53 protein-coding genes, 1 tRNA gene and 5 pseudogenes (1 of these 59 running past the window's edge) are annotated in these 55,811 nt (G+C 71.9%); 29 read left to right on the top strand and 30 right to left on the bottom strand.

Features of this window, described 5'->3' with window-relative positions; translation table 11 throughout:
* The 8 genes and pseudogenes from AC230_RS10895 to AC230_RS10860 all read right to left on the bottom strand — a co-directional run.
* A pseudogene (locus AC230_RS10895) lies at positions 1–143 on the bottom strand (NUDIX hydrolase); it reaches 304 nt to the left of the window's first position.
* The gene (locus AC230_RS10890) at positions 140–943 is read right to left on the bottom strand and encodes a hypothetical protein (RefSeq protein ID WP_241833183.1); all 804 of its coding nucleotides are present in this window, start codon (positions 941–943) and stop codon (positions 140–142) included. Before AC230_RS10890 ends, AC230_RS10895 begins: the two are co-directional and overlap by 4 nt.
* 188 nt (positions 944–1,131) lie before the next feature.
* Positions 1,132–2,154 (bottom strand): glycosyltransferase, encoded by a 1,023-nt coding sequence (locus AC230_RS10885; protein ID WP_049715934.1) that lies wholly within the window; start codon positions 2,152–2,154, stop codon positions 1,132–1,134.
* Position 2,155: 1 nt separating this feature from the next.
* On the bottom strand, positions 2,156–3,448 hold the full coding sequence (serS, locus tag AC230_RS10880) for a serine--tRNA ligase (protein ID WP_049715933.1): 1,293 nt from the start codon (positions 3,446–3,448) through the stop codon (positions 2,156–2,158).
* Positions 3,441–4,157 (bottom strand): histidine phosphatase family protein, encoded by a 717-nt coding sequence (locus AC230_RS10875; RefSeq protein WP_049715932.1) that lies wholly within the window; start codon positions 4,155–4,157, stop codon positions 3,441–3,443. Before AC230_RS10875 ends, serS begins: the two co-directional genes overlap by 8 nt.
* Entirely contained in the window at positions 4,154–5,080 is a 927-nt protein-coding gene (locus tag AC230_RS10870) for an aminoglycoside phosphotransferase family protein (RefSeq protein ID WP_049715931.1), read from the bottom strand. The genes AC230_RS10875 and AC230_RS10870 overlap by 4 nt, the downstream gene beginning before the upstream one ends.
* A complete protein-coding gene (locus AC230_RS10865; protein WP_049715930.1) occupies positions 5,080–6,330 on the bottom strand; it encodes a methionine adenosyltransferase in 1,251 nt (416 codons plus the stop codon). Before AC230_RS10865 ends, AC230_RS10870 begins: the two co-directional genes overlap by 1 nt.
* 50 nt (positions 6,331–6,380) lie before the next feature.
* A complete protein-coding gene (locus AC230_RS10860; RefSeq protein ID WP_049715929.1) occupies positions 6,381–7,274 on the bottom strand; it encodes a phosphotransferase family protein in 894 nt (297 codons plus the stop codon).
* Between the two features lie 208 nt (positions 7,275–7,482).
* Here AC230_RS10860 and AC230_RS10855 point away from each other — a divergent pair, with 208 nt between their 5' ends.
* Positions 7,483–8,685, top strand: coding sequence for a helix-turn-helix domain-containing protein (locus tag AC230_RS10855; protein WP_157868550.1), 1,203 nt, complete (start codon positions 7,483–7,485; stop codon positions 8,683–8,685).
* A gap of 26 nt (positions 8,686–8,711) precedes the next feature.
* Positions 8,712–9,416, top strand: coding sequence for a creatininase family protein (locus AC230_RS10850; RefSeq protein WP_422125575.1), 705 nt, complete (start codon positions 8,712–8,714; stop codon positions 9,414–9,416).
* 1,352 nt (positions 9,417–10,768) lie between these two features.
* Here AC230_RS10850 and AC230_RS10840 read toward each other — a convergent pair.
* Entirely contained in the window at positions 10,769–12,112 is a 1,344-nt protein-coding gene (locus AC230_RS10840; RefSeq protein ID WP_078871144.1) for a DUF2254 domain-containing protein, read from the bottom strand.
* Positions 12,113–12,477: 365 nt separating this feature from the next.
* Here AC230_RS10840 and AC230_RS10835 point away from each other — a divergent pair, with 365 nt between their 5' ends.
* Positions 12,478–13,476 carry a PP2C family protein-serine/threonine phosphatase gene (locus tag AC230_RS10835; RefSeq protein ID WP_078871151.1) on the top strand — a complete coding sequence of 333 codons (999 nt, stop codon included), beginning with the start codon at positions 12,478–12,480 and terminating at the stop codon, positions 13,474–13,476.
* A gap of 19 nt (positions 13,477–13,495) precedes the next feature.
* On the opposite strand, the gene AC230_RS10830 is transcribed toward AC230_RS10835, so the two are convergent.
* On the bottom strand, positions 13,496–14,461 hold the full coding sequence (locus AC230_RS10830; RefSeq protein WP_078871143.1) for a LysR family transcriptional regulator: 966 nt from the start codon (positions 14,459–14,461) through the stop codon (positions 13,496–13,498).
* A 476-nt stretch (positions 14,462–14,937) separates the two neighbouring features.
* Between AC230_RS10830 and AC230_RS10825 the strand changes: the two genes are divergently transcribed.
* From AC230_RS10825 to AC230_RS10810, 4 genes are all read left to right on the top strand, one after another.
* Positions 14,938–16,362: an acyltransferase domain-containing protein gene (locus AC230_RS10825; RefSeq protein WP_053161123.1), complete on the top strand. Its 1,425-nt coding sequence runs from the start codon at positions 14,938–14,940 to the stop codon at positions 16,360–16,362.
* A 155-nt stretch (positions 16,363–16,517) separates the two neighbouring features.
* Positions 16,518–16,745, top strand: a complete 228-nt coding sequence (locus AC230_RS10820) for a heavy-metal-associated domain-containing protein (RefSeq protein WP_049715923.1) — start codon at positions 16,518–16,520, stop codon at positions 16,743–16,745.
* A 106-nt stretch (positions 16,746–16,851) separates the two neighbouring features.
* Complete coding sequence (locus AC230_RS10815) at positions 16,852–19,152, top strand: heavy metal translocating P-type ATPase (protein ID WP_049715922.1); 2,301 nt, start codon at positions 16,852–16,854, stop codon at positions 19,150–19,152.
* Between the two features lie 260 nt (positions 19,153–19,412).
* Positions 19,413–19,835, top strand: coding sequence for a hypothetical protein (locus AC230_RS10810; protein ID WP_157868549.1), 423 nt, complete (start codon positions 19,413–19,415; stop codon positions 19,833–19,835).
* Between the two features lie 82 nt (positions 19,836–19,917).
* Here AC230_RS10810 and AC230_RS10805 read toward each other — a convergent pair whose 3' ends face one another.
* Together AC230_RS10805 and AC230_RS10800 are read right to left on the bottom strand one after the other, a co-directional pair.
* Entirely contained in the window at positions 19,918–21,942 is a 2,025-nt protein-coding gene (locus tag AC230_RS10805) for a M6 family metalloprotease domain-containing protein (RefSeq protein WP_049715920.1), read from the bottom strand.
* Between the two features lie 323 nt (positions 21,943–22,265).
* Positions 22,266–23,699: a serine hydrolase domain-containing protein gene (locus tag AC230_RS10800; protein WP_198535496.1), complete on the bottom strand. Its 1,434-nt coding sequence runs from the start codon at positions 23,697–23,699 to the stop codon at positions 22,266–22,268.
* Positions 23,700–23,839: 140 nt separating this feature from the next.
* Here AC230_RS10800 and AC230_RS10795 point away from each other — a divergent pair, with 140 nt between their 5' ends.
* From AC230_RS10795 to AC230_RS10790, 3 genes are all read left to right on the top strand, one after another.
* Positions 23,840–24,607: a TetR/AcrR family transcriptional regulator gene (locus AC230_RS10795; RefSeq protein WP_049715919.1), complete on the top strand. Its 768-nt coding sequence runs from the start codon at positions 23,840–23,842 to the stop codon at positions 24,605–24,607.
* Between the two features lie 1,156 nt (positions 24,608–25,763).
* Positions 25,764–25,895 carry a hypothetical protein gene (locus AC230_RS34295; protein WP_277816851.1) on the top strand — a complete coding sequence of 44 codons (132 nt, stop codon included), beginning with the start codon at positions 25,764–25,766 and terminating at the stop codon, positions 25,893–25,895.
* Positions 25,896–26,502: 607 nt separating this feature from the next.
* Positions 26,503–28,746: a HelD family protein gene (locus tag AC230_RS10790; protein WP_241833182.1), complete on the top strand. Its 2,244-nt coding sequence runs from the start codon at positions 26,503–26,505 to the stop codon at positions 28,744–28,746.
* Positions 28,747–28,812: 66 nt separating this feature from the next.
* Here AC230_RS10790 and AC230_RS10785 read toward each other — a convergent pair whose 3' ends face one another.
* Positions 28,813–29,685, bottom strand: a complete 873-nt coding sequence (locus AC230_RS10785; RefSeq protein ID WP_049715917.1) for an alpha/beta fold hydrolase — start codon at positions 29,683–29,685, stop codon at positions 28,813–28,815.
* A gap of 212 nt (positions 29,686–29,897) precedes the next feature.
* Here AC230_RS10785 and AC230_RS10780 point away from each other — a divergent pair, with 212 nt between their 5' ends.
* The 4 genes from AC230_RS10780 (at position 29,898) to AC230_RS10765 (ending at position 32,504) form a co-directional block, all read left to right on the top strand.
* A complete protein-coding gene (locus AC230_RS10780) occupies positions 29,898–30,650 on the top strand; it encodes an SDR family NAD(P)-dependent oxidoreductase (protein ID WP_049715916.1) in 753 nt (250 codons plus the stop codon).
* Between the two features lie 46 nt (positions 30,651–30,696).
* Positions 30,697–31,281, top strand: coding sequence for an HhH-GPD-type base excision DNA repair protein (locus AC230_RS10775; RefSeq protein WP_049715971.1), 585 nt, complete (start codon positions 30,697–30,699; stop codon positions 31,279–31,281).
* A 127-nt stretch (positions 31,282–31,408) separates the two neighbouring features.
* Entirely contained in the window at positions 31,409–31,705 is a 297-nt protein-coding gene (locus tag AC230_RS10770; protein ID WP_004943146.1) for a type II toxin-antitoxin system VapB family antitoxin, read from the top strand.
* Between the two features lie 136 nt (positions 31,706–31,841).
* Entirely contained in the window at positions 31,842–32,504 is a 663-nt protein-coding gene (locus AC230_RS10765; protein WP_049715915.1) for a LytR C-terminal domain-containing protein, read from the top strand.
* Positions 32,505–32,508: 4 nt separating this feature from the next.
* Here the strand turns inward: AC230_RS10765 and upp are convergent, their stop codons facing one another.
* A complete protein-coding gene (gene upp / locus AC230_RS10760; protein WP_049715914.1) occupies positions 32,509–33,144 on the bottom strand; it encodes a uracil phosphoribosyltransferase in 636 nt (211 codons plus the stop codon).
* A 138-nt stretch (positions 33,145–33,282) separates the two neighbouring features.
* Between upp and AC230_RS10755 the strand changes: the two genes are divergently transcribed.
* The 4 genes from AC230_RS10755 to AC230_RS10740 all read left to right on the top strand — a co-directional run bounded on the left by AC230_RS10755 (position 33,283) and on the right by AC230_RS10740 (position 34,880).
* The gene (locus AC230_RS10755; RefSeq protein WP_049715970.1) at positions 33,283–33,495 is read left to right on the top strand and encodes a hypothetical protein; all 213 of its coding nucleotides are present in this window, start codon (positions 33,283–33,285) and stop codon (positions 33,493–33,495) included.
* 186 nt (positions 33,496–33,681) lie between these two features.
* On the top strand, positions 33,682–34,206 hold the full coding sequence (locus AC230_RS10750; RefSeq protein WP_049715913.1) for a tRNA adenosine deaminase-associated protein: 525 nt from the start codon (positions 33,682–33,684) through the stop codon (positions 34,204–34,206).
* A 34-nt stretch (positions 34,207–34,240) separates the two neighbouring features.
* A complete protein-coding gene (gene tadA, locus AC230_RS10745; RefSeq protein WP_049715912.1) occupies positions 34,241–34,723 on the top strand; it encodes a tRNA adenosine(34) deaminase TadA in 483 nt (160 codons plus the stop codon).
* A 69-nt stretch (positions 34,724–34,792) separates the two neighbouring features.
* Positions 34,793–34,880, top strand: a tRNA-Ser gene (locus AC230_RS10740).
* 113 nt (positions 34,881–34,993) lie between these two features.
* On the opposite strand, the gene AC230_RS32515 is transcribed toward AC230_RS10740, so the two are convergent.
* On the bottom strand, positions 34,994–35,374 hold the full coding sequence (locus AC230_RS32515) for an STAS domain-containing protein (RefSeq protein WP_053161119.1): 381 nt from the start codon (positions 35,372–35,374) through the stop codon (positions 34,994–34,996).
* Positions 35,375–36,054: 680 nt separating this feature from the next.
* Between AC230_RS32515 and AC230_RS32985 the strand changes: the two genes are divergently transcribed.
* From AC230_RS32985 to AC230_RS10720, 4 genes are all read left to right on the top strand, one after another.
* Positions 36,055–36,219 carry a hypothetical protein gene (locus AC230_RS32985; RefSeq protein WP_198535495.1) on the top strand — a complete coding sequence of 55 codons (165 nt, stop codon included), beginning with the start codon at positions 36,055–36,057 and terminating at the stop codon, positions 36,217–36,219.
* A gap of 40 nt (positions 36,220–36,259) precedes the next feature.
* Entirely contained in the window at positions 36,260–36,553 is a 294-nt protein-coding gene (locus AC230_RS10730; RefSeq protein WP_049715911.1) for a Dabb family protein, read from the top strand.
* 159 nt (positions 36,554–36,712) lie between these two features.
* Positions 36,713–37,594: an RNA polymerase sigma factor SigF gene (locus AC230_RS10725; protein ID WP_241833181.1), complete on the top strand. Its 882-nt coding sequence runs from the start codon at positions 36,713–36,715 to the stop codon at positions 37,592–37,594.
* A 212-nt stretch (positions 37,595–37,806) separates the two neighbouring features.
* Positions 37,807–38,643 carry an RNA polymerase sigma factor SigF gene (locus AC230_RS10720; RefSeq protein WP_049715910.1) on the top strand — a complete coding sequence of 279 codons (837 nt, stop codon included), beginning with the start codon at positions 37,807–37,809 and terminating at the stop codon, positions 38,641–38,643.
* Between the two features lie 247 nt (positions 38,644–38,890).
* On the opposite strand, the gene AC230_RS10715 is transcribed toward AC230_RS10720, so the two are convergent.
* A complete protein-coding gene (locus AC230_RS10715) occupies positions 38,891–39,112 on the bottom strand; it encodes a hypothetical protein (protein WP_049715909.1) in 222 nt (73 codons plus the stop codon).
* Positions 39,113–39,292: 180 nt separating this feature from the next.
* Between AC230_RS10715 and AC230_RS10710 the strand changes: the two genes are divergently transcribed.
* On the top strand, positions 39,293–39,772 hold the full coding sequence (locus tag AC230_RS10710) for a MarR family winged helix-turn-helix transcriptional regulator (RefSeq protein ID WP_049715908.1): 480 nt from the start codon (positions 39,293–39,295) through the stop codon (positions 39,770–39,772).
* A gap of 91 nt (positions 39,773–39,863) precedes the next feature.
* Positions 39,864–41,423, top strand: a pseudogene (locus AC230_RS10705) (MDR family MFS transporter); the annotation flags it as partial.
* Positions 41,424–41,585: 162 nt separating this feature from the next.
* Here the strand turns inward: AC230_RS10705 and AC230_RS10700 are convergent.
* The 3 genes and pseudogenes from AC230_RS10700 to AC230_RS30975 form a co-directional block, all read right to left on the bottom strand.
* Positions 41,586–42,377, bottom strand: a complete 792-nt coding sequence (locus AC230_RS10700) for a TetR/AcrR family transcriptional regulator (protein ID WP_049715906.1) — start codon at positions 42,375–42,377, stop codon at positions 41,586–41,588.
* Between the two features lie 38 nt (positions 42,378–42,415).
* Complete coding sequence (locus tag AC230_RS10695; RefSeq protein ID WP_049715905.1) at positions 42,416–43,948, bottom strand: MFS transporter; 1,533 nt, start codon at positions 43,946–43,948, stop codon at positions 42,416–42,418.
* A gap of 141 nt (positions 43,949–44,089) precedes the next feature.
* Positions 44,090–44,263, bottom strand: a pseudogene (locus tag AC230_RS30975) (winged helix-turn-helix domain-containing protein); the annotation flags it as partial.
* A 167-nt stretch (positions 44,264–44,430) separates the two neighbouring features.
* On the opposite strand from AC230_RS30975, the gene AC230_RS10685 reads away from it, so the two are divergent.
* From AC230_RS10685 to AC230_RS33600, 4 genes and pseudogenes are all read left to right on the top strand, one after another.
* On the top strand, positions 44,431–45,558 hold the full coding sequence (locus tag AC230_RS10685) for a tyrosine-type recombinase/integrase (protein WP_198535494.1): 1,128 nt from the start codon (positions 44,431–44,433) through the stop codon (positions 45,556–45,558).
* A 241-nt stretch (positions 45,559–45,799) separates the two neighbouring features.
* Positions 45,800–47,518, top strand: a pseudogene (locus AC230_RS34505) (tyrosine-type recombinase/integrase); the annotation flags it as partial.
* Between the two features lie 517 nt (positions 47,519–48,035).
* Positions 48,036–48,305 (top strand): annotated as a pseudogene (locus AC230_RS33605) (DUF6262 family protein); the annotation flags it as partial.
* Positions 48,306–48,407: 102 nt separating this feature from the next.
* Entirely contained in the window at positions 48,408–48,608 is a 201-nt protein-coding gene (locus tag AC230_RS33600; RefSeq protein WP_241833186.1) for a hypothetical protein, read from the top strand.
* Between the two features lie 39 nt (positions 48,609–48,647).
* On the opposite strand, the gene AC230_RS10675 is transcribed toward AC230_RS33600, so the two are convergent.
* The 11 genes from AC230_RS10675 to AC230_RS32505 form a co-directional block, all read right to left on the bottom strand.
* On the bottom strand, positions 48,648–49,214 hold the full coding sequence (locus AC230_RS10675; RefSeq protein ID WP_049715902.1) for a hypothetical protein: 567 nt from the start codon (positions 49,212–49,214) through the stop codon (positions 48,648–48,650).
* Positions 49,211–50,161, bottom strand: coding sequence for a hypothetical protein (locus AC230_RS10670; RefSeq protein ID WP_241833180.1), 951 nt, complete (start codon positions 50,159–50,161; stop codon positions 49,211–49,213). The genes AC230_RS10675 and AC230_RS10670 overlap by 4 nt, the downstream gene beginning before the upstream one ends.
* Positions 50,158–50,895, bottom strand: coding sequence for a hypothetical protein (locus tag AC230_RS10665; protein WP_241833179.1), 738 nt, complete (start codon positions 50,893–50,895; stop codon positions 50,158–50,160). The genes AC230_RS10670 and AC230_RS10665 overlap by 4 nt, the downstream gene beginning before the upstream one ends.
* Positions 50,896–51,231: 336 nt before the next feature.
* Positions 51,232–51,645: a hypothetical protein gene (locus tag AC230_RS10660; RefSeq protein ID WP_049715901.1), complete on the bottom strand. Its 414-nt coding sequence runs from the start codon at positions 51,643–51,645 to the stop codon at positions 51,232–51,234.
* A 110-nt stretch (positions 51,646–51,755) separates the two neighbouring features.
* Positions 51,756–52,850, bottom strand: coding sequence for a phosphoenolpyruvate carboxykinase (ATP) (locus AC230_RS10655; RefSeq protein ID WP_049715900.1), 1,095 nt, complete (start codon positions 52,848–52,850; stop codon positions 51,756–51,758).
* 407 nt (positions 52,851–53,257) lie between these two features.
* Positions 53,258–53,494, bottom strand: coding sequence for a Rossmann-fold NAD(P)-binding domain-containing protein (locus tag AC230_RS34290; RefSeq protein WP_277816850.1), 237 nt, complete (start codon positions 53,492–53,494; stop codon positions 53,258–53,260).
* A complete protein-coding gene (locus tag AC230_RS34285) occupies positions 53,482–53,781 on the bottom strand; it encodes an NAD(P)-binding domain-containing protein (protein WP_277816849.1) in 300 nt (99 codons plus the stop codon). Before AC230_RS34285 ends, AC230_RS34290 begins: the two co-directional genes overlap by 13 nt.
* Positions 53,782–53,976: 195 nt before the next feature.
* On the bottom strand, positions 53,977–54,309 hold the full coding sequence (locus tag AC230_RS32510; RefSeq protein WP_157868548.1) for a hypothetical protein: 333 nt from the start codon (positions 54,307–54,309) through the stop codon (positions 53,977–53,979).
* The gene (locus AC230_RS30305) at positions 54,294–54,485 is read right to left on the bottom strand and encodes a hypothetical protein (protein ID WP_053161115.1); all 192 of its coding nucleotides are present in this window, start codon (positions 54,483–54,485) and stop codon (positions 54,294–54,296) included. Before AC230_RS30305 ends, AC230_RS32510 begins: the two co-directional genes overlap by 16 nt.
* Positions 54,485–54,832, bottom strand: a complete 348-nt coding sequence (locus AC230_RS30300; protein ID WP_053161113.1) for a hypothetical protein — start codon at positions 54,830–54,832, stop codon at positions 54,485–54,487. Before AC230_RS30300 ends, AC230_RS30305 begins: the two co-directional genes overlap by 1 nt.
* Positions 54,833–54,926: 94 nt before the next feature.
* A complete protein-coding gene (locus tag AC230_RS32505) occupies positions 54,927–55,136 on the bottom strand; it encodes a hypothetical protein (RefSeq protein ID WP_157868547.1) in 210 nt (69 codons plus the stop codon).
* Between the two features lie 207 nt (positions 55,137–55,343).
* Here AC230_RS32505 and AC230_RS33250 point away from each other — a divergent pair.
* A partial coding sequence (locus tag AC230_RS33250) for a helix-turn-helix domain-containing protein (protein ID WP_206743344.1) occupies positions 55,344–55,811 on the top strand: 468 nt, incomplete at its 3' end.

Genomic DNA, 55,811 nt, shown 5'->3' with positions numbered 1-55,811 from the left:
TCGCGAGACTCACCCGGCTCGGCCCCTCCGGCCGGGAACTGCCAGGAGAGCTCGCCCTCGTTTACCCGTCGCCGCACCATGAGCACGCGTCCTTGATGCACCACGATGGCTGCGGCTATGGGCCGCTGGCCGCCTTCCCTCATCTGCGTACCTCTTCCTCGATGGCACAAGCGATCTGCGGCCACGGAGCACGTAGGGCACCGACGAGTGACCAATAGCCGTGTGCTGCGCGAACTAAGGCACTGACCCCGAGGCGTACCGATTCAGGGTCGATCGTTCCTATGACCCGCCGGGTGACGCCCCCGGCCCCGCGCGGTGCGGGGGTGATCCCGCTGCCCAGGAGGAGCGTGGCCGTGCGGATGGAGTCCAGCGTGGTGGGCGGTGCCGCGTCGGCGAAGTCTCCGTAGACCAGCTCGCGCCAGCGCTGCTGGGTGCGCGCCCAGGCGAGGCGTTCCAGTCCGGTCCCCAGGTCTACGGCCATGCGGGTCGGGTCCTCGACGTTCCACAGCAGGACGATGTCGCCGAGATCGAGCCCGAGGTGGCGGAAGTGCAGTGTGATGCCCGCGACCTCGCGCCGACGCCAGGGAGTCAGGGTCCCGTGGACGCTCAGGTGGCGGGCGTGGAAGCCGAGTTGGGAGAGGACGGAGAACCAGCCGTCGAGAATCGCGCCGTACTCGTCGAGCTCTCCTACAGGTTGGACGCGGGAGATGTTGACGAAGGAGGTCAGGAAGCCGTCGCAGAGGTCGCCGGAGGCATCGCGTTCACCGGTGAAGCGGACGACCGGCTGAGGGAGGAAGCCCCGTCGGTACGTCTGGGGTCTTCCGTCCTTGAGGAGCGGGTCCAGGGCCTGGACCCCCGAGATGGTCAGCTCCGTGTCGCGTCCCCAGCGGAGCGGGAGGCAGCCGTCGCGTGGAGCGCCGACGTGGGCGAAGGCGGTCTCCACGCTGTGGAGGAGTTCCCTCCACGAGGGCGGTCGGCGCGGCGGGCGGTACGGGGTGCCTCGCCGCTGGTGTCGGATGTCGACGTGCGGGCCGTCGATGGCGAACTCCCACCGCGGGTGGGATAACGCCCCACTGAGTACGGAGGGTATCTGCGAGGCCAGCGCGTCGCCCGTCGCACGAGCTGTGCCGGTCAGCACGACCGTGACGCCATCGCCAGGAAGTGCCGGGCGGGGTCGAAGCGCTGCTGGCCGATCTCCTGGACCTGCCTGTGGTCGAGAGTCTCCGCTTGCTCGATGGCGAGCGCGAGCCGCTGGGCCGCGGTCTCGTCGTCCTCGTTCGGGTCGGCCACGGTGATGACGCCCGTCTGGTCGCAGAGGGCCGCTTCGGCGCAGGTGCCTGTGCGCCAGGTGAGCGCGGCCATGGGGGTGCCGGCGCGGAGGGACTCCCCGAAGACGGCGGCGCCGGCTTCCACGTACGTGCGGGCGTAGGTGTAGACGAATACGGAGGCGTCGCGGATGGCGGCCGTCTTGGCCGGCCCTCCGAGTTCGCCGATCCACTCGACGTGGTTCGCGTCGAAGAGGCGGGCGTGGCTCTGGACGTAGTCGTGGTCGAAGACCGGGCCGACGACGCGAATGCGGCGGCCGAGGATCTGGGCGGCGCGGACCGCCAGGTGAGGGGCCTTCTCTGCGTCGACGCGGCCGAGCCAGACGAGGTCGCGTCCGGCGGTCGCCAGCGGTTCCTCCTCGTCAAGGCCAAGGTGCACGGCCAGCTCGGGGATCGGCCGGTGGTCCGCGTACCGCTCGATCATCTCGGGCGAGTAGCAGTACAGCCGGGAACGCCTGCCGTCGAAGGCGGTGGTCGTGTGCTGGAAGACCGGGGAGTGCTGGAAGGTGGCGACGTCGCAGTCCAGCGCATTCCAGGTGCGGGCCCAGGCGGGCAGCGAGGGGTACTCGTGCCCGACGACCAGGAGGTCGTACTTGGTGTCGCGGACGTCGCGCTCGGCGAGCGTTCCGGGCGTGAGGTCCTCCAGGCGGACCGGCTTGCGGACCCAGTCGTGTTCCAGGTCCGTGAGCCAGCCCGGCCCGAGGAGGTGTACGTCGGCGCCTGCGGCCCGAGCGCCTACGGCGACCGCCCACAGCCATCGTTCGATCCCGCCGTAGCCGGCGGGGGGAAAGGCGTAGCTACCAGGGAAGTCGCAGACGCCGACAAGCACGTTATGCCTCCGGTGTTCCGTCCGCCGAGATACGGCGGAAGCCGAGGTACGGGAAGAGGGATTCGGGCAGGACGATCGAGCCGTCCTGCTGCTGGCACTGCTCGAGGAGCGCGGCCAGGGTGCGGCCGACGGGCAGGCCGGAGCCGTTGAGGGTGGCGGCGAGCTTGGGCTTGCCGTCCTCACCTCGGGTCCGGATGTTCGCCCGGCGGGCCTGGAAGGTGCCGAAGTTGGAGACCGAGGAGATCTCGCGGTACGTGTTCTGGCTCGGGATCCAGACCTCGATGTCGTACGTGAGCTGGGCGGAGAAGCCCGTGTCGCCGGCGGGCAGCTTGATGACCCGGTAGGCGAGGCCGAGCTCCTTGAGGCACGCCTCGGCGTGGCCGACCATCTCCTCCAGCTCGGCGTCCGCCATCTCCGGGTCGACGATCTTGACCATCTCGACCTTGGCGAACTGGTGCTGGCGGATCAGACCGCGGGTGTCCCGGCCGTACGAGCCGGCCTCCGAGCGGAAGCACGGGGTGTGGGCCGTCATGGCCACCGGCAGCTCGGCCGGCGGGATGATCTCGTCGGCGTAAAGGTTGGTCAGCGGGACCTCGGCCGTCGGGATGAGAAAGAGCTCGCGGTCGGCGACGCCGGTCTTGAACAGGTCCTCCTCGAACTTCGGGAGCTGGCCGGTGCCGGTCATGGTCTTACGGCTGACCAGGTAGGGGACCGCGTATTCGGTGTACCCGTGACGGCGGGTGTGAAGGTCGAGGAAGAGCGTGGCCAGCGCCCGCTCCAGGGCGGCGCCTGCACCGCGCGAGACCGCGAAGCGCGGACCGGACAGCTTCGTCGCCCTGCCGAAGTCGAGGATGCCGGTGTCCTCGCCGAGGTCGACGTGGTCCTTCGGCTCGAACGCGAAGGCAGGGGGAGTGCCAACGCGCCGGATCTCAACCGCGAACTCCTCGGAGTCGCCGTCGGGGGCCGAGTCGTCCGGCAGGTTCGGAATGCTCAGAAGCAGGTCACGCAGCCGGGCCTCGATCTCCTCCTGGCCGGCCTCGATCTCGCGGATCTGGTCCTTCAGCTCGCGGGCGCGCTCCTTGAGCTTGCTGATGTCGCCGCCCTGCTTGGCCGTCTGCTGGACCTCGCTCGCCACTCGCTTGGACTCTGCCCGCAGCTCGTCGGCCGAGCGGATGTTCTGGTTTCGCCGAGAGTGGAGGGACTCCAGCTCGGACAGGTCCAGGGTGTAGCCGCGACGAGCGAGCCGACGAACCGCTTCGGCACCCATGTCGATCAGGGCGCGGGCATCATGCATGAGGAAGATCCTTCTGATCTTGCGAGTGGGACGGGGATACGGAATCGACGGTAGCAACCGCCGAGCCGTCCCCGGTCCGGAATATCCCCCAGTCACCGATGGTGCCGGTGCGGTCCTGAACGCCAGTTTCAAGATCGTTCATCAGCGTTCTGATGAATTCCGGCAGCTCCACGTCGGGGATGGCTACGGGCTCGACGTACGGCGCTTCCGGAAAGAACAGGGGCATGGTCTCGCCTACAGCCCTGTCGCGGTGCCAGAGGAGCACGGAGATCAGCAGTCCGTGGGCCACCAGGACACGGGGACCGGGATGCTCCAGGGCCGCGAGCACCCCCGCGAGCATCCTGCGGATGCCCTCGCGCTGTGACTCGCTCCCGCCGGGCGGGCGCTCGTGGGCGCCGTGCCCGTCGAGCCAGACGGCGTATTCCAGGAACGGGTTTCCCTCGAATTCTCCGTAGTCCAGTTCGTTCAGCCGAGGATCGGTGATCAGTTCCGGCCCGGGGACTCCCATCAGGAGACTGGCGGTCTGCTGGGCGCGGGGGAATTCGCTGGCCAACCACGTTTTCACGCTGTGGAGGGGGACGCTGCTCCACCCCTTGTTCAGCGAACGGCGGCCTTCCTCGCTCAGGCGGATGGGCTTGGTCGGATCGCCGTTGACGAGGTAGCGCCGACTGTAGTTCGTCTGCCCATGGCGGAGGACGTATGTCGTCATGATCGGTTCCTTGAGGTCGGCGCCGACAGCCATGCGAGGACGTCGGCCATCCTCGGGGCGCGAGGATCATCGGTGTCGAGGTAAAAAAGCAGGCCGTCCAGGGCCAGGGCCCTGCACCATGGCGCGAGGACAGGCACGGGGATGCGGGAGATCCGGGCGGCGGCGGCCAGGCGGGCGTCCGTGCCCTGTCCGAGGTCGTAGTACACGGTCCAGAAGGCCCAGTCGAAGGCCGCGTCGCCCACCATCGGGAGGGGATCGATCAGGCGGGGATGGCCCAGCCAGTCGAAGAGGACGTTCTCGCGATAGAGATCCGCGTGCAGGACAGTGGACCGAGCGGAGTCCTCCTCCAGGGACACGAGGGCCGGCAGCGCCGCGTCGACGTGCTCCTCCCACGGGCCGACGTCGATCGACTCCAGGCGGTGCCGCACCCGGGGGCGTACCTCCTGGTGAAGGTACGTGGTCAGGGACGGAAGGTCCTGCGGCCGGCGCCGACGACGGCCGAAGGTGTGGAGGCCCTGGAGGGCGGCTGCCACGGTCGGAAGCTCGCGAGGCGGTCGCTCACCACCACCGGGGCGGCCTCCGATCATCTCCAGGGCCGCCACGGCCAAGTCGTCCGCCGCCTCGACGACGCCCGCCGTCGGCCCGCCCGCCCACAGGCGTAAGGCGGTGACCTCGTCGTGAAACCGGGCGGGATCGGCCCACGCCTTGAGAAGCAGCGGACGTCCGTCGAGGGTTCCGGCCGTGACGACCACCGAGGCGTGTCCGGCGTCGTGGTACGTCCCGAGTGTGAGCTTCCAGCGCTCCGCCGCGCGCTCCATCAGCGTGGGCACGGCGTCGAGCCAGCCGGAGACTCCCGGGCCGTAGTGCGTGACCAGCCGCCGTCGGCATTCCTCGGAGACCTCGCCGAGCGTCCGCTTCTCCATCAGCTCAGCACGATCCCGTCGGAGACCAGCTCGTCGGTCAGCGCCGGGAACTCATCCATGGTCTCCGCCACCAGGGCCTGCACCTTGTCCACCTCGGCGTCCGGGGACGACAGGCGGACGAGGACGCGCCACGGCTGGTCGAGGCGCTGCCCGGTCGTGCTCACCAGGTGGACCTCGGCGTGGCCATGCGTCGCCTCATGGAGCCGCTCGGCGAGCCGGCGGGCGGCGATGTTGTAGAGCTTGCCCACGTGGTACACGGGGTTCTTGCCGTTGGCGCCCTCCAGGTTCATCGGCCGCAGGGGCGTGATGAGGCCGTTGACGCGGTTGCCGCGACCGACGACGCCCTCGTCGCCGGACTCGATCGAGCTACCGGTGTACGTGAGGTACAGCTCGTCCTTCTCCGGCACGTCGCGCGCGTTGAGCCGGAAGCGCGTCTCGGCACCGGGCAGCCGGAGGCCGGCCAGCCGGTGGCACTCGGCGAGGACGCTCTCGGTGTTCCGCGTGTACTCCGCGCGGCTGGCGACGAGCCGCGACTTCTGAGGGACGCAGAGGACAACGTCCGCCTGCTCGCCGTCCCAGTAGCCCATGAGCTTCACGTCCGATCCACACCACGCGTGGGAGAGGGTGAAGTCGTTCTCCCCGGAGAAGTGGTCGACCAGCTCGCGCACGAACGACTCGAAGACGTTCTCCGGTGCCCAGCCCGTTCCCAGGGACGTGTCGTTGGACAGCCGCACCCGCCGCTCGCGCAGGTCCTCGATCGACCGCGGGTTGAACCATCGCGTCCGGTCGGGGACCTCGTCGCCCGTGAGAACGGCGCCGGGGCTGGAGTTGCTGGTGATGTTGTAGGTGATGTCCAGGTGATCCGAGACCTCGGGAAGCCGGCGGGCGAAGAACGCCCTCACCTCGGCCTCCACGATCTCCTCCACGGGGATCCGCTCGCCGCCGCACATGGGCGCGGCACGGCCGTTGACCAGCACGCGGACCGGGGCGGTCATCCGGCCGGCGCCGTAGCGGACCTCGCTCGCTCCGCCGAGGAGGGCGAGCTTGTCGAAGTTGTGGTGCAGGACCGCGCCGAAGCGTTCGACGGTGTATCGGCTGTACGCGCGGGACAGCCGCTCAGCGAGGTGGTCGGCGAGGGTGTCGGGGTGGCCGAGGCCCTTGCGTTCGACGATCGTCGTGGCCGGCGGGTGGGCCACTCCGGTGTCGATCACCAGGTGGGTGTTGCCGAGGATCGTGCTCGTTCGGGACATCAGGATCCCTCGTTTCGGGTCGGAAGATAACGGAGCACTGCGAAGGCGTGTCAGCGAGGCACGCCTCGGGCGCGGAGAGACGAGATGGTCTGGGCGAGAAGCGCCCAGGTGGCGGCGGGACGGTTCGGTGCCGCGAGCTGACGGACGAGGTCCGATGGCACCAGCGTGATGTCCTCCGGACGACGTCGGTCGAGCCAGAGGAGGAGGCGCCAGGCCAGGACCGAACCGCTCAGAACGAGTCGGCGAACAACGTCCTCTGGCAGCCGCCGGTGAGGCAGCTCCCCGTAGATCAGGTCGCGGGCCAGGTGGAACGCGACATCGGCGTGATCGGCGACAGCGGGGCCGCGCCCGCTCGCCTCCCAGTCGACGACATGCAGCCGGTCTCCGTCAATCAGGAGGTGCTCGGGCTTGAGATCCCCGTGGATACGGACGACAGGATGGGAATCGATCGGCGCGAGGAGCTCTGCCAGATCCGCCCACCACGGCAGCAGCCGGCACCGGGGAGACATCTGCCGGAGCAGGAACCCTCGGTGCGTGAACGGATCACCGTGGTGAGACACCCAACCCGAACCGGGAGCGAGGCCAGAAGCCGGCCGGTGCAGCTGGTCGGACAGAGCCAGGATCCGGTCGAGATACTCCCGGACCGCCGGGAGGGCCGCGATCGTGCACGGGCGTCCGGGCAGCATCTGGAACACGGTCCAGGCAGAGTCACCCTCGATGCCGGTGCCGAGGACCGCCGGAACCGACAGACCCTGGCGACCCCCGCCCCGGATCGCCTCCACCTCGCGACGGCGCCGCCCAGCCGGGTCGATGCCGACGTAGACCTTGAGGAGTGACCGGCCGTCCAGTGCCTGGAAGACCCGGGAGTACGGCTTGACCGACGTCCGGCGGAAGGGACCGTGCCGAGACTCGATCGCTCGCAGTACTACAGGGGAGTTCAGCACCTCGTCACCTCCAGCCGTCGATTCCGTAGGGGAAGCGCTGCCGGAGGAGGTGGCCCACCACCGCGGCGCTGAGGCAAGTAAGCCGGAGACGGGGCCATAGGTCAGTGGACAGGGTTAACGGATTGCGCCGTTAACTGTTAACTCCCCACGTGAGGTGGCCTCTTGGCTCATCATTGAGCGGGGCACTGCGACGGACATCGGGGGAACGATGGAGGCGAAGAGCAGACTCCAGCAGGCCAGGCTGGACAGGGGTTGGACGCAGGGCGAGCTGATCGACGCGTTGATGGCTGCGGCCCAGCGCCTGGGAGCGCAATCACCGGCGTCGACGAGCTGGAAGACGCTCATCTCGATGTACGAGAACGGTCGGCGCCCCGTGAGTCCGGACCACCGACCGCTCTTCCGGGAGGTGTACGAGGCGACGGACGAGGAGCTCGGCTTCGCGTCCACCACCACGAGCGTCGCCGCCGCGCAGAGCACGCTGCTGCCAACACCGACGGCAGTGGTGAGCCGCACCCCGATGCCGGTGAACCCAGAGATGCTGGGCTACCTCACCTCGGTGCTCCAGCAGCACGCACAGGCCGAACCCTTTGTCGGCCCGCAATTCCTCCTGGCACCGGTAGGCAGCCAGATGCCCCTCATCGAGCAAATGTGTCGCGAGGCGTACGGTCCGCTGCGCCAGGAGGTCCTGCGCGTGGGGGCACGGTACGCGGAGTTCCTCGGCTGGCTCCACCAGGACACCGGCCGCACCGACGAGGCCATGCGCTGGACCAGGCTGGCGATGGAGTACGCCCAAGAGCTGGGCGATCCGATGGTGATCGCGTACATGCTCCAGCGGCGCAGCAACATCGCCACGGAAGCGGGCCACGCCGGCCACGGCGCCGGCCTCGCTCTCGCCGCTCTCCGGTACGCCTCCGAGCTCTCGCCCCGCGTCCACGCCGTCGTGCTCCGCCAGCTCGCGAACAGCAAGGCGAGCCTCGGTGAGGCTTCCGAGACCGAGCGGGCCATCGACCAGGCCCTCGTCGCGGCGGATCGAGGCGACGATGACGACCTGGCCTTCTACTGCACGGTCTCGTACATCGAGATGGAGGCGGCTAACTGCCAGGTACGCCTGGAGCGCCCCCAGCAAGCGGTCGTGACCTACGAGAAGAGCCTGCGGAACTGGCCTGCCGTGCAGGAGCGGGACCGAGGGCTGTGTCTTGCCAGGCTCGCCACGGCCAACGCGATCCTGGAGGACGTGGAAGGCGCGCACCGGGCCGCTGAACAAGCCCTCGGCATCGCGCACCGAACGGGCTCCACACGGATCCTCGGCGAGTTGTACCGACTTCAACCGCGTCTTGCGCGCTGGCGCAAACTGGTGGAAGTTTCGGAACTCAACAGGGAGTTAGACCTGACCAAGCAGGTCGCCCCCTAGTCGACCGAGGGAGAGCCGTGAACTTGCTGCCGACCGCCACGAGCACCGATGTCCAGGAGCTGCAGCCCCGCGTCGCCGTGCTCCCAGTCGGCTCCTTCGAGCAGCACGGCACATACCTCCCATTGATCACCGACACGGCGATCGCGTGCGTCATCGCCCAGGAGATCGCCGCCGCCTACCCCGTCCACCTCCTCCCGCCCATCACCGTCTCGTGCAGCCACGAGCACGCGGCATTCCCCGGTACCGTCAGCATCAGCGCCAGGACCCTGTACGCCGTGATCGACGACATCCGCGCCTCACTCGCCCGCTCGGACATCCACAAGCTGGTGATCGTCAACGGCCACGGCGGGAACTACGTCCTGTCGAACGTGGTCCAGGAAGCCAACGTCGACGGCCCCGCAGTCTCCCTCTTCCCTCTCGGCCCCGACTGGGACCGTGCCCGCGAGTACGGCGGCCTCGAATCCGACAGGCACGCGGACATGCACGCCGGCGAGATCGAGACGTCGATCCTGCTCCACGCCGCTCCCGAACTCGTCCGCGAGGGCTACGCAGAAGCGGACCACGACAGCAGGCAGCGGCCCTTCCTCCTGGTCCAGGGAATGGCCGAGTACACGCAGTCTGGGGTGATCGGCTTCCCCTCGCTCGCCACGGCTGCGAAGGGGAAGGCCATCCTGGAAAGCCTGCGATCGAGTTTCTCGGCACACTTCGAGGTGCTCTGCCGACTGAGCTGACCCGGGAGGCACGGGGCACGCCCTGCGATGTGGCCGCGAGCACGGATGGCGGGGCTGGCCACCCCGATCGTGGAGACGCTCGGGCAGCAGAACGCGGGAACATCACCATTCTGGTTGTAGGCGTTCGGTGGGACCGGTACGACGGTCACCATGTACCGATGGTCGCCACTCAACGATCGACAGTTAGCCATGCTCACTCGGATCGAGGAGGGAACGCATCCCGTTACCTCCGCGAGCCCGGAACTCGCCATCACTGCCCGCGCCCTCAAGAGCCGGGGCCTCGTCACCATGCCCAAGCACGGTGGGAGGTGGCAGGCGGAGATCACCGATGACGGTCGCTTCTACCTGGAACACGACCACCATCCGGACCGGCCCGAGCCAACCCCGCGCAAGCAGCGACCGGTAGCCGCCGAGCCAAAGCCGGAGGCCACGACACCTCCCCGTCAGCGGGCGACGCCCCCGCCCGAGGCGAAGTCGGCGCCAGCGCGCCCTGCGAAGCCGCCACGGCAGTCACCGGCGGAAATCGGCGCGGCTTTGATCGCGGAGGTGCAGAAAGCCGGCCGATTCCTTCGGATCCCCGATCCAAAGGGCTGTCCCGTAACTCAGGGTGAAGGTCGGTGGACCACCACAGGCAGATCGACTTGTCCGGTTGCGCCCCGACTAGCGGTCTCGACTGGAGCCGGGCCAAGCAGGTCGAACCGGACACTGGCAGGCGGTACCTAGAGTTACGGGACAGACCTAAGTGCCGAAGAGCGGGCCCGCTATCGCCGGGCGTTCGACGCCGCGCGGCAGTGTGCCCCGGACGGCTTCCATCTGAAGTACAGCGGGCGGGCAAAAGGAGACTAGCGTGGCATCCCAGTCAAGCGGCTGAGGCATGCGCATACCCTCGCCGTCCTTCACGGTCACCACTTCATAGAAGCCGACCGTGCGCTCCTTCATATGACCCAAAGTGGCCAAGACCTGCCCCCCTCGTGCAACAAGATGAGGTGGCTACCGGCCCGGAAGCCGATCGCCCCGCCCCCAGTAAAGTAACGATCGTATGCCCGCCATCACCCATCCGTGTCAACCTGGCATGGCCTATGCAGAAGCGCCGACTGCAGCCTCAGGCCAAAGGGGTGTCTCCCACCAACGCTTGATGCGGTGGCCACGCCCCGACCCGTTGGTCTCAGTTCTGGTCTCATTCGCATCCGTCAGCCCCAGTACGGGCGGAGCTACCCCGAACACTCCGCCGCAGGTCAGGACACCCACGGCCCCCGCCGGACCCCCGTAAGAACATTTGGAAAGCGTGTTGGGGGCAACCCCTCACGAGTTCGAATCTCGTATCCTCCGCCAGCTCAGAGGGCCGGTCCGCGTCAGCGGGCCGGCCCTCTGGCGTTTGCCGGGCCGGAGGGGCCGGGTGCCATGAGGCGGGTGGCGAGGGCGCGGACCGGCAGGCGGTCGGCGGGGCGGGCGATGCGGGACTCGGCGTCGGCCAGGACGAGCCGGACCTGGTCGGTGACCGCGGCCCGGCGGGCCGGGTCGGTGACGCGGGCCGCGGCCGTGGCCAGCAGGCGTAGCAGGGCCAGGCACACGGCGGGCTCCCCGGCGCCGTAGCGGCGGATCTGGCCGCACGCGAGGTCGAGGTACTCGGCGAAGGCGGGGCCGGCGACGGCCACCCGGATCACTCCCGTCCCGTCCGCCCGGACGTCGTCGCCGAGGGCGCGGCCTCCCAGCGCGCCGATGAGCACCGAGAGCCGGTCGAGCGCCTGCACGCCGGTGTACGGGTCGTTGATCGCGGGTGACAGGGCGCGCAGCGCGATGTCGACGAGCTGGCGCAGCCCGAAGAGCACGTCCTGCCGCAGGGTGCGCTCCGGGCCGATCTGGACGGCGTGGTGCAGGGCGCGGGCCAGGGCGGGGCCGTCCTCCGGCGGGCCGCCCCGGCGCGACCAGGCCAGGGCCAGCGGTGCCGTCCCGGCCACGACGTGGTCGCCGACCCGGGCGGTGATCACGATCACGGCGTCCTGTCCGGCCGCGCCGGCGAGCAGCGGTCCGGGGTGGACGGTCTGCACGTAGCCGGAGCGCGGGGCGGCCAGCGCGAGCGCGTCCGGCGGCGGGACCGGGCCCGTGCGGTCGACGCCGGGGGCGCTCGGGGTGTAGGCGCGCACGGCGCGGCCGGCGGCCTCCGCGACCCTGATCATGATGGTGTCGATCTTGATCGAGTGCACGATGTGGTGCACGAAGAACACCAGCATCCCGAGGCTGAGGAAGATCAGCGCCACGGCTCCGGAGACGGCGAGCCGGGGGAAGTCCGCGCCGCCGGTGGCCCGGACGGTGTAGAGCCCGGCGGTGCTGTAGGCGAACGTCGCGACGAAGGTGGCGAGCACCACCTGGTTGGGGCGGTCGCGCAGGAAGTTGCGGAGCAGCCGGGGCGAGAACTGGGTCGAGGCGAGCTGGAGCGTGACGATCGTCAGGCCGAGGACCAGGGCGATCACGGTCACGATGGTCGACGCGATCGTGATCAGCGCCTGGCGGGCGTCGTCCGCCGTACCCGCGAAGACGAGCGGGTGCAGCACCGAGTCCCGGGGGATCCGCACGAGCGACAGGAGGCTGCCCGCCACCAGGGCCAGCGCCGCGGCCGCGCCGGGCAGGACCCAGAGCGCGCCGCGCAGGTACTCGCCGAGCGCCACCGCTCGCGCGCCCCGTCGCACCGGTCGCATGGGCGCCTCCCACCGGCTCCCGGCCGCTCCTGGCCGCTCCTTGTCTCTCCTGCCGGCCAGCCTGCCCCGGTACCGCCCGGCCCCGCGCGCGCACCTCGACCGGACGGGCCAACGGCGAACGCCGCCGCCCGCGGCGGACGCCCGGGGACCACCGGGCGAAACCCCCCGGGGGTGCCGGGCCCAGCCCGCCCTGCACCCCGGAGCGCCGTCCACTATGTCTGGATATGCTATGAATCGTGACCACGCCTGGACGGCCACGACGGCTGCGGCTCCGCCGTCACCACGGCCGGGGGCCGCTCACTCTGCTGTCGCCGGTGGTCCTGACCGTGATCATCGCGAGCCTGGCGTACACCACCCCCCGGAGCATGGCCTTCAGCCGGCTGCTGCCCGCCGCCCCCGCGCTCGCCGCCGCCATGTGGCCCGTGCTGCCCACGGTGCTGCTGGGGACGGTGTGCATGCTGCTCATGATCGGGCTCGGCATCGTCTTCCCCGACCTCGGGACGGGCTACACGGCGGCGGGCATCGTCGCGGTCACCGTCGCGGCCGCCTACGGAAGCCACGTGCGGCTCCAGCGGGAACGGACGCTCTTCCAGGTGCGCCTCGTGGCCGACGCCGCGCAGCAGGTGGTGCTGGGCCCGATGCCGCGCCGCTTCGGGGACGTAGAGATCGAGTCGCTGTACCTCGCCGCCGCGGCGGAGGCCCGTATCGGCGGCGACTTCTACGAGGTGGTCGACACGCAGTACGGGGTCCGGCTGCTCATCGGCGACGTGCGCGGCAAGGGCCTGCCGGCCGTGGGCCAGGCCGCGGCGATGGTCAACTGCTTCCGGGAGGCGGCCCACGACGAGGCGGGCCTCGGCTGCGTCGCACGGCGCCTGGAGGCCAGCAGCACCCGCCACGGCGTCGCCTCTCCCCCCGAGGACCTGATGGAACGCTTCGCCACCGCGCTCCTCGTCGAGATCCCGCACGGCGCGGGCCGCATCGGGATCCTCAACTGCGGGCACCCGCCACCGCTGCTGCTGAACCGCGGGGAGCTCCGCGTCCTGGAGCCGACCGCCCCGTCGCCGCTCCTCAATCTCGCGGACCTGATCGGCGACGGCTACAGCATCGACACGTTCCCCTTCGCGCCCGGCGACCACCTGCTGCTCTTCACCGACGGCGTCACCGAGGCCCGCAACCGCGACGGCGAGTTCTTCCCGCTGGCGGACTGGCTGCGCGGACAGAACCCGGCCCGGCCCCGCGAACTGCTCGACCGGCTCCACCGCGACCTGCTCCGCTACAGCGGCGGCGTCCTGGACGACGACATCGCCGCGCTCGCCGTCCAGTTGGTCCCGGCGGCAGCCGAACGACCGCCGGACGAACGGTGATCCGCCGAGGAGCGGGCGGCTAGCCCGGCACGTTCCCCGTCCGCTGCAACGGGATCTCCACGACGTTCCCCAATGCCCCGCCCACCGTGGGCAGATGGGGCGGGACCAGGCAGGCGTACCGGGTGAGGGTGTCGAGGAAGGCTGCCGTCAGCGCGTCGGGGTGGCCGCGGGTGTAGGCGGCGAGCATGCGGCGCACGGGCGGGTCGGGTATCCGGACGCGCGAAGTCAGCTCCGCGGGAACGATGTTCGCGGGGAACAGGGCGGGCCCCAGCCCGGCCGCGGCCAGCTGGAGGGCGGTGGCGGTCTGCTGGGTCTGCACGGCGACGCGCGGCTCGAACCCCGCGTTGGCGCACGCGCAGTCGAGGATCCGCGCCAGGCCGTTCGGCGCGGTGTAGTGGACCCACTCGCGCCCGGCGAGCTCGGTGAGGCGGACCTGGCTGCCGGAGCGGTGGACGAGCGGGTCGTCGGCGCCGAGGACGACGACGAACTCCTCGCTGCCCAGCGGGTAGACGGGCCCCGTCCAGTCCGCGGGAGGCGGGCCGATGGCGACGTCCGCCCCGCCGTCCGTCATGGCCTCCTGGAGATCACCGGCGTGCAGTTGCTCGACGAGCGAGAGGAGCACGTCGGAGCGCTCGCGCCGCCACGCGGCGAGGGCCGGCGGCAGGACGCCGAAGCTGACCGAGTACAGCGTCGCCACCCGCAGCTCCGGGCGCCGGCTGCCGGACACCCGCTGGGCGGCCGAGTTGGCCCGGTCCACCTCCGCCAGGGTCGCGCGGGCGTGGGGCAGCACGGCGCGGCCCAGCGGCGTGAGGAGGACCGGCCGCGCGCCGCGCTCGATCAGCGGTCCGCCGCAGGAACGTTCCAGGCTCTGCAGCTGGCGCGACAACGCGGGCTGGGAGACGTGCAGCCGCTCGGCGGCGCGGGTGAAGGAGCCCGAGTCCACGATCGTCACCAGGTACTGGAGCTGCCTCAGAGTCATCGCCATAACCAAAGGTTATGCGCTCCTTGTTGAACAAGCCTTGGACAGCCGCGCGCCCCACCGGCCATAGTCAAGGAGTCGGCGCCGTACGCGATTTGCCCCGGAAACCACGTCCGGCGCCCGCCCCGCGCATCGTCCGCCACCGGGATCCGGCGGGGCACCGCATTCACCGGTATACGAATGTCGAGGTTCGCCGTGGTCGCTGTCGCTGATCGGCCGGACGACGGTCCCGCCCCGGCGCGTCCGCGCGGCGGACCGGCGGTCTCCGGCCCCGACCGCACGGGGCCGCCCCCACGCCCCGGGGCCCGGCGGCGCCCTCGCGCCCGCTCCTGAGACCGGCCGGGGCCGCCCGCGGTGCCACCACCCCCCACACCGTGCGGCCCCGGCCCCGTTTCCGTACGCACCGGACGTCGCCCCGCGCCCGCGCCGACGGCGGGGCGGCGTCCCCCACGACCCCCACCGGCGCTTCGGAGGACCACCGGATGTCGCTCAAGGAGCCCAAGGAACGGACGGCGTACGAGAACCGCGCCGCCGTCGGCACGGCGGGACGCCTCCACCGCGTCCCCGGTCCCCTCCTCGACCGCCGGCGGCCCCCGGCCCCCCTCACCCGCCGCGAACCGCCGCCGCGTCCCGCCGCCCCGCCCGCCCGCCACGAGCTGCTGGTGGTCTCCGCGCCGACCCCGGCGGCGGCCGACCGGGAGGCGCTGCGGCTGGCCGGCCGTCTGGAGGGCCGGCCCGGCACGGACCTCCGCCATGTGGCGCGGGCCCTCCAGACCGGGCGCGCGCACCACGCCCACCGCAGGTTCGTCGTCGCCCGGGACGCCGACGGCGCCGCGGCGGCCCTGCGCGCGGGGCCCGGGGCGGGGTTCCCGGCCGCCGCCGGTCCGGTGTTCCTCTACGCCGGACAGGCCGGCCAGCACCTCGGCATGGCAGAGGGGCTCTACCGGGACGAGCCGGAGTTCCGCCGGCACCTGGACGACGTCGCCGAGTGGGCGTGCGGCCCGCTGGGGCTGGACCTGCGCGAGACCCTCTTCCCCGCCACCGAGCGCGAACGCCCGGCCGCGGCCGCCCGGTTGGCCGCCGTCGCGCTGTCGCAGCCGGCGGTCTTCGCCGTGCAGTACGCCACCACGCGGCTGCTGGAAGCCTGGGGGCTGCGGCCGGACGCGGTGGCCGGGTACTGCCTGGGGGCGTACGCCGCCGCCTGCGCGGCCGGGGTGTTCGCGCCGTGGGACGCGACGCGGATCGTCGTCGAGCGCGCCCGGCTGCTGGGCTCGGTCCCCGCCGGGGCGACGGCGGCCGTCCGGCTGCCCGAGGAGCGGCTCGTCGGCAGGCTGCCGGCCGGGCTGTCCGTCGCGGCGGTGAACGGGCCGGGCCAGTGCACCGTCACGGGACCGGCCGAGGCGGTCGCCCGGTTCGCCGGGGCGCTCCGCTGTGAGGGGGTCGACACGCGGCTGCTGCGGAGGGACACGGTGGGCCACTCCCCCGTGGTCGAGCCGGTCACGGACCGCTTCGCCGCGTTCCTGGGGGAGGTGGGACGCGAGCGGCCCGTGCTGCCCGTGGTCTCGGACACGACCGGGCGGTGGGCCGACCCGGAGGAGCTCCGCTCCGTCGCGTACTGGATCCGGCATCTGCGCGCGCCCGTCCGGTTCGGCGAGGCGCTCTCCACCCTCTTCGCCGGGCCCGCGCGGGCCCTGGCCGACGTCGGCCCGGGCGGGGTCCTCTCGGCGCCGGCCCGCCGGCACCCGGCGTACGACGCCGCGCACGCCGTCGTCCACCTCGCCGCGCACCCGGCCGGGGACACGTCCCAGCAGTCGGCCGCGCTGCTGGCGGGGGTCGGCGCGCTGTGGGCCAGGGGCGCGGCGGTGGACTTCGCCGCGCTCGGCCGGCGCGGTCGCGCGACGCCCTGAGACCGGCAAGCCGTTCAGCGGGTGGCCGCCCGGAGGGGGCGGCCACCCGCTTTCGCGTTCCCCCACTCTTTTCAGGTACCCCCCGGGGGTATACCGTAGGCGCTGAGAGACACGTCGCGCGCCCCTGGCGCGCACCACGATCCGAGGAAACAGCCATGACTTCTCAGCCCAGCACCACCACCGTCTACAAGGTGACCGGCATGACCTGCGGCCACTGCGAGGGCGCGGTCACCGAGGAGGTCTCCGCGCTCGCCGGCGTCACGTCCGTCAAGGCCGTGGCCGCCGACGGCCTCGTCACCGTGGTCTCCGCCGCCCCGCTGGACGACGAGGCCGTCCGCGCCGCCGTGGACGAGGCGGGCTACGAGCTCGTCGGCCGCGCCTGAGCCGCCCGCCCCGGCACCGTCCGCGAGGCACCCCGCACCCCCGCCGGGCCGTACCGCCCCACTGATATGGCCGCCGTACGGCCCGGCCCTCCTCCCGGGAGAACCCATGAGCAGTACCGCCCTCGACACCCCCACCGGATCCGCCACCGGGCCCGCCACCGACGTCGAGCTCTCCATCGGCGGCATGACCTGCGCCTCGTGCGCGGCGCGCATCGAGAAGAAGCTCAACCGCATGGACGGCGTCAGCGCGACCGTCAACTTCGCCACGGAGAAGGCCAAGGTCACCTACGGCACGGGGATCACGGTCGCCGACCTGATCGCCACCGTGGAGAGGACCGGCTACACCGCCGAGGAGCCCGCCCCGCCCGTGGCGGACGAGACCGTGGAGGCGACGGAGGCGGGCGGGACGTCAGGGGCGGCCACCGCGGGGCAGGGCGGCGAAGCACCCGACACCCTGCGGCAGCGCCTGTGGACGAGCTTCGCGCTGTCGCTGCCGGTGGTGCTGCTGTCCATGGTCCCGGCCCTGCAGTTCGACAACTGGCAGTGGCTCTCCCTGACCCTGGCCGGGCCGGTCGTCGTGTGGGGCGCCTTCCCCTTCCACCGGGCCGCCTGGACCAACGCCCGGCACGGCGCCGCCACCATGGACACCCTGGTCTCCCTCGGCACCCTCGCCGCACTGGGCTGGTCGCTGTGGGCCCTGTTCCTCGGCCACGCGGGCATGCCGGGCATGCGGCACGGCTTCGACCTCACCGTCTCGCGCGGCGACGCGTCGTCCTCCATCTATCTGGAGGCCGCCGCCGGGGTGACCACCTTCATCCTCGCCGGCCGCTTCCTGGAGGCCCGCTCCAAGCGGAAGGCGGGCGCAGCCCTGCACGCCCTGCTGGAGCTGGGCGCCAAGGACGTGGCCGTCCTGCGCGGCGGACGGGAAGTGCGCGTGCCCGTGGCCCAGTTGGCGGTCGGCGACCGGTTCGTCGTCCGGCCCGGCGAGAAGATCGCCACCGACGGCACGGTGGCCGAGGGCAGTTCGGCGGTGGACGCGTCCATGCTCACGGGCGAGTCCGTGCCCGTCGACGTGAGCCCGGGCGACGCCGTCACCGGCGCCACCGTGAACACCTCGGGCCGCCTCGTGGTCGAGGCCACCCGGGTCGGCGGCGACACCCAACTCGCCCGTATGGCACGGCTGGTGGAGGACGCGCAGAACGGCAAGGCCGCCGTCCAGCGGCTGGCCGACCGCATCTCCGGGATCTTCGTCCCCGTCGTCCTGCTGATCGCCCTCGGCACCCTGGCCGGCTGGCTGCTGACCACCGGCGACACCACCGCCGCGTTCACCGCCGCCGTGGCCGTCCTGATCATCGCCTGTCCCTGCGCGCTGGGCCTGGCGACCCCCACCGCGCTGATGGTCGGCACGGGGCGCGGCGCCCAGCTCGGCATCCTCATCAAGGGCCCCGAGGTGCTGGAGTCCACCCGGCGCGTCGACACCGTCGTCCTCGACAAGACCGGCACCGTCACCACGGGCCGGATGGAGCTGCGCGACGTCGTCACCGCCCCCGGCACTGAGGCACGCGAACTGCTGCGCCTGGCGGGCGCGTTGGAGCACGCCTCGGAACACCCCATCGCCCGGGCCGTCGCCGAGGGTGCCGCGGCCCGCACCGGGGCGCTTCCGTCGCCCGAGGGCTTCGAGAACGTCGCCGGGCTCGGCGTACGCGGCGTCGTGGACGGGCACACGGTGCTGGTCGGCCGGGAGAAACTGCTCGCCGACGCGGGCACCGGGCTCCCCGCGGACCTCGCCGCCGCGAAGGCCGCCGCCGAGGCCGAGGGCCGCACCGCGGTCGTCGTCGCCTGGGACGGGGCGGCGCGCGGCGTCCTCACGGTCGCCGACGCGGTCAAGGACACCAGCGCCCGGGCCGTCGCCGAACTGCGCCGCCTCGGCCTGACCCCCATCCTGCTCACCGGCGACAACCGGGCCGTCGCCGACTCCGTCGCCCGCGAGGTGGGCATAGACGAGGTGATAGCCGAGGTCCTCCCCCAGGACAAGGCCGCCGTCGTCCGGCGCCTCCAGGGGGAGGGCCGCACGGTCGCCATGGTCGGCGACGGCGTCAACGACGCGGCCGCCCTCGCGACCGCCGACCTGGGCCTCGCCATGGGCACCGGCACCGACGCCGCCATCGAGGCGAGCGACCTCACACTCGTTCGCGGCGACCTGCTCGTGGCCGCCGACGCCATCCGCCTCTCCCGCCGCACCCTCGCCACGATCAAGGGCAACCTCTTCTGGGCCTTCGGCTACAACGTCGCCGCGCTGCCGCTGGCGGCGCTCGGCCTCCTCAACCCCATGATCGCGGGCGCCGCGATGGCGTTCTCCTCCGTCTTCGTCGTCACCAACAGCCTCCGCCTGCGCACCTTCACCTGATCCCTCCCCCCGTCGGCCTCTCGCGCCCTTCGCTCCCCTCGTGCCCCCTCGCCGCCCTCCGCGGCGAGGGGGCACGTCGCACTGTCCGTCACCCTGGCGCCCGCCGTTCCTTCTGTCGTACCTGTCACATCATCCGGACGGAGGAACGGAGCCCTCGTTTTCCCCCGCCCCACCGCCCACCGCACCAAGATGCGCTGCGTACCGAGCACATGGCTTCCGCACCCCGACACCCGGCGGAAGCCCCGAGCCAGGAGAAGCTCATGTCTCACGCAGGAATCCGGCGCGCCGCGATGGTGGCCGCCTCCGCCGCTCTGCTGACCGGGGCCACCGGGGCCGCCGGCACGGCGTTCGCCGACGTGGCCCACCACGACCACAGCACCGTCTCCGCCCTGCACAAGGCCACGCAGAAGGTGACCGGCGACCACGACAAGAAGGCGGGCGCGCACACCAAGGACACCGCCGGCGCCGTCAAGGGAGCGGCCAAGAACAAGGGCAAGCACCTGGGCTGGGAGAAGGGCGTCGACAAGAAGGCGGACCACTGGGACGCCCAGCACAAGGTGTGGCAGCGCTGGGACGCCGACTCCCGCGGCTACGCCCAGTGGGACGAGCACGCCCACTGCTGGAAGCGCCTCCACAACGGCCACTGGCAGAAGTGGGACACCGCGCACAAGGCGTGGAAGTAACCCGACCCGCAAGGGCGTTGCCGGTGCCGGTCCGCCGTGGCGGACCGGCACCGCGCACTCCCTTCCCCGGCGCAAGCGTCCCTCAGCCGCGCAGCGAGCACGTGGCCCGTGCCGTGCGGCTCGGGTCGCTCTCCGAACGGGCGGTCAGCGTCACCGTGCCGTGCCGCGCGGCACCGGCCTTCGCCGCGACGGCGACGTCGACCGGGACGGAGGCGCCCGCACGCGCGGTGGCCAGCCGGTTGGGCAGCCACGCCGACCAGCCCCGGCCGGAGGCCGTGGCCGACAGCCGGTAGACGTCGGACCCGGTGTACGGGCCGGCGCCCGCGTCCCGGCCGGTGTTGGTGAGCCCGAAGGTGCACACGGCCCGCCCGTCGGCCGGGCTCCCCTTCACCGCCCCGCTCCGCAGCGCCACCCCGCGCTTCTGCGGACCGGCGCCTTCCAGGGACTTGACGCCCACGCTGTAGGAGAGGATCCCCGACGCGTCGCGCCGGACGTCGAGTATGTAGAAGTGGAGGCGGTTGGCCTTGTCCTCGTACTCGTACGCACTGCCGGAGTCGGCCCCCGCGTGGAACAGCGCGTCACTGAGCTGTCGGTAGTCCCCCATGGTGATCTTCTGAGGAGTGCCGTCCGGGCGGACGAAGTCCGTCAGTCCGATGTCCTCGGGGTGGGCGTCGATCACCCAGGCGAACGGGGCCCGGTCGGTGTTCTTCGTCTTGCTCAGCAGGACGCCGCTGTCCGGGGTGAACGAGTCCATGCCCATACGGTCGACGACCTCGACGGTGTAGTTGTCGTAACCGCCGCCGTCGCACAGCGGGTCCTTCGTGCGGTCGCAGGCGGGGGACAGATCACGGCCCATGCTCACGTTGACGCCCGACAGTCCCTTCTCGCCGGGCGGCGCGGACCGGGCGGTGACCCGGGCGACGACCGGACCGGACGTCTTCAGGGCGTCGCGGTCGATCCGCAGCACGTTCTTGTCGTCGACGATGGCGAGCTTCATCTTGTCCCGCAGGACGTGTTGCGCGCCCATCGAGCCGCCGGCCGTGGCCGGTATCAGCCACCGGCTGTGCGGACCGCCCGGCCCGTTGAACGAACCGCGCGACAGCATGCCCCATATTCCGGTGTAACTACGGCTCAACGGAGTGCCGTAGGGGTTGTTGTAGTTGTCGCCTATGCCCAGGATGTGGCTCAGCTCATGGGCGAAGGTGGCCATCCCGGAGCTCTCCGCCTGGGTGGAAGAGCCGTTCTCGGCGTTGGGCCAGATCCTGGCGGCCGCCTGCCAGGACGTCCACGGCACGTAGCGTGTCGCGGCGGCGTTGCTCCCCGAGGCGAGCGGCGAGGGCGGCCCCCAGTCGGCCGGCACGTCCTTCGCCGAGCGGAACTTCATCTGACCGAACTCCTGCCACACGGACGACTCGTCCACGCCGGCGGTGAGGTAGAAGACGAAGTCGAACTTCTTGGGCGTCCCCGCCCCCGCGTCGGCGACCCAGGCGCGCTTGCCGTCGGCCCGGATGTCCTTCCCGCAGGCGTCCCCGATGGGGCAGGCCCCCGGGTTCATCCCCGGCTCGATCCCGTACTGGTAGGACTTCCACGGCATCCGGTACACCCCGAAGGCCGTCAGCTCGACCCCCACGCGTCCCCCGGAGTCCTCCATCCAGTACTCGTTGATGGTGTGGCCGTGGTTGAGGGTGCCGGGCTTGTTGAGGAAGTCACGGTAGAAGGCCGGCAGTTGCTTGCGGGGAATGTTCGCGGCGGCGGGCTGCGGGTTCCCGAACTTCCCCGCCCCCGGTGGCTTGCTGACCGAGAACTCCTCGTCCGGGTAGTCGAGGAGCACCAGCGCGCCCTTGAACATCCGCTTCGTGGGCTTCACCGCGGGGTCGGCCCAGTTGGTCCCGGGCACCGACCGGTACTCGGCCCAGGTCATGTCGTCGGGGTTGCGCCAGTGCTGCGGGTCGATGGGACGGGCGAGGGGCTGCCGGGGCCGGGCGGAGGCGTCGCCGTCCGTCGCGAGCGCCGGCCCGGTGGCCGCGGTGGCCAGGATGCCGAGGAGGCCCAGGACGAGGCGTATTCGCCGTAACCGGCCGGGTCTGGTGTGACGTTGGGGGAGCAAGACTCACCTCTGGTCGGATGGGGGACGTGGCAAGCCGTTCGGTGGGAGTGCCCACCGCGGTCACGGTAGGGCGAGGGGCCGAGGGGGCGCCATAGGGTGCGCGATAACGCCGGGGAGGGATCCGGGGACAGTTCCGGGGAGGAATCCCGGGGCTGGTCCGGGGACGGATCCCGGGACTGGCCCAGGGAACGTATCCGGGGACTGGTTCCAGGGGACTGAGCCGTCGAGGGGGCGAGGGGACGGACGGATCCAGGGAGGACGGATCGTTGGATCGCCGCCGTATCCCTCGCCGAAGCCGCCTCCCGGCGGCAACTGTGCCGCCTCTAGGGCGCCTTGGGCGCCGCGCGCATTCCTATGCAGCAGTAGGACGACCCGTCGGCCAGGGTGGTGAAGACGACCGGCATCCAGTCCTCGCTGAAGGCCGCTCCCACCCCCGACGCCGCGAACACCGTCTCCACCGTCGTTCCCGACACCGTCCGGGACACCGGCACCAACTCGGCCTCTATGGGCGGCGAGAAGTCTCTCATGCCGTCCACGAACTCGTACACCAGACGCCCCGCGCCGTCATGTCCGGTGACGGAGATGACGACCCCCGCCCGGGTGTAGGTGCCGGCCAAGGACGTGAGGTCCACGGCCGGCGGCACGGCGGGAGGCGCGAAGGCGTCCGGCATCCGCACTCCGGCCAGTTCCTGGAGCAGTTCCCGGAAGAGTTCCGCGTAGAGCAGGCGCGCGCTGCCCCCGTTGGTGGTGAGGGCTATGGCCAGCCCGGTTTCCGGCACCACGCGCAGGTAGGCGTACTGGCCCGTCGCGGCGCCGTCGTGGCCGTAGCCCTGGACGCCGTTCCAGTCGTGGAGGCTCCAGCCGAGGCCCCAACCGTCCGCGCTCACCGACCACTTGTCGGGGCAGTCGGCCTCGCGCCGCCGCATCATGGCCACCGTGCCGGGGTCGAGCACCCGGGTGCCGTCGGGGGCCATGCCGCCGTCCAGGTGCATTCTGGCGAACCGGACGACGTCACCGGCGGTGGCGAGCACCCGGCCGTACGGGCCGGCCGAGCGCGGCATCATGTCCCACACGGGGGCCGGCTCGGGATCCCGCCCCGGCTCCCCCAGGTGCCCCATGGCGGCCCGGAACCGCAGGGCCTCCTCGGGCAGCGTCATCGTCCGCTCCAGGCCCAGGGGTTGGAGCAGGCGTTGCTTCAGCGCCTCGTCCCAGGTGAGTCCCGTGAGCACCTCGACGATGCGGCCCAGCACGTTGTACCCCACGCTGCTGTAGGACAGGGCCGTGCCGGGCGGGCAGTCGAGGGGAACGCCCTCGGCGGCCTCGACGTAGCGGGCGAGGCAGTCGTCCCCCCGGCCGGTGTCGAGGGTGAAGTCACAGGTCAGCCCGCCGGTGTGACTGAGCAGCCGACGGACCGTGATACCCCCGGCGGCATCGGCGTCGGCCACCGAGAAGTCCGGCAGGACGTCGGTCACCGGCGCGTCCAGGTCCAGCTCCCCGGACTCGGCGAGCTGCATCACCAGCGTCGCCGTATAGACCTTGGCGACCGAACCGAGCTGGAACACCGAATCGGTGGTCACCTCCACCCCCGTACCGCTGTGCAGCACCCCGCTCGCCAGCTCGTGCACCCGGCCCCCGGCCAGAACGGCCAACGAGGCACCGGGAACCCCGTGTTCCGCACGCAGCGCCTCCAGGCGCGCCTGCCACCGCACGGTGTCGAACACGGTCGTCGTGAGATCGCCGGGCATGATGCTGGGCATGTCGTCCCCCCGTCATCAACGGCGTCGGGCCCTGATGGCCCGGCCTGACGCCGAACACTGTACGGAGTTCCGAACGGTGTGCGCAAGGGCGTACAGCGTTCGATCGACGGGTATCCTGGGGGCGAGAGAAGGGAGGCCGCATGCCGGCCGACGACAGCGAGCAGCCGAAGCAGCCGATCGCCTCGGTGTGGACCCGCCCCCGCCGGGGCAGACGCGAGCAACCGGCGCTGAGCCGTGAGCAGATCGTGTCCGCCGCACTCGAACTGCTCGACGCGGAGGGCGCCGACGCGCTGAGCATGCGCAAGCTCGGCACGCGGCTCAACGCCGGGGCCACCTCGATGTACACCCACGTGGCCAACAAGGACGAGCTGATCGAGCTGGTCGTGGACGCCGTCTACGGCGAGGTGGACATACCCGCCGCCGGCGGCCCGGACGACTGGCGGGACGCGACGACGCGCTGTGCGCACAGCCTCCGCGCGACACTGCTGCGCCACCCCTGGATGGCCTCGGTCGCCGGTGAGTTGGGCGTCACCCAGCTCGGGCCGAACGTGATGCGCCTCTCCGAGGGCCTGCTCGCGCTCTTCGAGGCGGCGGGCCTGCCCGCCCGCGAGGCCGATCTCGCGGTCTCCACTCTCACCTCGTACGTCATGGGCATCACCACCACCGAGGCGGCCTGGCTGACGACCCTCGCCCGGCACGGGCGGAGCGAGAGCGAGTTGGTGGAGAGCCTGTGGCCGGCCGCGGAGGAGGCCGCCCGCGAGCACCCCCAACTGCTGGAGCACTACGTCTCGTTGCGCGGCAAGGATCCGCGCGAGACACGCGAGGAGAAGTTCGACTACGGCCTGCGCATGGTGCTCGACGGCTTGGAGGCCCGGCTGGCGGACTCCGGCGGCTCCGGCAAGGGCTGAGGCGGTACCGGCCGAGGCGGCGCCGGACCGCACCACGCACCGGACCGCGCCCCGCACCGGCGCGCCACGCACCGGCGTGCCACGCACCGGCGTGCCACGCACCGGCGTGCCACGCACCGGGCCGGCGTCAACACCAGGGGGTGACCGGGCGGTCCACGTTCCACCCATCGGGGGAATTGCGGCCCGAACGCGGCTGGAACGTCCGGCAGTTGTAGAAGCTGGCCGCGTGCGGGGACGGGTGGGGGAAGTGCTGCGTACGGGGTTGCTGGCGGGGATCGCCACCGCCGCGTTGCTGGGTCCGGTGCCGGAGGCGGCGGCCGCCGCGGCCGGGGATCCCGGCGGCGACGCCGTGCCCCGGGCCGTCACGGCGGACGCGAACGCCAGGGCCCGGGCGGGGCTCGAAACCCTGGTGCCGGTGCGGGTCGAGGCCCGGGGTCGGGCCCATGCCCGGGCCCGCCTGCGGCCCCGGTCCCTGCACACCGCCGCGGCCGCGGACGCCGTCGTCACGGTGGGGACCATTCGGCTGTGCGCCCACGCCGCAGGCGCCGCGTCCCTCGACCCCGCGCCCCAAGGCATCCGCGCCGCCCTGGAGTTGTGGGTCCGCTGCCCCACCCCCCGTCCGCCCGCTCCCCCCACTCAGCCGCCTCCCGTCCCGCCGGTGCCCCCGGCACCACCCGCTCCCGTCCCTCCGGCGCCGGCCCCACCCGCGCCGGTCCCCCCGGCGCCAGTTCCACCTGCGCCGGCCCCACCCGCTCCCGTACCACCAGCCCCACAACCACCCGCGCCCCAACCGCCGTTCCCGGCACCCCCCGCGCCCCAACCGCCCCTTCCGGCACCCCCCGCACCCCAGCCACCCGCTCCGGCGCCGCCGCGTACGCCCCGGCCCGTGCCTCCCGGCCCCGTCCCGCCCGTCGTCACACCACCACGGCGTCCGCCGGCCCAGGCGGCTCCGGGCGCACCAGGCGCACCGGTCGTACCTCTGCCACCTTCACCCCCGCTCGTGCCAACTCTCCCTCCAGCGCCGCCTGCACCCACCGCACCGGCGTCACCCACGGCACCGACTCCCCCGGCGGCCACTCCGCCGACGGCCACTCCGCCGGCTCCGAAGCCGGCATCACCGTCGCCCAACGCCGCGCGCCCCTACCGCGCCGGTGAGGTGACCGCACGCTCCCGGCCCCCGGCCCGCCACACGTCGCTGGTGACGCTCACCCTGCTCCTGATGACCCCGGCGGTTCTGGGCGTCGCGCTGCTGCGGCCGCGGTCCGGCAGCGGCCGTCGGGGCACCTGACCGGAGGGAATCCGGCGGGAAAGGGAAGTGAAAAGCCGCGGCCGGCCGTGCCGAGTGCGGCTTGCGTTCCCCTGTTCCCCCGGCCCCTGTTCCCCCGGCCTCCGTTCCCGCGGTCCGGACTTTCGCGGATCAAAGCGTCGTTCAAGTCCTCGATCAAGGCGCCCTTCAAGGCACCGCCCAAGACGTCGCTCAAGGCACCGTTTCAAGGCGTCACTCAAAGCATCGTTCGAATCGTCGACCACAGCACCTGAGTCGACCTCCGAAGTAAGCCCCCACCCGCCCCGGCCACGTATCGCCCGCCGCCACCACCGGACCAGTTGCACCACCGGACCAGTTGCAACTACCGGACCCCGGAGCCCGTCCGCCCCACCTCACAGCCGGGTCACAGCCGTGCGCCGGAAGGGCCAAGCGCCGTGACACGAGCCCCCGCGCCGGATCTCCCACCCGGCCCCCACCCCGATCCCCTCACCCCGAATCTCCACAAAGAAATACCCCGGACGCATTGACGTCCGGGGTATTTCCCTGCGTATATTGGGTGTTTCTGCGCCCGCACCTCATCGGGCACAGGAAGCTTCAGTAAGGCCATGATATCGGGGCGGGAGTCACCATGTCAAATACGTCGGACCGGGAATTGCGCCGGGAACAGGAATTCATCGACGGCCTCCACGCGCGCCTCGATGAACTCATCAGGCAGGCGGAGAGCGGAGTGACGGACGCGCTCGCCGCGACCGGCGGCACCTTCCAGGCCAGGCTGGAGCGCGACATCCTGGTCGCCGAGCGCTCCGGGCTGCTCGCCGCGTACGAGGCCGGGGAGCACGGGCTCTGCTTCGGCCGACTGGCCTTCCGGGACGGCCGCGACCACCACATCGGCCGCATCGGCATCAGGAGTGACGACGCCGACCGCACTCCGCTCGTCCTCGACTGGCGAGCCGAGGTCGCCCGGCCGTTCTATCTCGCCACGGGTCACACGCCGATGGGGCTGCGTCGCAGGCGCCACATCAGCACCCAGGGCCGCCAAGTGACCGCCCTGCACGACGAAATCCTCGACCTCACGGACACCGAGCGCACCGGCCACGAGGGCAGTGACGCCGACGCCGTGCTGCTGGCCTCGCTGGACGCGGCGCGCACCGGCCGGATGCACGACATCGTGCAGACCATCCAGGCCGAGCAGGACCGGATCATCCGCGCCCCGCACCACGGCGTCCTGGTCGTCGAAGGGGGCCCCGGTACGGGCAAGACGGTCGTGGCGCTACACCGCGCGGCGTACCTCCTCTATGCCCACCGTGAGCAACTCGCCCGCCGCGCCGTGCTGATCGTCGGTCCGAACCCGGCGTTCCTCGCCTACATCGGCGAGGTGCTGCCGTCGCTCGGCGAGACCGGCGTCCTCCTGGCCACGCCCGGCGAGCTCTTCCCCGGCGTGACGGCGACGGGCACCGACACCCCGCGCGCGGCGGCCGTCAAGGGCGGTGCCGCGATGGCCGACGCGCTGGCCGCGTACCTGCGCGACCGGCAGACGCTGCCCGAGACGGCGCTGGAGATCCCGCACGACGACGGCGACCTGGTCCTGGACGCCGGCATCGCCCGCGAGGCCCGCCGACGGGCCCGCGCGACCGGGCTGCCGCACAACCTCGCGCGCGCCACCTTCGCCTTCTCGGTGATCGACGCCCTCACGGCCCAACTCGTCGACCGGCTGGGCGCGGACCCGTTCGGCGGGCCCAATCTCCTCGGCCCGGACGACACCGCCCAGTTGGGCAAGGCGGTCGCGGCGAGCCGCGAGGTGCACGCCGCGATCGCGGAGCTGTGGCCCGTGCTGACCCCGCAGCGGCTGGTGGCGGACTTCCTCGCCGACCCCGTCCACCTCCCCGAGGCCGACGCCGAAGCGATCCGCCGCACGGACGGCCCCTGGACGCCCGCCGACGTGCCGCTGCTCGACGAGGCCGCCGAGCTGCTGGGCGAGGACGACTCGGCCGCCCGCGCCGCCGCCGAGGCCGAGCGGCAGGAGCGGATCGCGTATGCGCAGGGGGTGCTCGACCTGTCGTACGGCTCACGGACGCAGGAGTTCGAGGACCGCGAGGACGAGGACTCCGAAGTGCTCGCCGCCCACGACCTCGTCGACGCCGAGCGCCTGGCCGAACGGCACGAGGAGGCCGACCACCGCAGCGCCGCCGAACGCGCCGCGGCCGACCGCACCTGGGCCTTCGGGCACATCATCGTGGACGAGGCCCAGGAGCTGTCCCCGATGGCGTGGCGGCTGCTGATGCGGCGCTGTCCGACCCGTTCGATGACGCTGGTCGGCGACCCGGCGCAGACGGCCGAGCCCGGTGGCTGCGGAACGTGGGAGAAGGCCCTCGCCCCGCACGTCGGGGACCGGTGGGAGCACGTCCGGCTGGGGGTCAACTACCGCACGCCGACGGAGGTGATGGAGGTGGCGGCCGAGGTCCTCCGGGCCGCGGGGAATCCTTCCTTCCGTCCGCCGCGGTCGATCCGCTCCACCGGGGTGCGGCCGTGGACGCGCCGGACCGACGACGTGGCGGGTGCCGTGGCGTCGGCCGTCGCGGAGCACGCGGAGGACGGCGGCCGTACGGCCGTCATCGCGCCACCGCGGCACCATGCCGCGCTGTCCGCCGCCCTGCCGGACGCCTCCTGCGGAGCCGCGCCGGATCTCACACGCCCGGTGGTACTGCTCGATCCCCGGCAGGCGAAGGGGCTGGAGTTCGACACGGTGATCGTGGTGGAGCCGGGGGAGTTGGGGGTGAGTGATCTGTACGTCGCCCTGACGCGGGCGACACAACGGGTCGGAGTGGTGCACGCGGGGGCGCTCCCGGCGGGCATGGACGCGCTCGAAGGCTGAGCACGCCGGGGCGGCGGCGTGGCGCGGCCCGGAGCCGCGCCCGCGCCGTCCGCGGCGGCCGACGGCTCACTTCCCGAGGAAGTCCAGGATGCGCCGGTTGACCTCCTCCGGCGCCTCCACCATCGGGAAGTGCCCGACGCCCGGGAGCAGGACGCCGTCCGAGCCCTCGGGGAGGGCGGCGACGATGTCGGCGAGGATCTCCTCGTCGACGACCGGGTCCTCGCTGCCGTGCAGGTACAGCGTGGGCTGCGTGGGCAGTTCGGCCAGCAGCCGGCCCATCTCCCAGTGTTCGGTGCCGAATTCGGCCGCGGGGAAGTTCTGCCGGTACAGGCCGAGCCCCGCGCGGAGGTTCTCCGGAGCACGCAGGGCCTCCTTGCCCGCACGGAGGTCCTCGGCGGGGTCGTAGCCGGAGACGGTGCCGCTCCAGTGGTTCCACAGCCAGTCCAGGTAGCCGAAGTCGTTGGCCGGCACGAGCTGGTCGGCCACGCTCATCTGGAAGAAGTAGAAGTGGCTGTTCTTGTGGATCTGCTCGGGCACGTCCGCCCGGCGCTCGTAGAAGCGCACCGGCGGGACGTCCGCCACCACGACCTTCGACCAGCGCTCCGGGGCCAGGGCGGCGGCGCCCCAGGTCGTGAAGCCGCCCCAGTCGTGGCCGACGATGACCGCGTCGCCGTCCCCGCCCAGCGCCTCGTGCAGCGCGTTGGCGTCCGCGATCAGGTCCTTCATCAGCATGCTGCCGTCGGCCGGCACCTGGCTCGGGGCGAAGCCCCGCATGTACGGCGCGACGGCCCGGTAGCCGGCGGCCGCGAGGACCGGCATCAGGTGCCGGAACATGCCCGGCGTCTCCGGGAAGCCGTGCAGGAGCAGGGCGAGCGGGCCCTCCCCCTGCTCGACGTAGGCGAGTTCGAGGCCGTTGACGGTGACGTGCTTGATCTCCATGGATCCCCCCAAGTGCTGTAACGAACGTTCTATTCACGCCCTGGCCAGACCTTAGCAGCTCTAGAGCGAACGATCTACTCACTCCCTCTGCTCCCCCGGGGGACACCGCCCCGACGCGGCGACAAGCGGGCGGTAACCGGGCGACATGGGTGACACGGGTGACCGCCCTCCGTCGCGCGGGTACCACTGCTTCACCGACCCGAGGAGCCCGCATGCGTGTCCACAACGCCGTCGTCCTGGTCACCGGCGCCAACCGCGGCATCGGGAGCGCCCTCGTCACCGCCTTCCTGGAACGCGGCGCCGCGCGCGTCCACGCGGGGGCGAGGGATCCCGGGACGCTGGCGGCGGTGACCGGACAGGACCCCGAGCGGATCCGTCCGCTCGCCCTCGACATCACCGACCCCACCTCGGTCACCGCCGCCGCGGCGACCGCGCCCGACGTGACGCCCCTGGTCAACAACGCCGGCGTCCACGCCATGGGCCACCTGCTGGAGATGGACCTCAGGGACGTCGAGACCGTGATGAACACGAACTGGCTCGGCACCCTGCGCGTCCTGCGCGCCTTCGCGCCCGTCATCGAGCGCAACGGCGGCGGGGCCGTGGCCAACGTGATCAGCGTCGGCGCCTTCGCCGGAACCCCGTCCATGGGCGGCTACCCCGCCTCGAAGGCCGCGCTCAACGCGTTGACCCAGGCCGTCCGCCTCGACCTCGCCCCGCGCGGCATCGACGTGCACGCGGTCTTCCCCGGCCCCGTCGAGACGGACATGCTGCGTCTGACCACCGACGCCCTCCCGGCCATGGGCGACTTCCCCCGGGCGAGCGCCGCCGACGTGGCCGCGGCGATCGTCGACGGCGTCGAGGCGGGCGCGGACGAGATCTTCCCCGACGCGTTCGCCCGGGAGATCGGCGACGAGTGGCGCCGCGACCCCAAGGCCGTCGAGCGGCGGCTCGCCGGCCTCGCGTGACATGCGGCGCGAGCGGGCCGGAGGGACGATCGATGCCATGGACGCCATGGAGCACCCCCTCCGGCTGGCCCAGCAGGCCGAGGCCGACGCGCTGCTCTCGCGCAGCCCGCTGGCGGCGCTGACCGGGATGCTGCTGGACCAGCAGATCCCCATGGAGTGGGCCTTCACCGGCCCGTACACGCTGGCGCGGCGCCTGGGCCGCGACGACCTGGACGCCCACGAGATCGCCGCCTACGACCCCGGGGCGTTCGAGGAGCTCTGCGCGCGGAAGCCCGCCGTGCACCGCTACCCGGCGGCCATGGCCAAGAGGATCCAGTCGCTGTGCCGTCACCTCGTCGAGCACTACGACGGCGACGCCTCCGCACTGTGGCGGGACGCCGGCACCGGCCGCGAGCTGCTGGCGCGGCTGGAGGACCTGCCCGGGTTCGGCAGGCAGAAGGCGCAGATCTTCCTGGCCCTGCTGGGCAAGCAGCTCGGCGTCCGGCCGGAGGGCTGGCGGGCCGCGGCGGGACCGTACGGCGAGGAGGGCAGCCGCCGTTCGGTCGCCGACATCACGGGGCCCGGCTCCCTGGCCGAGGTCCGCGCCCACAAGCAGGAGATGAAGCGGGCGGCCAAGGCCCGGAAGGGCTGACGACGGGCGGTCCACAGGCTGTGCACACCTGTTCCCCCGCGGCGGTTCCCGGTTTGCGGCCGATTGTCGCCTTCCGACTCCCGCGCCATGGCTGCGCCGGGCGCCACGGGCCCGGTAGGCTTTCCGTGTGATCTTCAAGCGCATCGGAAACGGTCGGCCGTACCCCGACCACGGCCGGGAAAGCACCCGCCAGTGGGCGGACGTCGCCCCGCGCCCGGTACGCCTTGACCAGCTGGTGACCACCAAGCAGCAGCTCGACCTCGAGACGCTCCTCGCGGAGGACTCGACCTTCTACGGCGATCTCTTCGCCCACGTCGTGAAGTGGCAGGGCGACCTCTACCTGGAGGACGGCCTGCACCGCGCGGTCCGCGCGGCGCTCCAGCAGCGCCAGGTCCTGCACGCACGCGTGCTCGAACTGGACTGATCAAAGGGCCCTTCCGTGGCCCCTCGTCCCGTGTTTCACGGCGGTTTACGGCCGTTATTGGCCCTTTTGGGTTGGGGTCCGCGCAACCGTTGATCATCTAGTAGGCACCGGCCCCCGGCCGCACTACGCTGCGCCCATGAGCATGCTCACCCCTCCTGGCATGGGCGGAAAGTATCGCGTCACGGGCCGTCGCTTCCCGCACATGCGCCGGCCGAGGAGCCCGAAAAGGATCGTGCTCGCCGCCGCCGTCGCGGTCGCCGTCCTGGGACTGGGTGGCTGGGGGACGCTCCAGCTCGTCGACGTCTTCTCGGGCGGCGGGGGCACCCCGCAGGCGGCCCGGAAGAACGACGACTGCGGCAAGGCCGCGCACGGCGACCGGACCGACGCACGGGCGGCCGGTCACGCCGCCCCGCGCGAGCAGCTCCCCAGGCCCGCCGACATCACCGTCAACGTCTACAACGCCACGCCGCGCAGCGGCCTCGCCAAGACCACCGCGGACGAGCTCAAGCAGCGCGGCTTCCGCATCGGCAAGGTGGGCAACGCCCCGGCGCCCTACGACAAGAACGTGAACGGAACGGCGCTGCTGCTGGGCGCCCCGGAGGACACCGACACCGCGATGCGCGTGCTCCAGGAGCAGGTGGAGGGCGCCGAGGTCAAGGCCGACGTCCGCAAGGGCGAGGACATCGACCTGATCATCGGTGCCGGGTTCAAGGAGCTCGCGCCGCCGAGGGACGCTGGCTCCGGACCGGCGGCCACCCCGCCGTCGTCCTCGCCGTCGGGGGGTGCCGCCAAGTGCTGACCGGTCAGCCGGCCGTCCCGTACATGCGGTCGCCCGCGTCGCCGAGACCCGGGACGATGTAGCCGTCCTCGTTGAGGCGCTCGTCCACCGAGGCGGTGACCACGGTCACCGGCGCGCCCGCCAGCTCGCGCTCCATGACCTCGACGCCCTCGGGGGCGGCGAGCAGGCAGATGGCCGTGACGTCGTCCGCGCCGCGGGAGATCAGCTCGTTGATCGCCGCGACGAGGGTGCCGCCGGTGGCCAGCATCGGGTCCAGGACGTAGACCTGGCGGCCGGAGAGGTCGTCGGGCATGCGCGTGGCGTAGGTCTCCGCCTTGAGGGTCTCCTCGTTGCGGATCATGCCCAGGAAGCCGACCTCGGCCGTGGGCAGCAGGCGGACCATGCCGTCCAGCATGCCCAGGCCCGCCCGCAGGATCGGCACGACCAGCGGCCGCGGGTGCGACAGCTTGACGCCGGTCGTCGGGGTGACCGGCGACTCGATGTCGACCTGCTCGGTCCGCACGTCACGCGTCGCCTCGTAGGCGAGCAGGGTGACCAGCTCGTCGGCGAGCCGCCGGAACGTGGGGGAATCGGTGCGCTTGTCGCGCAGCGTGGTGAGTTTGTGCGCCACCAGCGGGTGGTCGACGACGTGGATCCGCATGACAACGACATTAACCGAGCTTTCGGACACCGGCTCCCGGCCGCACGGTGGCATCAAACCATCACTTAGGGGGAAAGTGGGCACGTACGCCTGGTGCGCCCCACCGGGCGAGGACCTCGGCACGAGGTGGTGCTGCGCATGGCCGACCGCGACGAACGGGACGTGGAGCCCCCGGAGGGCACGGGCGAGGCCGAGGCGCCCGTCGACGACGACGCCGAGCGACGGCGCAGGCGCGCGCAGTTCCTGCGGGAGCTGAACGAGGCGAGGGAGCTGCGGGCCCGGGTGCAGCCGCGCAGGGCGCGGGCCGCCCGGATGCGCCAGCAGATGCGGATGCGTACGTTCCGGTGGTGACGGCCCGCCGCGGCGGGCGCCCGGATGGCAGAGGACCGGCCGCCGGGTGAGCCACATCTCTCGGACTACTGCACGACGCAGCGCGGAAGACCTCTCGCAACGGCCGGGTTTCTGCCACGATTCCGAGTGGGCGGGGTGCTGTCCCCGTCCGGCCCGGCACCGCCTATGACCAGTGGGAGAGTCACGGTGTACTTCGCCGCATTGCTCGCGCGCTCCGACGACGGGTGGCAAGCGAGCGACACAGACCTCGACAACGTGGAGACCCTGTCCGATCTCGCCGACCTGGCCCGCGAGGCCGCCGTCGACGACGACACGGTCCTGGTGCTCATCGAGCAGGAGGACGCCTGGTTCGGCATCATCCGGGTGGACGGCGAGGACGACCCCCGCGTGTTCCTCTCCGACGCCACCGCCGCCGCCCGCAGCTCCTACGGCGCGCTGCTCGTCGACGAACTGCTCGGCCGGGACAAGGCCGAGGACGACGACCTCGACACCCTCGACCTCGACGGCACGGAGGACGGCGAGCCCGAGACCGAGGACCGGGACGAGGAGCCGGAGGCCGCGGAGGCGGTGCCGAGCGGGCCGCTGGGCGACTCCCACCTCCTCGACGACGTCGGGGTGGGCGAGAAGCAGCTGCTCGCCCTCGACGGGGACGCCCTGGGCGAGATCGCCGACGCGCTCGGCTGCACCGAGGTCCTGGAGGCCGTCCGCTGACCTTCGCACAGGCCCCCTCGCCCACACTGGTCCCATGAACGACGTCCTTACCGGCCCCGACCCCGTCCGCGACCCCTGGCGGGCCGCCATGCGCACCGCCCTCGAGGAGGCCGGGCGGGCCCCCGCCACCGGCGACGTCCCGGTCGGGGCCGTCGTCCTGGCCGCGGACGGCACCGTCATCGGCCGGGGCCGCAACGAGCGCGAGGCCACCGGCGACCCGACCGGGCACGCGGAGGTGCTCGCCCTCCGCGAGGCCGCCCGCGCCGTCGGCGAGTGGCGGCTCTCCGGCTGCACCCTGGTGGTCACCCTGGAGCCGTGCACGATGTGCGCGGGGGCCATCGTCCTCTCCCGGCTGGACCGGGTCGTCTACGGCGCGGCCGACGAGAAGGCGGGGGCCGCCGGCTCCCTGTGGGACGTGGTCCGCGACCGCCGGCTCAACCACCGTCCGGAAGTGGTCTCCGGAGTCCTCGCGGACGAGTGCTCCGCGCTCCTCACCCGCTTCTTCCGCGACCGCTGACCGCCGCTCCGCGGCCGCCCTCCGGGGCCGATTTCGGCGTACGGCCCATCGTCCGCTAAGCTTCCTCTCGGTAGCGTGTCCGAGCGGCCGAAGGAGCTCGCCTCGAAAGCGAGTGTGGGGCAACACCTCACCGAGGGTTCAAATCCCTCCGCTACCGCTCTTCGCCCGAGGGCCCGACCTGATACAGGTCGGGCCCTCGGCCGTTTCCGGGACGCCGTTCCCCGGGCGCTGACGGGACGTCGACGGCGCCCGTCCGACGGGAAGGGCGGCCTAGGCCGGCACGCTCCCGTCCCGGGGCCCGCACGGCACGCCGGTCCCCGGCGGCGCGTCCAGCCAGCTGAACGCGGCCTCCAGCTGGACGACACGGAACACCTTGGTCACCCGCGGCCCGCCCCGCACCACGCGCAGCCGGCCGCCGCAGCGCACCGCCCGGTTCCGCGCCCGCAGGAGCAGCCTCAGCCCGCTGGCGTCCAGGAAGGTCACTCCCCGCAGGTCGATGACGAGGTCGGCCCGGCACCGGCCGGCCAACGCCTCGATCCGCGGCCCCAGTTGTTGTTCCGCCAAGATGTCGATCTCTCCCACCAGTTCAATGGTGATCGCTCCCCCCGCCACACGCTCCCGCATGGTGAAGGCGAGCTCGTACCCGCCCATGCGAACCTCACCGTTCTCCCTCACCGATCTGCCATCCCGGGGCGCAGGCCCGCCCCGCGAGGGACCCGCTCGCACGCACCGGGACGGCCGGCCCCGGAAGCCGGGGGAACGCCTCGGGCCGTGTGCCTTTCTGGTGCCCCGGGCATGGGCGCTTCTCACCTCAACAGACCCAGAGTTCATCGCAGTTGGGGAAATGACCGGGAGAACGGACCGGGCAGGGGCCGGCGCGGCCGGAGCCGGGAAAACGCGGAGCCCCGGCTCCGAACCCAGTGCGCGAAACGGTTCGGAGCCGGGGCTCCGGCTGACGCAGGAGGGGGAAGCGGCATCGGGGGGACAAGCCGCTTCCCCCATGAGGACACGGCCTCCGAGTCCGGGCCGCAGTCAGGGGGGAAGCGCGCGGCCCGGACCCCGCAGAGAGGGTCCATGTCCCCGCCCTTCGAATTCCTGCCAGATCCGAACGGGCGTCCTCCCATCCTCCGTCCCCGGATACCGCGGACGGGCGGGCGAAGGACCCGCTTTGCCGGGCCTTAAGTCCTTAAAGACCGCGTGAGCACGGCCCCGCGGCGGCCGTGCGGACCTGCGGCCGAGCATGATCCGTCGGCCGTGTGTGCGGTTAGACTCTCGCGAGCGCCACGGGGGACGGGCGACGCGGCGGGGAAGGAACGGGGAGGCGATTGCTCATGACTCAGGCCAAGAAGGTCACATTCTGGGTCCTCGTCGTATTCGTGGGATACACGATCATCCACTCCCCCGCCCGCGCGGCCGAACTCGTGCAGATGGGCTTCGAGGGCACCTCGGACGCGGCCAAGAGCATCGGCGAGTTCATGACCCAGCTCATCAAATGAGTCCGGCGGCCGGGAAGACGGCCAGGAAGGCGGCGGCACCGTGATCCGTCATCTCGTCCTGTTCAAGCTCGACGAGGGCGTCGAGCGCGACGACCCGCGGGTGGTCGCCGGTGTGGAGGCGTTCGAGCGCCTGCGGGACACCGTCCCCGAACTCCGCTTCTGGGAGTGCGCCTGGAACATCTCGGACCGGCCCATCGCCTACGACTTCGCCATCAACTCCGCCGTCGAGGACGCCGAGGCGCTCCAGCGGTACCTGGACCACCCGGAGCACCGGGCGGCCGCCGCGCTGTGGCGGGAGTTCGCCACGTGGGTGATCGCCGACTATCCGTTCTGAGCGGCGCCCCCGCCGCCCGTGCCCCGCGACGGCCCCCCGCCCCCACGGCGGGGGGCCGTCGTGCATCCGCCCGCGGCCCCAACCCCACGGTCAACACGGAGTAATGCGGTGCTTGCACACAGTGGACATGTCTTGTGATGCTATGACCGCTTTTGACGGATGAGTGCCCTGGAGCTGACCGCGAAGGGTGGTGTGACCGTGCCGGCCCCAACAGCGTCAGAGGAGACGGCGTCGGAAGGGAACCCCTCGCAGGTCCCGGAGGCTCCGACCCGGGAGAGCCGGGGCGCGGACGCCAGGGCGCTGACCCAGGTGCTCTTCAAGGAGTTCTCCCGGCTGGAGCCGGGCACCCCCGAACACGCCCGCGTGCGCACCGCCCTGATCGAGGCCAACCTCCCGCTCGTGCGCTACGCCGCGGCGCGTTTTCGCAGCCGCAACGAGCCGATGGAGGACGTGATCCAGGTCGGCACGATCGGTCTCATCAACGCGATCGACCGGTTCGACCCCGACCGCGGCGTCCAGTTCCCGACCTTCGCCATGCCGACCGTCGTCGGCGAGATCAAGCGTTACTTCCGCGACAACGTGCGCACGGTGCACGTGCCGCGCCGGCTGCACGAGCTGTGGGTCCAGGTCAACGGCGCCACCGAGGACCTGACGGTGCTGCACGGCCGGTCGCCGACCACCGCCGAGATCGCCGAGCGGCTGAAGATCGGCGAGGACGAGGTGCTGGCCTGCATCGAGGCGGGGCGCTCGTACCACGCGACCTCGCTGGAGGCGGCCCAGGAGGGCGACGGCCTGCCCGGCCTGCTGGACCGGATCGGCTACGAGGACCCGGCGCTCGCCGGCGTGGAACACCGCGACCTGGTGCGCCACCTGCTCGTCCAGCTGCCGGAGCGCGAGCAGCGCATCCTCCTGCTGCGCTACTACAGCAATCTGACCCAGTCGCAGATCAGTGCGGAGCTGGGGGTGTCCCAGATGCACGTGTCGCGGCTGCTCTCCCGCAGCTTCGCCCGACTGCGCTCCGCAAATCGAATCGATGCCTAACCCTTGTGGGGGATACGGCCCTTGACGCCCCTTGGGGTCGTGCGGCAGATATGTCGACTTGACGCTACAGCGTGTTGCCGACATGTGACATTCTGCTGGAACTGCGTTTGCCACAGCGCAGCCTCCGGTATTCAGGTGGGGGCTGAACCCCTCGCGCCGTACCCATGACCGGGGGTGCCGCTGTGATCCGTCCGCGACCTCAAGGGGGTGGCATGTCCGTAGACCTGGGCAGCGCGAAGGTGCTCGCCACTGACGACGCACCGCACACCGTGCCGGCCGACTGCGAAGCCATCGACACCCGCACCCTCTCCCGCTCCCTGTTCCTGCGCCTGGCGGCCCTGGAGCGGGACAGCGCCGAGCGCACGTACGTCCGCGACACCCTCATCGAGCTCAACCTCCCCCTGGTGCGGTACGCGGCGGCCCGCTTCCGGAGCCGCAACGAGCCGATGGAGGACATCGTCCAGGTCGGCACGATCGGGTTGATCAAGGCCATCGACCGCTTCGACTGCGAACGGGGCGTGGAATTCCCCACGTTCGCGATGCCGACGGTGGTCGGTGAGATCAAACGCTTCTTCCGGGACACCAGCTGGTCGGTGCGGGTGCCGCGGCGGCTCCAGGAGCTGCGGCTCGCCCTGACGAAGGCCAGCGACGAGCTGGCGCAGAAGCTGGACCGCTCGCCGACGGTGCCCGAACTGGCCCTGTGCCTGGGCGTCTCCGAGGAGGACGTGGTCGACGGCCTCGCCGTGGGCAACGCCTACACGGCCAGCTCGCTCGACTCCCCCTCGCCGGAGGACGACGGCGGCGAGGGCTCGCTGGCCGACCGCCTCGGCTACGAGGACTCGGCGCTGGAGGGCGTGGAGTACCGGGAGTCGCTCAAGCCGCTGCTGGCCAAACTGCCGCCGCGGGAGCGCCAGATCATCATGCTCCGGTTCTTCGCGAACATGACGCAGTCCCAGATCGGCGAGGAGGTCGGCATCTCCCAGATGCACGTCTCGCGCCTGCTGACGCGGACGCTCTCGCAGCTGCGCGAGGGGCTGATCGCCGACTGACCGGCGCCGTACGGCGCTCCACCTCCCCGACCGACCGTCCCCCGGGCACGGCAGCGGCGGCCGCGAGCACAGTCGCGGCGGGGGCCGCCGGGCCGTCCGGCCGGACGTGACACCCACGCACCACCGGCCGGCGACCCGCCATCCGGGAACGGCCGCAGGCCCGTGCCCGGCTCCGGGCAGGGCGAAGGGGCGCACCAGCCGCCGGGCGGCCGTGCGCCGGGCTCCGCGGCGCCCGTGGCGCGCCGCGTCAGACGAGTGCCAGCCAGGCCACCGTCGCCACGACCACGATCGCGATGATCACGCCGACGATCAGGCCCACACGGGGGCCCGAGGAGGCCCGCCGGCCCCGGGAGGACGGAGCGGCCGGCTGCCGGCCGGAGGCGCCCTCGTCGACGAAGGCACGGAACATCTGGGTGCTGCCCGCCGGGTCCTGGTTGCCCTCAGGCTGGTACTGATGGGGGTTGGCCATGGCTCAGGACCCTAGCGAAGGGGAGCCCGCGCCCGCGCGGCGGGCCGCGGCTTTCCGGCCGCGTCTCCCGCCCCCGCCTCCTTGATCGTTGGACTTGACCGGACTTTTACCGCTTTTCGTTTGCCTTCAGCAACCAAACTTCCCTATGGTTGCCCTAAGCAACTTAACGGGAGGGTTCGGTTGACCGCGCACGAGCAGTTCCGCGAGCTCGCCCAGCAGCTCGGCGCCATCGGCGTCATCAAGCGCGGTCTCGCCCGGGTCCTCCCCCCGGACTGCCCGCCCACCTCGGTCATCGTGCTCGAACTGCTCAAGCGGTACGGCGAGATGCGGATGAGCAAGCTCGCGGAGCTGCTGGTCGTCGACATGTCGGTGACCAGCCGCCACGTGGCGTACGCCGCCGAGCGCGGCTGGCTCGAGCGCCGGCCGGACCACCTGGACAAGCGCTCCAGGCTGCTGAGCCTCACGCCCGGCGGCGCCGCCCTGCTCGACGAGGTCAGCGCCCGCTACACGGAGGCGCTGGCGCACTGCCTGGGCGACTGGAGCGACGAGGACGTCGCCCACGCCATCGGGCTGCTGGCGCGGCTCCGGGAGAGCTTCGGCGAGTGCCGTCCGCACCTGTCGCACCGGGAGCTCGCGACCCGAACAGCAATACATCCATAGCTTGACGAAAAGGAAGTCCATGGCCAAGACCACACCGTCAGGTGTGCGGGAGAGCCACACCGAACCCTCCGGCCCCGAGTCCGCCGGCGCCATGACGCACGGCCAGATCATGCGGGCGCTGTCCGGGCTGCTGCTCGGGATGTTCGTGGCGATCCTCTCCTCGACGATCGTCTCCAACGCCCTGCCGAAGATCATGCACGATCTGCACGGCAGCCAGTCCGCCTACACGTGGACCGTGACGGCCTCCCTGCTGGCCATGACCGCCACCACGCCGCTGTGGGGCAAGCTCTCCGACCTCTTCAGCAAGAAGCTGCTGGTCCAGGCGGCCCTCGTGGTCTACGTGGCCGGCTCCGCGCTGGCCGGTCTCTCGGAGAGCACCGGCATGCTGATCACCTGCCGCGTCGTCCAGGGCATCGGCGTCGGCGGCCTCTCGGCCCTGGCGCAGATCGTCATGGCCGCGATGATCTCCCCGCGCGAGCGCGGCCGTTACAGCGGCTACCTCGGCGCGACCTTCGCCGTCGCCACCGTCGGCGGTCCGCTGCTCGGCGGCGTCATCACCGACACCAGCTGGCTCGGCTGGCGCTGGTGCTTCTACGTCGGCGTGCCCTTCGCCGTGATCGCCCTGATCGTGCTCCAGCGCACCCTCCACCTCCCCGTGGTCAAGCGGCAGGTGAAGGTCGACTGGCTCGGCGCGTTCTTCATCTCCGCCGCGGCCACGCTGCTGCTGGTGTGGGTGACCCTGGCCGGCAAGAACTACGACTGGCTGTCCTGGCAGACCGCCGTGATGGTGGCCGGCTCGGTGGCGCTCGGCGCGGTCTTCGTGCTCGTCGAGTCCAAGGCGGCCGAACCGATCATCCCGCTGCGGCTGTTCCGCAACAAGACGATCGCGCTGTCGTCCGCGGCGAGCCTGTTCGTCGGTGTGGCGATGTTCGCCAGCACCGTCTTCCTCTCGCAGTACTTCCAGCTGTCGCGGGGCGAGACGCCGACCATGTCGGGCGTCATGACCATTCCGCTGATCGCCGGCCTGTTCGTCTCCTCGACGGTCTCCGGCAACATCATCACCAGGAACGGCCGGTGGAAGGGCTGGCTGCTCGCCGGCGGCGTCCTGCTCACCGCGGGCATCGGGCTGCTGGGCAGCATCCGCCACGACACCCCGTACTGGCAACTCGCCTGCTACATGGCCCTGATGGGCCTCGGCCTCGGCATGATGATGCAGAACCTGGTGCTGGCCGCGCAGAACCAGGTGGCCCCGCAGGACCTCGGCGCCGCCAGCTCCGTCGTGACGTTCTTCCGCTCCCTGGGCGGTGCGGTCGGCGTCTCCGCGCTGGGCGCCGTGATGGCCACCCGGGTCAAGGACTACGTGGTGGACGGACTGACCGCGCTCGGCCCCAAGGGCGCCGCGCTGGCGCAGCAGGGCGGGGGCGGCGGCAGCATCCCCGAGGTCAAGAAGCTGCCGGAGCCGCTCCGTTCGATCATGGAGGACGCCTACGGGCACGGCGTCGGGGACGTCTTCGCCTACGCGGCCCCGGCCGCGCTGGTCGCCTTCCTGCTGACCCTCTTCATCAAGGAAGTGGCCCTCAAGGGCCGCCCGGGCGCCCCGGCGGACACGATCGCCGCGGCGGACGAGGCGGCGGCCACGCCGGCCAAGGCCGGCTGACGGACCCCGGCCGCGGCTCCACGAGCGGGGAGACGCGGCCGGCGGCCCGGGGACCGAACGGCATGACGGGTTCCCGGGCGAACGGCCCCGGTGACGGTGCGCGCGACAACGGCAGGGGACGGCCGGCGCGCACCGCCCGGGGCCGCTGTGCGTCCGCTACGCGTCCCGCAGCCGGTCCCGCATGGCCTCGATGCCCGCGATCACCGTGTCCAGGCCGACCGCGAAGTCCTCCTCCCACATGCGTTCGAGGTCCCGGTCCACGCGCGCCTGCGTCAGCTCGACCGTCTCGCCGTGCCGGTCCATGAAGTCCTTGTTCTGCGCGACGGCGGACATGATCCGGCTCAGGTAGGTGTTCTGGTCCAGGCCGGCGGCCCGGCAGCGCTCCCGGTAGAGCGCCTCGACCGTGGCGAAGCCGTAGACGAACTGGAAGAGCGAGCCCATCGACCCGGCGATCCGGTGCGGTGCGACACCGCTGCGGCGCATGACGGAGAGCGTCGTGTCCGAGAAGCGCATCGCGTGCGGGCCGACGTTCAGGTAGCGGCCCACCAGGGTGGCCACCCACTCGTGGCTCACCAGGAGCTGCCGGTAGGCGATGGCGAGCCGCCGCAGCTGTTCCTGCCACGGCTCGCTCTCGTCGGCGGGGTCGGGGAGCGGCATCTCCCCGGTCACCTCGTCCAGGGCGAGCTCCAGGAGGTCGTCCTTGGTGTCGACGTACCAGTAGACCGACATCGCGGTCACCCCCAGCTCGGCGGCGAGGCGGCGCATCGAGAACTTGGCCAGCCCCTCGGCGTCCAGGAGCCGCACCGTCGTCGCGACGATCTTCTCCCGGTCGAGGCCGCCCGTCTGCTCCCCGGTCAGCTCCGCTTCCGCCCGGCGGCGCGGAGCCGGCTTCTCCCCGGTGAGCCAGACGCTGATCCTGGGCTCCCTCGCACCGCTGCTGCTCGCCATGTCCGTCTCTCCGCCCTGCCGCTGGTCCGGGTCCGATGCTAGGCCCTGGCCTGCGCGGATCCCTCCGTGGCGGTGGACCGCTCGGCCCGGCGCAGCAGCACCGCCGCGACGATCCCGCCCGCCAGCACGGCGGCGGCGCCGACCAGCTGGCCCGCCCGCACGCCGGAGGCGAACGCGTCGTTGACGGCCGAACGGTCCGCGTCCGTACGGGCGTTGGCCAACGCGGCGGGCAGCGAACCCGCCCCGGCCGCGACCGCCGGGAGCAGGGCGGCGAAGCGGGAGTTGAGCACGGCGCCGAGCACGGCGACGCCCAGGCCGTTGCCGAACTCCTGGAGCGTGCCGTTGACGCCGGCGCCGACGCCGGCCTTCTCCGGCGGGATCGCCGACATCACGGCGTTGGCCATGGCGGGGGCCGCCAGCGCGATGCCGCCGCCCATCAGCACCAGGCCGGCGAACATCCCGCCGTACCCCTCCGAGCCGGTCAGCGCGACCACGGCGCAGCCGAGGGCCAGCAGCGCCATGCCGCCGGCGATGGCGAGCGGCCCGCCGATCCTCGCCATCAGCCGGGCGCCGACACCGGCGAGGTTGAGGACGACGATCATCAGCGCGAGGGGCGTCATCCGCAGGCCCGTCTCCAGCGGCCCGTAGTGCAGCACGAGTTGCAGGTGCTCGGTGAGCAGGAACAGCGAGCCGCCCATGCCGAAGGCCACGAGGATGCCGCCCATCACCGCCGCCACGAAGCGCTTGTGGCGGAAGAAGTGCATGTCGAGCATGGGGTACGGGATGCGCAGCTCCCACAGGACGAAGAGCGCGAGGACGACGGCCCCGACCGCGCCGGAGACCAGCACGCGGGCGGACGTCCAGCCGTGGTCCGGACCGGAGATGATCGCGAAGACGGCGCCGGTCATGCCGATGGTGGAGAGCACCGCGCCGAGCGGGTCGGGCCGTTCGCCGGCCGGGTTCTTCGACTCGGGCACCAGCTTGAGGACGGCGATCAGGGCGAGCACGGCGACCGGGACGTTGATCAGGAAGATCGAGCCCCACCAGAAGTGGTCCAGCAGGACGCCGCCGATGAGCGGCCCGCTGGCGAAGCCCAGCGAACTCACCGCGCCCCACAGGCCGATGGCCCTCGTCCGCTCCTCGGCGTCGAAGGTCTGCACCACGACGGCCAGCGTGGTGGTCATCAGCAGCGCGCCGCCGATGCCCATGCCGGCGCGGGCGGCGACGAGCTGGCCCGTGGTCTGCGCCAGCGCGGCCACGAGCGAGCCGGCCCCGAACACCGCGAGGCCGGTGGCCAGCATCTTCTTGCGGCCGTAGCGGTCGGCGACGTTCCCGGCCGTCAGCAGCAGCCCGGACTGCACCAGGGAGTACGCGCTGATCATCCACTGGATGTCCGAGGTCGCGGCGCCCATCTCCTCGGTGAGGGACGGGATGGCGACGTTGAGGACGGTGTTGTCGAGCAGCACCGTGAGCTGGGCCAGGCATATGACGCCCAGGATCAGCCAGCGCGTGGGCAGCCGGGGCGGGCCGGAGGTGGACGGGGTCGTGGAATCGGTGACGGGCGCCGACATGGGTGCTCCTTGCACGGGTGCCGCGGGACGCGGGTGACCGGAAACCGGTGGGCCGATGAGTTCGGTCTACACCGTACAAGGGCGTCTTATACGCCGTACATCTATTTTCTCCGGGGCCCCGGCCCCCGGCCTCCGGGAGCGCTACGGGGCCGGCTTGAGCACGTACCCCATGCCGCGCCGCGTGTGGATCATCGGCGCCCGGCCGGCGTCGATCTTCTTGCGCAGGTACGAGATGTAGAGCTCGACGAGGTTGCCGCGGTCGCCCGGCCCGAAGGCGTGCGCCCAGACCCGGTCCAGCAGCAGCGACTTGCTCAGTTATCTGGTGCGACTGGCAGCCGCGAGGCACGTGGGGCAAGTAGGGTCGATCTCTACGTGACTGCGCGATATCTGGGGGGAGTTAAGGCACGTTGGTTACAGCAGATGTGTTACCTCGTCACTATCGGGCTGAGCGTGCTGTGTCCGCGGACGGGAGCGTCCGGTGGGTGGTGGTCGATGAGTCCTTCGAACTGCATGGGCAGGCGTGCTCGTTCCTGACGGGCCGGGAGTTCAACACCGGCAGGACGTACGCGCCTCGGGTCGCTCTGTATCTGTCGTGGTGCAAGGAGTTCGGTGTCGCGTGGAACGAGCCGACGCTGGCCCAGCTGATGGCCTTCCAGCGGTGGCTGGTGGAGGAGCCGTTGCCGCCGCGCAGTCGCCGGCCGGGGGCTGAGCGGCGCTATCGGGAGAAGGGCACGGCGAACCAGATCACGGGCACGGTGACCGACTTCCTGCGGTGGTGCTCGCTGGCGGGGCTCGGTGTGCCGCAGACGGTGGTGACGATGCTGGTCGCGCCCCGGTTCCTGCGCTTCGCCCCGGCGGGCTTCGATCCGGGCGAGGACGGCCAGAACCTCCAGATCGAGGCTCGGCGCCTGAAGTTCCGGGTGGCGGTGCCCGGCTACGAGTGGCTGACGGACGAGGAGATTCACCAGGTTCTCGCGGTGACCACGCACGCCAGGGACCGTTTCCTGGTGGGGCTGCTGGCGGTGACGGGGATGCGGATCGGTGAGGCGCTGGGGCTGCGGCGCGAGGACATGCACGTGCTGCCCGACTCGCGGCTGCTGGGCTGCCAGGTCAAGGGGCCGCACGTCCACGTCAGGCGGCGGGTCAACAGCAACAACGCCTTCGCCAAGTCGGTGCAGCCGCGCTGGATTCCGGTGGAGGAGGACACGGTCGGCCTGTACACCGAGTACCGCTACGAGCGGGAGGCGGTGTGGCAGGCGGAGGCCAGCGACATGGTGTTCGTCAACCTCTTCCGTGCCCCGCTGGGCCAGCCGATGCGCTACGACAATGCGCACGAGTTGTTCCAGCGGCTGGCGAAGCGGGCGGGGTTTCGGGCCAGGCCGCACATGCTGCGGCACTCGGCGATCACCCGGTGGCGGCGGAACAAGGTCCCGCGGGCGGTGCGCCAGGACATGGCCGGGCATCAGTCGCCGGCGTCCCAGGAGCGCTACTCGCACGTTAGTGATCAGGAGAAACGCGACGCGGTGGAGCTGGTGGCAGCCCGGTTCCGTCAGGGGAGGGAGGAATACCGTGGGCGAGGTGGTGCCGCTGCACCGGGTGCCAACCGGTGAGGGGCATGGGGCCGGGTGGGCTCCGCTGGAGGCCGGGCGGTGGGCGGCGTGGTTGCGCGAGCAGGTCGCGGAGGGCTGGCGCGAGGGTGAGTGGGATGGGCAGACGCTGGTGTTCACCGGCGATGTGGCCAATGCGCGCACGGTGGTTTACCGCTGTGGCACCGCGGCGTGCGATGCGCTGACGCGGGCCAAGAGCCTGTGCACGACCTGCGCGAAGGCCCAGCGGGTCAGCGGGCTGTCGATGAAGGAGTTCAAGGCGGTCTTCGTGCCGGTACGGGACCGGACGATGACCGGGGTGCAGGAGCGGTGCCGCGTGGGGGGATGCCCGCGCGATGCGCATGTGTGGGGCTTGTGCAGCTCGCACGCCTCTTTGCGGCAGAAGCACCTGGACCGCGATCCCGGCTCCGCGCTGGAGGTCTGGGTCGCCCGGCAGAAGCCGTACCCGCCGGTGGCCAGCTGCCGCGTGCGCGGCTGCCGCTTCGACGGCCGCGGCCCGCACACCCTGTGCTTCCAGCACATCCGCACCTTCAAGCGGCACCCGTCCTCCCGGGTGGCGGGTGCGAGGGTGCCGGCCGACTGGCTGGACCGGCAGGCCCCCTATTTGGCAGTCCACCAGTTCTCGCTCGCCCCGTTGAGCCGGCTCGCCCGCCTGGAGGTGCTGTACGCGCTGCAGCAGCGGGATGCGCGCGGGCAGAAGATCGACCCGCATGCCACCCGCCAGATGGTCGCCCACCTGGCCGAGGCCGCGGACAGCCTGGCCGCGGTGCCTGCCGACGCCCTTCCCCATCGCTCGGGGTCGAACATCGACGCGCTGCTGCGGGAGACCCATCGTGTGGTGGCCGCCGCCCTTGCGCGCTTCCGCGGGCAGGATCCGGCCGATCAGGCCACGCTGGATCTGACCGAGCTGGGCGTGCGGGGCAAGCGCGGCGGTCGCACCAGCCGTCCGGGCGATCTGGACCTGACCGAGCTGGCCCAGCCGTGGCTGCGACGGGTGCTGATCACCTGGATCGATGAGACGAAGCCGACGACCGGCGAGGTCAGACGCGCCCACCGTGCCTGTGTCACCGCGGCGAGAGCGCTCGCTCTGCGGCCCGGTGGTGGCGCGGACGCCGCGGTGTTGACGTTCGCCGACATGGGCGCCGTGGTGGATGCGTTTCGGCATCTGCCGCGGCTGGACGGCTCGCCGATGAAGAACAAGGCTCGCAACGGGCTGCTGGGCTTCTTCTTCAAGGTCCTGGACTACGGGCGGGCGGCTGGGCACCTGGGCGGGATGTCGGCCTACTTCGCCCGGCACCCCAGCCACGTGATCGCCCCGGACGAGGTGAGCGAGGAGGACGAGGCCGGGCGGGCTCTGCCCAACGACGTCATCTACCAGCTGGACGACCAGATCCACCTGCTCGGCCGGGGGGTGACGCACGGCCGCCTGACGCCGGGGGAGGTCCATGAGATGTGCCGGGCCGTCTACGAGCTGCTGCGGGACACCGGCCGCCGCCCCTACGAGATCGGGGAGTTGCGCCTGGACTGTCTCAAGCGGGAGGAGGCGCACTGGACCTTGATCTGGGACAACCGCAAGGCCGGCCGGACCCGGCGGCACCTGCCGGTCAACGTGGAGACCGCCGAGACCATCCAGCGGTGGCTGGCGGTGCGGGAGGGGCTGGATCTGCCCACCGGCAGCGAGGGGTATCTGTTCCCGCCGGCCGGGGAGAACGGCCAGTTGCGGCACCTGCTGCCCGAGCAGGTCGCCCACATCATCCGGGCCTGGGTCGACTGTGACGAAGTGACCTTGTTTGCCGAGGAGTTCGGTCCGGACGGAACCAGGGCCCCGTTCGACAAGTCCCTGGTCTTCCCCTACGCGTTTCGGCACTCGTTCTGCCAGCGGCACGCGGACGCGGGCCTGGATCAGGATCTGCTGCGTGAGCTGATGGACCATCGCTCGGAGGTCACCACGGCTGCCTATTACAAGATCTCCGCGAAGCGGAAGCGGGAGGCGGTGAACGTGATGCGGCTGCACACCACCGACCGCAAGGGGCGCCTGACCCCGCTGTCGCAGACAGCCTATCTGCGGGGGTCGGTGCAGGTCCCGTTCGGGAACTGCACCGAGCCGTCGAACGTGAAGGCGGGCGGGCACGCGTGCCCGATCCGGTTCCAGTGCGTGGGCTGCCCGTCGTACCACCCGGACCCGTCCTACCTGCCGGCGATGGAGGACCACATCCGCCAGCTGCGGGCCCAGCGTGAGAAGGCGGTCATGATGGACGTCGATGAGTTCGTCGTGCGCAACATGGACGAGGAGATCGCGGCGTACAAGAAGCGGGTGGATCAGATGCGGGACCAGGTTGCGGCCATGGACCCGCAGGAGCGTGAGCGGGTGGAGGAGGCATCGGCGGTGCTGAGGAAGGTCCGTGCGGCCCAGGCCGGACGCGGGGCGGTCGCGCTGCCGATGCCGGTGGTCCGCCGGCCGCGGGTGGACGGGCCGGGGCATGACCGCCACCAGGCGCACGTCGGGCGACGTGCTGCGGGAGACCAGGCGGCGCGACAGCCAGACCAAACGCGGCAAGGTGCTGGCGGCACTGGACGAGATGAAGGACAGCGGTACCGCGATCACCTTCGCCTCGGTGGCCCGCGCGGCCGGGGTGTCCACCTGGCTGGTCTACCGCGACGGGGTGCGCGAGCACATCGAGGCCGCCATGAAGGGCCAGGCCAAGGCCGCCCGGCGCCGCCGCGAGAGCGGCACGGGGGCCTCGGCGGCGAGCCTGGCCACCGACCTGGAATTGCTGCGGGCGGAGAACAAGGCCCTGCGTCAGGAGAGGGACGGCCTCAAGCGGGCCGTCCAGCGGGACTTGGGCGCCCGCTTGGAGCGCGAAGGCATCAAAAGCGCTACCCAGCAGATCGGCGACCTGCAGGCCGAACTCCACAAGGTCAAGGATGAACTCGCTGCCGTCCGTGCGGAGAACGCCGAGCTGAAGCGGCAGCTCGCGGACGCCCAGGATGAGGTGATCGCCGTCCGCGATGCCGGACGGGAGCTGTTCAAGACCGTCAACCGGTCCACCTGACCGGTGGCGGGTGCCCGGGTCCGGGCACCCGCCACCTGCTCACGCCGAGGCGGCGGACTGGTGTGCGGTCAGCTCGGCGATCTGGGCTTCCAGGTCGGCGATCCGCTGGGCCTGGCGCCGCATGGTGCCCTGGGCGTGGAGGACCTTGCTGCCCAGGCCCTCGACACCGCTGACGGTCTTCATGCAGCCCTCCGCGGCCTCGGCCATCTGCCCGAACGCTTCGGGTTCGATGCTGTGGGGGTTGTTGGCCTCGAACGTGCAGGCCCGGTGCATGTCACCCATGTAGGCCACGGCCCTGCGGCAGGCGAGCAAGGCGTCGCGGGCACCGAACTCGTCGCCCTGGCCGGAGAGGTGGAAGCGGGTCACCCGTGCTCCGCGCCGCAGCGGGTCGCGGCTGGGCAGGAACTGTTCCAGACGGTGGCCGAGCTCATGAGCGACGATGCGGGCCCGGGGGACCGCGCGACGCAGACGGCTTCCGTCGGGAATGCTGGTGCCGCGGGCGATGTCCGCGTAGGAGACTTCACGGCCCGCGTTGTGCCTGAGCCACAGCAGCACGTCGATGGCGTCCTGCTCGGCCCGGGTGGGGGTGTCGCGCTTGGGGCTCATCCCAGCTTCTTCTCGCTCTCGTCGAGGAAGGCTTGCAGGGCCGCGTCGTTGAGCGCGGTGGAGTTGCTGGTGACCAGGTCCCGGATGAATCCGATCGCCGCGGTGGCGGCGTCGCACAGGCCGGCCAGTGACTGACTGCGCTCGTGGGTGAAGGCGATCTGGTGCCGCTGGAGCAGGCCCAGGGTCCGCAAGGTGCCCAGCCGGATCGCGGTGATCTCGTTGAACACATCCAGGGCCGCATCGGCCTCGGACGCCGCCTGAGCCGACTGCCGCACAGCCTGCACGACCTCGGCTTCCTCGTCCCTGTCATACCCGCGCCGGCGGTCCTGGGCCGTGCGCCGGGCCGCGTCCCGGTCGGCTTGGTCCTGCTCGGCCTGGCGGCGGTGGAACTCGTCGAGTCCTTCCTGGGCCGCCCCCCGGGCGGTGGCGTCGGCCACCACCGCCGCGGTGAGGGCCTTGGGCTGGGTGGCAATCGACACCGGTGCGGTCGCCTTGATCCCGGCCCGCTCGGCCTCCTCCTCGATCGCCCGTACCCGCTCGGAGGAGACCTCCCGGGCCTCGTAACTGCGGTAGTAGCCCTTCTCCCCGAAGAACGGCACCGTGTCCTCGTCCGGCAGCTCGACGTGCCTGCCGGGCTCCAGGGTGAAGGCGGGATCCACGATGCCGTCGGCGGCCGCCCGCTCCCACGCCTTCCAGTACGCCATGACCCGCCGGTGGCTGGAGTGGGTCCGGCGGGCGAACTCGCGTGCGCTGATCCGCCGGAAAACGGTGCGGCTGAACCAGTTCGTGGATAGCTGTTCGAGCCCTACTCCGTTATCGGTACCCGGCTCGACACGCTTGGCGATCAGCAGAGCCAGGGCCCAGCCGCCTTTGCGCTCATGCCGGGCGAACTCGGCGAGGTCGGCCTCCAGGGCCTCCTCGCTGTCGACGCCGATCTCCCCCCTCACGCGTTCACCAGGTCCCGCTCGGCGGTGCGGTCCGCGCCGGCGGCGGCCTTCGGGGCCTCCAGCCGCACCCTGATCCACGCGGCGAGGACTTCCAGCGTGCCGAGCGCCTCCTCGCAGGCGGAGCGCTGGTCGTCGGTGAAGGACGGCTTGCGCGGGTAGCGGTTCATCAGCGCAACCGCCTGGTCGTTCAGCCGGATCAGGTCCCGGGCCAGGTCGTGGGCCTTGTCGCGCTGCCCGCCGGAGCAACCGGTCTGCCCTTCTCGGTCCCGGCGGCGCTTGTCGTCCATGACCCGCTTCATCGCATCGTGAACGCCGTCGTACTCCTCCACCAGGTCACGCAGGAACTTGTCGCGCTCGGCCGGGTCGCCTTGCAGCAGGGGCCCGAGGTAACGGGCGACGGAGGTACCGCTGGCGGGGTCCAGCAGCTCTTGCAGGGCCGGGCCAGTGCCCAGGGCCTGCTGGTACTGGGAGCACAGCAGGCGGCCGGCGCCCGAGGTGCGGGCTTCGTCCAGCAGTGACCGCAAGGTGCCGTACTCCTCGTCGTGCGGCCGCCCGCCGGACCCGATCCGGGCACCTTCGCGCAGGACGGTGTAGGACAGGTGCACGCCGCTGTCCGCCACGAACTGCCGCACCGCCGGCGTGCACAGGCGGGCGGTGTGCCGGTACTCGCGCCCGGTCCGGAGCGGAAGACCGATCTCATCGCAGTACCGCTCAAAGGCAGCCTCGCCGCCCACGGCCGTGATGGCCAGCAGCTTGTCACCGAGCGCCAGCCGGTTTCTCGCGGCCCTGGATCATCAGGGTGCGGCCCTCGCGCACGTCCTGATCTGTGTAGCTCATGCAGATTCCCCATCCGAAGTCAGCTCACTGGGGCCGCGCAGTGTAATCAGATGACAACACCCGGGTGATCAATGAACTTCGGTGGCCAGCAGGCTCGTTGACGGCCCGCACGCCGTGCCGGACGGCGGCCCGGCTCCCGGGCGGGGCGGGCCGGATCACCTCTGTGAGTGAAGGGCCGGAGGGCGACCGCAGGGGTAGAAGGGGCCGCAGATCCAGCATGTGGGGGCTTTCGGTTATGCCGGGTCCGTGCCGGTGCTGACCGGGGCCGGGCTGCTGGGGACGGTGGTGCGGCATGGCTCGCAGCGGGCCTGCATCCACACGTGCTGTCCGTCGCCCCGCAGGCGGATGCGGCCGGGGGCACCGCATTCGTCGCAGGTGTTTTCCGAGGCGGTCTCGGCGGCGTCGGTCAGGGCGGTGGCCCGGTCGGCGAACTCCCCGTCAAACTCGCCGTTCTCGAAGCGGTCGGCGACGGTGATCCGCAGGCCGCCGAACTTCACGGCGAAGGACTCGATGCGGTAGCCGGGGTCCAGGGCGAGCAGATCGCGGTGGAGCTTGTCGAGCAGGGATGCCCAGCCGGGTCCGACGGTGCCGGTCCAGGCGGGAATCTGCCGGTCACAGGCGGCAAAACGGCCGCGGGTGTCGTCCATGCGCTTCATGATGGCGGCGGGGTGTGACAACGGGCCGGGCTGCGGGTGGAGTTGCCGCGGCAGCAAGCGCGAGCCGGGCGCCCCGCGTGGGGCGCCCGGCTCCAGCCCGTTCAGGCAGCGATCCGCTTGAGGAGGTCGGTGTTGGCCTTCACGTCGTGGCCGAGGGCCAGGGACGCCCGTGGCAGTGTGCCCAGGAGGTCCAGCAGAGGCTCGTTTCCGGTGGATTCGGTTGGCAGGAGGCCGAAGACGTCGGGGTAGCGGTCTTCGGTGCCAGGGGTGAAGAAGTCGCCGGGTGCCACGGTGCGGTCCTTGTCCACCACGGCGGGTTCGGCGCCCGGGGTGATGGTGGGGAACAGGATGCGGGCGGCGTGTCCTTCGGTGGCCAGGGTCAGGCCGAGCCAGCTCGCGAGCTGGTCGGGGAAGAACTGGGGCTTGAGTTCCTTGCCGGACTCCTTCCACAGGGGGGTGCGGCTGCCGGAGAGGAGGGCGTCGGTGACCTTCTGGTGCTGGGTGGGGTGGAGCTGTTCGCCGCTGCGGAGGCGTTCGCGGACGGCCTCGTACCAGTCGAGAGCGTCCAGCAGCCCCAGGCCGATGGCGGCGGCCGAGGGCCAGGGCAGGACCCGCAGCCGGTCGTCCTCGCGGCGGATGAAGACGCGGTCGTTGGCCAGCAGCTGCCAGCCGGCACGGGCCAGCAGCAGGGCGGTAGTGGTCTTCCCGGCACCCTTGCCGCCAAGGGTCAGCACGGTCTGCCCGTCGCGGACGACGGCGGAGGCGTGCAGGATCGACCAGCCGTCGGCCACCAGCTGCCCGCGGACGGCCTCGCGGGCGAGGCGGGCGGCGGCCAGGGCGACGGGGACGTCCTCGCAGCCGTAGATGTACAGGGGTCCGCCGGGCTCGGCCCGGTAGGCGAGCTTGTCGTCAGGCTGGGAGGCGAGGACGGTGCCGTCGTCGTCCCGGTCGAAGACCATGGCCGAGTTGGCGTAGACGGTCTCCTCGTGCGCGTGGTCGGCCACACGCTGGGCGATCTCCGTCACCCTGTCCGGGGCGACGTCGGCGATCACCTGCGAGCCGTCATCGACAGTGGTGCTGGCGGCGTTCCACCAGGGGCCGAAGTAACGGATGGCCCAGTCGGTGACCACCGTGCTGTTGCTGGTGACGGCCACCGCCTTACTGGCCGTGGCGATACGGGTAGCGGTCCTGGTCACTGCGGTCTTCTCCTTCCATGAGGTACGTACGGGAACGTGCAGGCGGGCCAGCGGCTCGTAGGCGTCGCGGAGCTTGACGTCGCGGCCACCAGCTGGCGGGCCTCGCCGGGATCGAGCGGGGGAGGCACACGCTGGGGGTTCCGGCGGTGAAGCACAACGGGATTCCCATCCACCGCCATTCGTGGTTGACGGACAGTTCCACCACCCGGTCCTCCAGGCCCAGGCCCGCGCGGAGGGCAGCGATGACGGCGCCGGCCGGGCCGCAACGGGTGCGGCCGAGACCGGCGTTGATCCTGGCCGGACGATCGGCCAGCTCGCGGCGGACCTGTCCGACCGGCACCTCGACGGGGCGGTCGTTCACCGGGTGGCCGACGCGCACACCACCGCCTGGTCGCCGTGCTCGCCGATCACATGCCCCTCCACCTCCTCAACAGGCACACCCAGGAGGTGGCGAGGGTGAGGCGGTAGCGGGCGGTGTCGGTGTTCGAGCCCACCCCGTAGACGCGCGGGCAGCCGGAGACCTCGGCGAACAGGCGGGCCATGATGTCCACGGGGTTGGTCACCATGACCACCAGCCCCTGGTAGCGGGCCAGTTGCCGGGCCAGCGAGGCGATGACGGGGGCGTTCGCGTTCAGCCCGGCCATCCGCACGTTGGTACGGCTGGTGTTGGTGAACTCGGCCCGCGGCAGACCACCACCGCCTCACAGGACACAAGCTGGCCCGGGTCGGCGGCGTGAACCGCCCGGACGGGGGAGCCGGTGATCTGGCACATGTCTTCCAGGTCGGTCACCAGGGCCCGGGCCGACAGGCCCGTTCGGGACACGACCCAGACGGACTCGCACCAGCCTCCCGCGGCCAGCAGCATGGCGACGCTCTGGCCGACGGCACCGGCGCCGATCACCCCGACCGCCCCGGCCCGGACGGCGGTCACCGGTTCGCTGCCTTCACCACGTCGGCCAGCGCGAGCCGCCACACGCCCGCGGATCCGTCCGGCGACCAGGCCGGCGGTCGTGGCCTGAAGCAGGCCGCACACCGTCTCCGCCCGGCGGTGAGCTTTCCGGCGTGCTCGGCAGGGGCAGGTCGGGCGGGCAGGTCAAGTAGGTGCTGAGGATGTTGGTGGTGTCCATCAGCCAGAGCACCACCAGGTGCCGCAGCCACTCGGCCCGCTCGTCCGGGCGAGGTCGGCCGTGAGGGCGTCGGCGAACTCCTCGATCCCGGTCGCGACGGCGTCGGCCGTGACCAGGTCCGGGGAGGAAGCGATCAGGCTGAGCACGGCACGGGAGATCAGCTTGGCCGGGTCCGTCTGCGGGCGTCCCCGGCCCAGGCCGGGGTCGAGGAAGACCGGCCGCCCGTCGGCGCCGTCGGGGAAGACGACGTGGTCCGGCTTGAGGTCACCGTAGACCACCGGCCGGTGCCCGACCGCCGGAGCGGGCCGCAGCCGCCTCAGCCGCAGGACCACCGCGCCCAGCACCTCCCGGCCTGGCCTGCTTTGCGCAGGTAGACGGGGCCGCTGATGCCGTTGAACTTCCGGTCGAAGGTCGCCCCGATGCCCCGCTCGGTGATGGCCACCTCATCGACGGCACGGGCGATGGCGGGTCGCTGGAGCCCCGCCAGCTCGACCACCGCGCGGGTCATCAGCTCGCCGCTTTGGTGCGGGTCCTTGGCCAGCAGGTCGGCGAGCGTCGGCCGGCTACCGGCTCGGTGAACAGCACCCCGTCCTGGTGTCCGGCGACCCGGCAGGCCCGCGCTCCGGCCTCCTGCACGATGGCCAGGCCCCTGGCCTCCCGCTCCAGCAGGGCGCCCGGCGAGCCCTGGTAGGCGGCCTGTGCCGCCCTGACCTGGGCCCAGTCCCCGGCCGTGCCCCGCAGCACCGAGACCAGCGACATTCCCAGCAGCGACACCTTCGCGTACAGCGGGCGCCCGTCCACCGTCAGCCGGCGGACGTAGGCGGTGACGCTCGGCGTGTGCTGGCCCAGCCGCACGGTGCCGCCCGGCCACAGATCGGCGGCGGCCTGCTTGATCTTCTCGTCCGCGTAGGCGAAGACCTCGGCGGCGGCGATGGCGCTCGAACCGCGGTCATCGCCAGCCTCCCGTCGCCGTGGCCGCCGCGTCCGGCAGGGACAGGGCGGCCGGGGCCTGCCCGGGGCGGTCGAGGTCGTGGTGGACGACGGCGGCCAGACTGCCGGCCGCGGCGAGGGTGCCCAGGGCCCAGATCCAGCCGAGCATGGGCTCCACCCAGTCACCGCAGGTCCTCCTGCCGCCGGTCGTACGGCACGTGTACGTCACCGTCGTCTCCTTCTCGTCCCAGGGGTTGGAGGCAGCGGGCCGCCGACGTGGCGAGGAGACAGTGATGGGACGCCGGTGGCCCGCTGCCGCTTCATCCGCCCACGCGTCCCGGGCGTGTGCTTCAGTCAACGGCCGTACGGACAAGGCGAGGAGGGGCCAGGATGTAGGGCAGCTGTAGGCCCGCGTAGGCCAGGAGGCGACGGCATCGTGCCGAGCAGACAAGAACTCTCCGAACTCATCCGACACGCGTGCGAGGAACGCGGCTGGGGCCCCACCAAGCTCGCCCGGGAAGTCAGCATCGCCGCCGGGCGGCCCCCGGGCACCCTTGAGCGCCAGTACGCCCGCCGGTGGCTCAACGGCGAGCGCGCACCGAGGCACTGGCTCCCGTACGTCGCGCAGGTCCTCAACCTGGACTTAGAGACCTCCGGCAAGACGTGCACCGCCGGGTCCGGGGCCAAGGCCACCGATAACGCGGCATCGGTCTCCGTCGGCCGCGTCCACGGCGACCGACCGCTGGTCTTTCACGCCCCACCGGGTAAGTACCTGCTGTCGAAGGACCCGACGGCAGCGTGCGACACCGCCTTGAGGGCCGGTGGAGCACTCTCGCCCGGCCAATGCCCTCCCCAACCCACCACCACACGCTCTCTCGGCGATGGCGCTTCGGCATCCCCCTCG

Origin of the sequence: Streptomyces caatingaensis, from assembly GCF_001187435.1 — a bacterium.
Classification (GTDB): Bacteria; Actinomycetota; Actinomycetes; order Streptomycetales; family Streptomycetaceae; genus Streptomyces; species Streptomyces caatingaensis.
This window is presented reverse-complemented; position numbering and strand designations above follow the sequence as displayed.

Excerpts from the sequence above, each read along its gene's own strand:
- serS (WP_049715933.1), bottom strand. The coding sequence starts at position 3,448 with ATGCATGATGCCCGCGCCCTGATCGACATGGGTGCCGAAGCGGTTCGT.
- AC230_RS10875 (WP_049715932.1), bottom strand. The coding sequence starts at position 4,157 with ATGACGACATACGTCCTCCGCCATGGGCAGACGAACTACAGTCGGCGC.
- AC230_RS10870 (WP_049715931.1), bottom strand. The coding sequence starts at position 5,080 with ATGGAGAAGCGGACGCTCGGCGAGGTCTCCGAGGAATGCCGACGGCGG.
- AC230_RS10865 (WP_049715930.1), bottom strand. The coding sequence starts at position 6,330 with ATGTCCCGAACGAGCACGATCCTCGGCAACACCCACCTGGTGATCGAC.
- AC230_RS10855 (WP_157868550.1), top strand. The coding sequence starts at position 7,483 with ATGGAGGCGAAGAGCAGACTCCAGCAGGCCAGGCTGGACAGGGGTTGG.
- AC230_RS10840 (WP_078871144.1), bottom strand. The coding sequence starts at position 12,112 with ATGCGACCGGTGCGACGGGGCGCGCGAGCGGTGGCGCTCGGCGAGTAC.
- AC230_RS10835 (WP_078871151.1), top strand. The coding sequence starts at position 12,478 with ATGGCCTTCAGCCGGCTGCTGCCCGCCGCCCCCGCGCTCGCCGCCGCC.
- AC230_RS10830 (WP_078871143.1), bottom strand. The coding sequence starts at position 14,461 with ATGGCGATGACTCTGAGGCAGCTCCAGTACCTGGTGACGATCGTGGAC.
- AC230_RS10825 (WP_053161123.1), top strand. The coding sequence starts at position 14,938 with ATGTCGCTCAAGGAGCCCAAGGAACGGACGGCGTACGAGAACCGCGCC.
- AC230_RS10820 (WP_049715923.1), top strand. The coding sequence starts at position 16,518 with ATGACTTCTCAGCCCAGCACCACCACCGTCTACAAGGTGACCGGCATG.
- AC230_RS10815 (WP_049715922.1), top strand. The coding sequence starts at position 16,852 with ATGAGCAGTACCGCCCTCGACACCCCCACCGGATCCGCCACCGGGCCC.
- AC230_RS10810 (WP_157868549.1), top strand. The coding sequence starts at position 19,413 with ATGTCTCACGCAGGAATCCGGCGCGCCGCGATGGTGGCCGCCTCCGCC.
- AC230_RS10800 (WP_198535496.1), bottom strand. The coding sequence starts at position 23,699 with ATGCCCAGCATCATGCCCGGCGATCTCACGACGACCGTGTTCGACACC.
- AC230_RS10795 (WP_049715919.1), top strand. The coding sequence starts at position 23,840 with ATGCCGGCCGACGACAGCGAGCAGCCGAAGCAGCCGATCGCCTCGGTG.
- AC230_RS10790 (WP_241833182.1), top strand. The coding sequence starts at position 26,503 with ATGTCAAATACGTCGGACCGGGAATTGCGCCGGGAACAGGAATTCATC.
- AC230_RS10785 (WP_049715917.1), bottom strand. The coding sequence starts at position 29,685 with ATGGAGATCAAGCACGTCACCGTCAACGGCCTCGAACTCGCCTACGTC.
- AC230_RS10780 (WP_049715916.1), top strand. The coding sequence starts at position 29,898 with ATGCGTGTCCACAACGCCGTCGTCCTGGTCACCGGCGCCAACCGCGGC.
- AC230_RS10775 (WP_049715971.1), top strand. The coding sequence starts at position 30,697 with ATGGAGCACCCCCTCCGGCTGGCCCAGCAGGCCGAGGCCGACGCGCTG.
- AC230_RS10765 (WP_049715915.1), top strand. The coding sequence starts at position 31,842 with ATGAGCATGCTCACCCCTCCTGGCATGGGCGGAAAGTATCGCGTCACG.
- upp (WP_049715914.1), bottom strand. The coding sequence starts at position 33,144 with ATGCGGATCCACGTCGTCGACCACCCGCTGGTGGCGCACAAACTCACC.
- AC230_RS10755 (WP_049715970.1), top strand. The coding sequence starts at position 33,283 with ATGGCCGACCGCGACGAACGGGACGTGGAGCCCCCGGAGGGCACGGGC.
- tadA (WP_049715912.1), top strand. The coding sequence starts at position 34,241 with ATGAACGACGTCCTTACCGGCCCCGACCCCGTCCGCGACCCCTGGCGG.
- AC230_RS32515 (WP_053161119.1), bottom strand. The coding sequence starts at position 35,374 with ATGGGCGGGTACGAGCTCGCCTTCACCATGCGGGAGCGTGTGGCGGGG.
- AC230_RS32985 (WP_198535495.1), top strand. The coding sequence starts at position 36,055 with ATGACTCAGGCCAAGAAGGTCACATTCTGGGTCCTCGTCGTATTCGTG.
- AC230_RS10725 (WP_241833181.1), top strand. The coding sequence starts at position 36,713 with ATGAGTGCCCTGGAGCTGACCGCGAAGGGTGGTGTGACCGTGCCGGCC.
- AC230_RS10720 (WP_049715910.1), top strand. The coding sequence starts at position 37,807 with ATGTCCGTAGACCTGGGCAGCGCGAAGGTGCTCGCCACTGACGACGCA.
- AC230_RS10715 (WP_049715909.1), bottom strand. The coding sequence starts at position 39,112 with ATGGCCAACCCCCATCAGTACCAGCCTGAGGGCAACCAGGACCCGGCG.
- AC230_RS10700 (WP_049715906.1), bottom strand. The coding sequence starts at position 42,377 with ATGGCGAGCAGCAGCGGTGCGAGGGAGCCCAGGATCAGCGTCTGGCTC.
- AC230_RS10695 (WP_049715905.1), bottom strand. The coding sequence starts at position 43,948 with ATGTCGGCGCCCGTCACCGATTCCACGACCCCGTCCACCTCCGGCCCG.
- AC230_RS10675 (WP_049715902.1), bottom strand. The coding sequence starts at position 49,214 with ATGAGCCCCAAGCGCGACACCCCCACCCGGGCCGAGCAGGACGCCATC.
- AC230_RS10660 (WP_049715901.1), bottom strand. The coding sequence starts at position 51,645 with ATGGACGACACCCGCGGCCGTTTTGCCGCCTGTGACCGGCAGATTCCC.
- AC230_RS34290 (WP_277816850.1), bottom strand. The coding sequence starts at position 53,494 with ATGGCCGGGCTGAACGCGAACGCCCCCGTCATCGCCTCGCTGGCCCGG.
- AC230_RS30305 (WP_053161115.1), bottom strand. The coding sequence starts at position 54,485 with ATGACCCGCGCGGTGGTCGAGCTGGCGGGGCTCCAGCGACCCGCCATC.